We start from the raw sequence: 57498 nt of genomic DNA, 5'->3' as shown, positions 1-57498 counted from the left end.
AAGTCCTGCAAGCCGGCGTCGACCGCCTCGATGCCGCCGACGTCGTGACGATCAAGGGAGACTTGGTCGTGCGGAAGGTCGCAGCATGAGTTGGGTAAGTCTCGATCACTTCGTGACGGTGAAGGCAGCGCTGGGGGCACAGGCTGCCGCGACCCGATTCCTGAACATCGGCGGTAAGGCCTCGACCGCAGATGCCGAGGACAGCGTCGAGATGGCGGGCGCCGCCGATATGGCGGAGACGGTGCCGATCGTCTTCCATCTTGTCTACGAAGACGTAGCGGGGAACGTGTCTCAGCGGATCGTCACGGTCCGCAAGATCGAGACAGGGCGCTCGGGTCCGCTGTTGCTGTGCTTCTGTCACCTCCGGCAGCGTGCGCGACGCTTCTCTCTGGACAGGGTACTTGAGGTCTTCGATGTCTCGACCGGTGAGGTGCATGGCGATCCTCGCGCGTTCTTCCTTGGCCACCCGCTCCTGACCGTTGCCGAGAGCCACGAGGACCGTGCGTTCCGCTTGTGCTCGGACGATCTGACGATCCTCACCGTTGTTGGGGCGTCGGATGGGCGGTTCGATCCCGACGAACAAGACCAGCTTCTGGTTCACGTCTTCGACCGCTACGAGGACGGCGCTCTCGACGAGGGCCTGTTGCGGGGACGCCTCTCCCTTCTGACGCCCGATCACGCCAGCTTCTTCCGCTCACTGTCACGCGTCAGACCGGAAGACGGTCGGCTCCTCCGGCGGTCTGTTCGACGGATCGTGGATGCAGACGGCGTGATCGACCCGGCCGAACTTGCGTTCGTTGAGACAATAGAAGCGCGTCTGACCGGAAGCTATTAGTGCGACCCGTCGACCAATGTCGACTTTCCGACTGCGGTTGAGTGTCCGCTTATGGCGCTCTCCCGACATTTGGCAGGTCGTCAGGTTTACCGACAGTCGCGTCGTCGCCGAGCCTTCATCGCCACCTGACGGTGGATCATCCTAGTTGGAAGCCAGAATATTCAGAAGCTGGATGGCATCTGGCCCGGACCATCTCCAGGCGGTGACTACGGATAGGAACGGCGAGGACCGATCCGGCATAGTCGCGTCCTGGCGATGTGCGAGCATCTGCGGCTGCCACGCTCACCCCACCCTGTTCTTCACCAGATCCTTGACCACACTTGGATCCGCCAGCGTCGACGTATCCCCCAGCGACCCCAGGTCGTTCTCCGCGATCTTGCGCAGGATCCGCCGCATGATCTTGCCGGAGCGGGTCTTGGGCAGGCCGGGGGCGAACTGGATGGCGTCGGGGGCGGCGATGGGGCCGATTTCGTGGCGGACCCGGGCGATGAGGGCCTTGCGCAGGTCGTCGGAGGGGACGACGCCGGCGTTCAGGGTGACGAAGGCGTAGATGCCCTGGCCCTTGATGCCGTGGGGGAAGCCGACCACGGCGGCCTCGGCGACGTCGTCGTGCAGGACAAGGGCGCTCTCCACCTCGGCGGTGCCCATCCGATGGCCCGAGACGTTGATGACGTCGTCGACCCGGCCGGTGATCCAGTAATAGCCGTCCTCATCCCGGCGGCAGCCGTCGCCGGTGAAATACTTGCCCGGATAGGCGCTGAAATAGGTGTCGAAGAAGCGCTGGTCGTCGCCCCAGACGCCGCGCATCTGGCCCGGCCAGCTGTCGGTGATGACGAGGTTGCCGCTGTTGGGGCCGTCCAGCACCACACCGTCCGCATCGACCAGTTCCAGCTCCACGCCCGGCAGGGGTTTGGTCGCCGAACCGGGCTTGAGGTCGGTGGCGCCGGGCAGGGGGGAGACGAGGATGCCGCCCGTCTCGGTCTGCCACCAGGTGTCGACGATCGGCAGCCGGCCCTCGCCGACGACCTCATGATACCAGCGCCAGGCCTCGGGATTGATCGGCTCGCCCACCGAACCCAGCAGGCGCAGGGACTTGCGGCTATAGCGCTTCACCGGCTCGTCGCCGTCGCGCATCAGGGCGCGCAGGGCGGTCGGCGCAGTGTAGAAGATCTCGACCTTGTGCTTGTCGACCACCGACCAGAAGCGGCCGTTGTCGGGATAGTTGGGCACCCCCTCGAACATCAGGGTCGTGGTGGCGTTGGCCAGCGCGCCATAGACGACGTAGCTGTGGCCCGTGACCCAGCCCACGTCGGCGGTGCACCAGAAGACCTCGCCGGGGCGATAATCGAAGACCAGTTCGTGGGTGTAGCTGGCCCAGAACAGATAGCCGCCGGTGGTGTGCATCACCCCCTTGGGCTTGCCGGTCGAGCCCGAGGTGTAGAGGATGAACAGCGGATCCTCGGCGGCCATCGGCTCGCAGGGACAGTCGTCGCTGACGGTCTTCACCGCCTCCTCGAACCGCACGTCGCGGCCCTCGACGATCGGCACGTCGGCGCCGGTGTGGGCGAAGACCAGCACCTTTTCGACCGACACCTTGGTCAGGGCCTCGTCGACATTGGCCTTGAGCGCGATCCGCTTGCCGGCGCGCAGGCCCTCGTCGGCGGTGATGACCACAGTCGAGCCGCAGTCCTCGATGCGGCCGGCGATGCTGTCGGGGCTGAAGCCGCCGAAGACGACGGAGTGGATGGCCCCGATGCGGGCGCAGGCCAGCATGGCCACGGCGGCGGCCGGGATCATCGGCAGATAGATGGTGACGCGGTCGCCCTTCTGGACACCGAGGTCCTTGAGCACATTGGCCATGCGGCAGACCTGACGGTGCAGCTCCGCATAGGTGATGGCGCCCGAGACCGACGGATCGTCGCCCTCGAAGAGAATCGCCGTCTGATCGGCGCGTTCGGCCAGGTGCCGGTCGACGCAGTTGTACGCCACGTTCAGCACGCCGTCGGCGAACCAGTGGATGTGGAAGTCGTCCTTCGCGAACGACACGTCCTTGATCTTCGTCGGCGCGGTGATCCAGTCCAGACGCTTCGCCGCCTCGGCCCAGAAGGCGTCGGGCGTGTCGCGCGCCGCGACCCGCGCCGCCTCATAGCCCGCCCGGTCCATATGCGCCTTCGCCGCCCAGTCGGCGGGGACGGGATAGAGTTCGGGTTCCGTGCTCATGTCCGCTGGATATCGCTTTTGACGATGGCGGCCTCATACGGCGTCGCTATAGGCGACAGAGGCATTTGCTAGTTCCGATACACAGTGGCCAATGCCACTCCTTTCATGCCGGGCCTTGATCGACAGCATAGATCAGGCCGGTGGCGGACGAACGTCTGTCGAAAGCCAAGGACAAGACTTGCTGGCGCCTTCGGGCGTCAAGCGGGCATCCACGCCACATGGGAGGCATCAAATGTTCACTCGCAAGAGCCGTTATTCGCAGTCTCGTTCAGAGTTCCTTTTGGGAGCGTCGCTCGGCGCTCTCCTGATGACGGCGGCTCCCGCCTTCGCCCAATCGACGGGTCCCGCAGACGCCGAGGCACAGGAGCCGCAGGCGACGACGTCACTGGATGAAGTCGTCGTCACGGCGCAGCGCCGTTCGGAGAGGGTCCAAGATATTCCCGCCGCCATCTCGGCCTTCGGGAGCGAGCAGCTGGAGAATGCTGGCGTGGTCAACACCCGAGACCTCGCCACGGTGACCCCCAGTCTTTCCTTCACCCTGAACAGCTACGCCCCGCAGGCGGCCATCCGCGGCATCGGCACGCGGGGCGTCAATCCGGGCGACGAGTCGGTGGTGCCGATCTACCTTGACGGCGTCTATCAACCCTTTGTCGTCGGCGCCCTGTTCGAGCTCAGCAACATCGAGCGCATCGAGGTTCTGCGGGGTCCGCAAGGCACTCTGCTGGGGCGCAACGCGACGGGCGGGGCCATCAACATCATCACGGAGTCGCCGCGTCCCGGGTTCAGGGGCAAGGCCTCAATCGGCTATGGAAGCTACAATGAGCGGTCGGCGAACCTTTACCTGAACGGTGGTTCAGACCTCGTGGCCGCCAGCTTCGGCGCGGACTACATCAAGGATGACGGCTATGTTTATGACGTCACCAATAGCCGTCATTTCGGGAGCATCGACAGCATCACCCTGCGCGGCAAGTTGCAGTTCACGCCCGACGATCTGACTACAATCACGCTCGCGGCGACCTACGCCGACCGCTACGACGACAGCTCGATCGCGAACTTTGCGCTGAATGGCAACACGATCGCGCGTCAGGCCAATCCGACCGTGCCGATCGAGACGTGCTGCTTGCGCAGTTCGCAGGATTTGGGCTTCGCACCCAGCCTGAGCACGACGCAGAAAGGTGCCAGCCTGACGATCGTGCGTCAGTTTGAGCCCTTCACCCTGACGGCGATCTCCGGGTACCAGGAGAACGAGCTGGCCTATTCGGCCGATATCGACATGACGCCCGTGAACGCGTTCCGGCTGGCTTCGAACCAGTATGACGAGAGCTTCAATCAGGAGCTCTTCGCAGCTTCGGCTGGCGACGGTCCGTTCAGTTGGGTTGTTGGCGCATTCTACTTCAAGAACAGCGCGGGCCAGAATCCGCGCAATCTCAACGGCGGCCTGATCTACACCGACACTCACGCCGAAGCCTGGGCGGTCTATGCTCAGGGCAGCTACGACATCACCGAAGCATTGAGCCTCACCGTCGGCGGTCGCTACAGCAACGATACCAAAAACGCCCAGGCGCGGAACGGCACCAATACCCAGGTCCTGCCGTTCACCGAGAAATCGTGGGACAGCTTCAACCCTTCGGCCTCGCTGGACTATGCGATCAGCGACAAGACCAAGGCCTATCTGCGCTACGCGACGGCCTTCAAGTCCGGGGTGTTCAACGCCACCGGCTTCGCGCCCGTCCCGGTCGATCCCGAGCAGGTCAAGAGCTGGGAAGTGGGGATCAAATCGGATCCCCTGCCGTGGCTGCGGACCAATGTTGCGGCGTTCACGACCGACTATCAGGACATCCAGATCTTCGCGCGGTCTCCCGATCCGAACAACGCCTCCGTGATCCTGCAGAACGCCGCGTCGGCGACCATCAACGGGATCGAGGGCGACGTCACCCTGAGACCGGCGCCCGCGTTCAACATCGTCGTCAGCGCGGCCTATCTCGACGCCAAATACGACAGCTTCCCGCTGGCACAATCCTTCGTGGCCAGACCCGGGGGCGGCAACACCGCAGTGATCATCGACGCGAGCGGGCACCGGATGACGCGGGTTCCCGAGGTTACCGCCAGCCTGAGCATGGACTACACCTTCCGGGCTTTCTCCGGCGATCTGAACATGTCCGGAAACATCTACTACAACGGCGGCTACAACTGGGGCGTCGACGACCGGATCAAGCAGGACGCCTATACGACCATCAACGGTCAGGTGTCGTGGACCACGGCGGACGGCCAGTACAAGATCGCCCTGTGGGGACAGAACCTGACCGATTCCGACCATCTGGCCACGGTGTCCTCCGCCGTTCTCGGTGATCAGGGCGCCTATTCCCGACCGCGCACCTTCGGCGTGCGGTTGACCTCCAACTTCTAGCGTTTCCTCCCCGACTGGCCGGCCGCCGTCAGGCGGTCGGCCACTCTTTTGCTTTTTTCGCCTTTCGAGTCCTCGCCTCCGTTCAGGTACAGTGATGAGCACCCCCCAAGCCGCAGACACTTCTTCAAGCCGCCGATATGACGTCATCGTGGTCGGGGCCGGCTTCGCGGGCCTTTACCTCCTGTACCGGCTCCGGAAGATGGGCCTGTCCGTCATCGCCTTGGAAGCCGGCGATGACGTCGGCGGTACCTGGTACTGGAACCGCTATCCGGGCGCGCGTTGCGATGTGCCGAGCCTGCAGTACTCCTTCTCCTTCTCGCCTGAGCTTCAGCAGGAGTGGACCTGGAGCGAGAAGTATGCCGCCCAGCCGGAAATCCTGTCCTATATTCAGCACGTCGCCGACCGGTTCGACCTGCGCGGCATGATCCGTTTCGAGACCCGGGTGGAAGCCGCTCATTACGACGAGGCCGGGAACCACTGGGCGGTTCGAACGGATCGTGGCGACACCTATGAGGGGCGCTACTGCATCATGGCGACCGGCAGTCTGTCGGCTTCGCGTTTGCCGGACATCGAGGGGATCGAAACCTTCGAAGGTCGGATGCTGCACACCGGCCGCTGGCCGCAGGAGGGCGTGGACTTCACCGGCCGTAAGGTCGGCGTCATCGGCACCGGTTCCTCCGCAGTCCAGGCCATCCCGCAGATCGCCGCCCAGGCCGAGAATCTGACGGTCTTCCAGCGTACGCCGAACTTCGCTGTTCCCGCCCGCAACCGCCTCCTGTCCGACGACGAGGTCGCTGACTGGAAGGAAAACTACGACGCCCACCGGGATAGGGCGCGTCAGACCCGATCAGCCATGCTCTACGAATATGGCGACAAGTCCGCGCTGGACGTGTCGGAGGAAGAGCGCAGAACGGAGCTGGAGCGGCGTTGGCGGAACGGTGGCTCCAACTTCCTCTACGCCTACAACGACATCTTGCGGAATGAGCAGTCCAACGCGCTCGTGGCCGATTTCATCCGCGAGAAGATCGCGGACATCGTCCAGGACCCCGACATCGTCCAGAAGCTGACTCCGCGAGACTATCCGGTCGGCTCCAAACGGATCTGCGTCGCGACCGACTATTATGAAACCTACAACCGGCCGAACGTCTATCTGGCGGACCTTCGGTCGGAGCCTATCGAGCGAGTTACGGCCCATAGCGTGGTGACGTCGGCGGGAGAGTACCCGATCGATGATCTCGTCATGGCGACGGGTTTCGACGCGATGACCGGCGCCCTTTCGGCCATCGACATCCGCGGCGCCGAGGGCGAGGTTCTGAAGGAAAAATGGGCTGCGGGACCGAGGACCTATCTGGGAATGATGACGGCCGGGTTCCCTAATCTGTTCATGGTCAACGGACCGGGGAGCCCGTCCGTCCTGAGCAATATGGTCATGTCCGTCGAGCAGAACGTGGACTGGATCATGGACTGTATCTCCGCGCTCGGCGCCGGGCCGGACGCCCTCATCGAGGCGGACCGGGCGGCCGAAGATGCATGGGTGGACCACGTCAACGAGGTTGCGGCGCCCACGCTCTACGGCAAGGCCGCGTCCTGGTATATGGGGGCGAACGTTCCCGGAAAGCCGCGCGTGTTCATGCCCTACGTCGGGGGCTGGTCGACCTATGCGGCCAAGACCCGCGATGTTGCCGAACGCGGCTACGAGGGGTTTCACATCGGCGGCAGGTCTGCGGCCCCGACGACCGCCAGCGCCTCCTGACCCCGAGGGGCGGTCAGACGGCGCGGAGGTTTGCGCGCCGTCGTCCTTGGGAATTCGGGAACAGCGAGGTCGGCATGCTGCGGATCACAGGGTTGGAGATCACGCGATCCTCCTTCTCCATGTCATCCGCCATCTTGCGCGTCAGGCGCTGGACGAGATCCCGAACCGCCAGCTGTGCGGGGCCCAGCGGGCGGCTGGCAAGACTGACCAGTGTCATCAGACCCCGCATGTCCGGGTTGACCACGCGTCGGGCCTGTAGGACGCCCGAGACGACGTCCTCATGAACACAGGCGCGGGGCAAAACGGCGAAACATTCGCCGGAGCGCGCAAGGGCTTTGAGAGCCTGCGCCGATTCCGTCTCGAAGCGCGGCGCGAGCTGCAGGCCACGGCGCGCGGCGGCGTCGTCGAGCGCCTTGCGCAAGGTCGTTGACGCGCTCGGCATCGCCAGAGGCAGGTCGAGGATGTCTTCAAAATCGATTTCGTCGGAGTGGGGCTCGCCATTGTTGCGGCCCACCAGGCAATAATCTTCCCAGTAGAGCGGCACGGATTCCAGCTCAGGCGTTTCCGGGAGATTAAAGCAGGTGATCAGATCGATGCGGCCTTCCTGAAGCCATTCGTAAAGGGCCGAGGTGCTGGCGTCGACGAGGTAGAGACTGACGTCGGGCATCTCCTCGCGCGCAGCGCGATAAAGGTCGGCGGCAAGAAGCGAAGGCATGGCGGATGTCAGGCCGATGGAGACGTAGCCGCTCGGCCGTGCGTTCCGGTCCTTCAACGCCGAGACCGAATCCTGGTGGTATTTCAGAAGCGTGACCGCGCGATCGTAGAGGAAGGCGCCGTCCGGCGTCAGCTCCACGCCCCGGTTGCTGCGTGTCACCAGGGTGGTGCCCAGCTCCGCCTCGAGGTTGGCGAGATGAACGCTGAGGGCCGGCTGGGCGACGTGAAGGCGCTCGCTGGCCTTCATCAAACTGCCGGTTTCCGCCATCGCTACGAAATAGCGAAGATGCCTGATTTCCATGGTCCGACCCTCCCTGGATCGATCGGATTCCGGCCTCGACCTCTCATTGAACGGAGGTGCGATGGACCGGATATCCAAAGAGAACGGAACCATGCTTCGCCGGGTGGCGCAAGCAATCCGGGCCTGTGAAGCGGATCGTGATCGGGCGGGAGGGCCTCAGACGGCGTGAAAGCCGCCGTCCACCAGATGGACGCTTCCCGTGACGAACGACGCCTGTTCGGACAGAAGAAAGACCGCGACGTCGGCGACTTCATCAGCCGTTCCCAGCCGACCGATCGGATGTTTGCCGACCAGGATCTGACGGGCTTCCTCGGTGATCGACGCCAGTAGCGGTGTCTCGATGTATCCCGGAGCGATGGCGTTGATGCGCACGCCCGCCGGCGCATATTCGATGGCCGCGGACTTGGTCATGCCGATGACCCCGTGCTTGGCGGCGCTGTAAGCCGAGCCGGTCGCGCGTCCATGCAAGCCCAGGATCGAGGCCGTGTTGACGATCGCACCGCGACCGGCTGCGACCATATGGGGGATCTGGGCCTTCATGCCGTAGAAGACGGCGTTGAGGTTGACCTCCATCAGGTTGCGCCAGAGGTCGAGATCATAATCGGCAAGCCGTTGGCGGCTGCCTTCGATACCGGCGTTGTTGACCGCGAAATCCAGCCCTCCAAAGCGGTCGACGGTCTGTTGGACCGCAGTGGAGACGGCGTCGGCGCTGCGCACGTCAAGCACGATCGCCTGGGCGATCAGGCCCTGGTCCCGCAAGGAGGCGGCCGCCTGTTCGACAGCTTCGGCGTCACGATCCGTGAGCATGACGTTGGCGCCGCCTTCAGCCAGTTTGCGCGCCGCGGACAGGCCGATCCCGGAGGCGGCGCCCGTCAGAAAGGCGGTCTTTCCCGCAAAGTCCATGATGTGATCTCCCATTGGCCATTCCGATCTCAGAGTCGGATCAGGCGCTTTCCGCTGTTCTCGCCACGATAGAGGCCGGCGAGGGCGTCGGGGCAGGCCTCGATGCCGTCGAGGATATCCTCGCGATACGCCAGCCGTCCTGCACGAACCCAGTCGGCGAGCCGGGCGATGGCGGGCTCGTATTCGGCGATGTGATCGAACACCACAAAGCCCTGCATCCTCACGCGCTGGCGCAGCAGGTGGCGCTCGACACGCGGCCCCGTCGGCCAGTCAGACCAGTCGGCGATCGAGGCGGTGCCGCAGACGACGATCCGGCCGTTCACCGCCATCTGGCGATAGACGGCGTCGCTGATCGGCCCGGCGACATTGTCGTAATAGACATCGACGCCGTCCGGGCAGGCGGCCTTCAACGCAACGTCGACCGGCCCCGCGCGATAGTCGATGGCGGCGTCATAGCCGAAGTCCTCCAGGCAGGCCCGGACCTTGTCCGGACCACCGGCGATCCCGACGGTGCGGCAGCCGAGGATCTTCGCGATCTGGCCTGCCGCCGATCCGACGGCGCCGGCGGCGGTGGAGACGACGACGGTCTCGCCCGGCTTCGGGTCGCCGATCTTCGTCAGGGCCAGCAGCGCCGTAATTCCGTTGATGCCCAGAACGCCGAGCGCGAGCGATGCGGGAAGGTCTGTCTCCTTAACCTTTCGGATGATGCCGGAGGCCGGAACCGTGGCGTATTGCTGCCAGCCGAACCAGCCTGTGACGACGTCGCCTACCGCATAGTCCGGATGGTAAGACGTCACGACCTCGCCCACGGCCAGCGACCGCATGACGGCCCCGATCTCCACCGGGGCGGAGTAGTTGCCTTGATCGGCGATCCAGCCACGCATGGCGGGCTCGACCGAAAGGAAGGTATTGCGCACCAGAACCTCGCCCTCGGCCGGGTCGGCGATCTCACCATCGACGATGGCGAAATGCTCGGCCTGGGCCACGCCGGTCGGCCGGGCGATCAGCCGGCACTGGCGATTGACCGACACCATCAGAACGCGACCTTGTCGCCGCCCTTGAGAGACAGGATTTCGCGCGCCTCGTCCGGGTTGGCGATCTCCAGACCCAGACCTTCGAGGATGCGCCGGACCATGGTCACCTGAGCGGCGTTGGACGGCGCCAGCTCGCCCTTGCCGATCCACAGATTGTCCTCCAGCCCGACCCGGACGTGACCGCCCATGGCCGCGGCCTGGGCCGCCACTTTCATCTGGGAAGCTCCGGCGCCGAGGACCGACCAGCGGTAGTTGTCGCCGAAGAGCCGGTCGGCGGTGCGCTTCATGTGCAGCACCTCTTCAGGGTGCGGACCGATGCCGCCCAGAAGGCCGAAACAGGTCTGGATGAACAGCGGGGCCTTCACCAGACCCTCGGTCCAGAAGTAGTGAAGATTGTGCAGGTGGCTGGTGTCGTAGCACTCGAATTCGTAGCGGGCGCCGGTCTCGTTCAGGGTCTCAAGCGCGAAGCGGATGTCCTTGAAGGAGTTGCGGAAGACCAGGTCGTGGGAGCCCTCCAGCATGGCCGGCTCCCACTCATGTTTGAAGTCCTTGTAGCGCTTCAGCATCGGGAACAGGCCGAAGTTCATCGAGCCCATGTTCAGGCTGGCGACTTCAGGTTTCCAGACCGCAGCGGGTCGCACCCGCTCCTCGACGGACATGTAGGGCGAGCCGCCCGTGGTCAGGTTGATGACCACGTCCGAGGCCTGTTTGATCGTCTTGAGGAAGGGCTCGAAGGCTTCCGGCGACTGATCCGGGCGACCGTCCACGGGATTGCGCGCATGCAGGTGGACGATTGCGGCCCCGGCCTCCGCGGCCCCGAGCGCGCTCTCGGCGATCTCTTCGGCCGTCACCGGCAGATGCGGCGACATCGACGGGGTGTGGATCGAGCCGGTGACGGCGCAAGAGATGATCACCTTGGACATGAGAGCCTCTCAGTTCGCGGGGGTGAGGCGGGCGATCGCCGCATCATCCAGGCCCAGACGCGTCTTCAGGATTCTCGCGTTGTCGGCGCCTAGGGCGTGGCTGGGCTCCATAGGGATCAGGGGCACGCCGTCAAAGCGGAAGGGGGTCTGCTGGATGACGATCCGGCCCAGCACCGGATGATCCTGCCACTGCAGGGCGCCCCGGGCATGCATGTTCGGGTCCGTCATCACCTCTTCCAGGGTGCGGACCGGCGCGCACGGCACCTTGGCGGCCATGAGGCGATTGAAGAGCGCTTCCTTGGAATGCTGACGCGTGAAGTCCGCCACTGTCGCATCGATCAGGTCCATATGGGCGACCCGGGCCTTCAGGCTGGAGAAGCGGGGATCTTCCGCGAGTTCAGGCTGTCCCATGACCCCGCACAGCGCCCGCCAGTGAACCTCGCCCACACAGATGATGGCGATATAGCCGTCGGTGGTCGGGTAGACATTGTAGGGCGACTCCGCGAGGCCGCCGTGACGATTTCCGGTGCGGGTCGGGCCTGCGCCCGATGTGGTCCAGTGCATGCCCAGGTTGGAGCTCAGCGACGCATAGATGGCGTCCTGCATCGATACCTCGACGCGGCGGGCGACACCCGTGCGTTGCCGGTCGAAGAGGGCGGTGGCGATCGCGCCGTAAAGGTGGATGCCGGCGAAGAAGTCGGCGATCGCGGGGCCGGCCTTGACCGGAGGGCGGTCCGAGAAGCCCGTGATGTCCATGACGGCGCCCATCGCCTGGATGGTCAAATCCATGGCCGGATAGGCGGCGTAGGGGCCATCGCGGCCGTACCCCGAGCTGGAGGCGTAGATCAGTTTCGGGTTTTCCGCAGCCAGGCTCTCATAGCTGAGGCCAAGCCGGTCCATGACCCCAGGGGCGAAGTTCTCGACGATCACATCCGCCTGGGCGGCGAGGGCGCGCAAGGCCGATTTGCCTTCCTCGGTCTTGAGATCGAGGACGAGGGACGACTTTCCGCCGTTCAGCATGGCGAAGGGCAGGGCGGCGCCGCCGACCTCACCGCGGCGTCGCAGCGACTCTCCGCCCGGCGGCTCCACCTTGATGACCGTGGCTCCTCCGAGGGCCATCAGATAGGTCGCGTACGGACCGTTGTAGATCTGGCTCAGGTCCAGAACGACGATGTCCTCCAGCGGATAGGTCATATTCGGGCGCCCGGCTCAGTAAGACTTGGGAAGATCGAAGACCTTCTCGGCGATGAAGGACAGGATCAGCTGCTCGGTGACGGGCGCGATGCGGGGCAGGATGGACTCCCGGAAAAGGCGCTCCACCTGATATTCCCGCGCATAGCCCATGCCGCCGTGCGTCAGGACCGCTCGCGTGGCGGCGTTGAACGCCGCCTGGCCGGAGAGGAATTTGGCGGCGTTGGCTTCCGCCCCGCACGGCTGGCCCGCATCGTAGGCGAAGGCGGCGCGCAGACACATCCAGTAGGCGGCTTCCAGATGGGTCCAGCACTCCGCGATCGGATGCTGGACGCCCTGGTTCTGGCCGATGGGCCGACCGAACACCTTTCGGTCCCGGGCGTAGTCCGCGGCGCGTCGCAACGCGTCGCGCCCCAGACCGACAGCTTCGATCCCGACCAGCACCCGTTCGGGGTTCAGGCTGTCGAGAAGATAGTAAAAGCCGCGGCCTTCCTGCCCGACCAGATCCTCGTCCGGGATGAAGTAGTCGTCGATGAAGACGGCGTTGGAATCAACGGCGTTGCGGCCCAGCTTGTGGATCCGGCGGACCTCGATCTTGGTCCTGTCGAGATCGGTATAGAACAGGGTCATGCCGTCGGTGGACTTGCGGCACTGCTCCTTGGGGGTGGTGCGGGTCAGAAGCAGGATTTTGTCCGCCACCTGACCGGTCGAGGTCCACATCTTTCGGCCCGACACCCGGTAGCCGCCCTCGACCTTCGTCGCAAAGGTCGAGATCGAGGTCGTGTCCAGGCCGGCGTCCGGCTCGGTCACCCCGAAGCAGACCTTTTGCGCTCCGGTGATCAGCGGCGTGAGCCAGCGCTGTTTCTGTTCCGGCGTGCCATGGACGACGACTGCGTGAGGGCCGAACAGATTGATGTGGATGGAGGAGGCGGCCGACTGGCCGCCGCCCGACGAGGCCACGGCGTGCATCATGATGGCGGCTTCGGTGACCCCCAGGCCCGCCCCGCCCAGCTCTTCAGGCATGGTGATGCCCAGCCAGCCGCCTTCCGCCATGGCGGCGTGGAATTCCTGGGGAAAGCGCGCCTCAGCCTCGCATTCGGTCCAATAGTCGTCGTCGAAACCCGCGCAAACCTGTCGGACGCCCTGGTCGATCGCGCGTTGTTGTTCAGTGAGATCGAAATTCATGAGCTCACGCTAGGCGATGCTCAGAGGCGCGGGCAGTCACCGATTTTTTATGGCCTTCATACGCAGACTGTATGAGCGCAGCGGCGGTTCCATACGAACGCCCTATGAGCCCTAGCGGCATTCGGTATTTCGAAATCGGCGACGCCAGCGCCAAATCTCCTGTAGGCGTTCATGTCTCCTGAATTTGCTGATTTCCGGTGCTCCTTTGCAAGGCTCTGACCCCGCTGTTGACGCCCTGGGTCGCGTCGACCCCGAACTGCGGCCGGCGCTGGCGGTTCTCCCCGACCTCGGCTCGCTTTCGGAAGACACCCTTCCGGCGCTGAGGGGCGCCATGGGGGGCGGGGACCTTGAACCCGCACCGCCCGGACTGGACATCTGCTGGGTCGAATGCCGATCGGCGGGAGACGGTCCACCCGCCAACGCGCTGCTCTATCGACCGCTCGCGCCCCGGGCGGACCGGCGGGGCGCGCTCCTGTATATTCACGGGGGCGGCTATGTTTCCGGAAGCGCGTTGCGGGACGATCCGGCGGTGCGCGCCCTGGCGCTGGCTCTCGACTGCGTCGTCCTGTCCGTCGAATACAGACTGGCGCCCGAAACGCCCTATCCCGGCGCGCTCGACGATGTGTATGCGGGCCTCGCTTGGCTGCATGAGCAGGCTCAAGCGCTGGATGTCGACCCGGCCCGGATCGCGGTGCGGGGAAACAGCGCCGGCGGCGGGCTCGCGGCCGCCCTGACGTTTCTGGCCCGGGATCGCGGAGTCTTTCGCATCGCCCTGCTGGTGCTGGTCTACCCCATGCTGGACGATCGCACCGAGGCGCATCCCGTCGCCGGCCGCCATGTCTGGACGCCGCACGCCAACCGCTTCGGGTGGTCGTCCTATCTAGCTGGATCACCAGACGCGGCGTCGGAACGTGGTTACGCCGTTCCCGCGAGGGGCGTGAATCTGGCGGGGTTGCCGCCGACCTGGATCGGCACGGGGGGGCTCGACCTGTTCGTCGAAGAAAATCTGGAGTTCGGGCGTCGCCTGCTGCGGGCCGGGATCCCGACCGAGTTGCACGTCTATCCCGCCGCCTACCACGGCTTCAACCTGATCGCGACGGCCGCCGTCGCCCAGCGTTTCGAGCGGGACCTGCGGGCCGCCCTCGTCCGTGTTTTTTCGACCTGAAAGGAAATCCCATGAAAGCCTGGGCCGTTGTCGCCGCCGGTGAGCCGCTCGAGAAGATGGAGTTCCCGACCCCCGAGCCCACCGGGGGCGAAGTGCTGGTCAAGGTCAGCCACTGCGGCCTGTGTCACTCCGACCTCCATTTCTGGAAGGGCGAATACAACATGGGCGGCGGCAAGGTGATGAAGCTGGCCGAGCGCGGCGTGAAGCTCCCGCGTGCGCCTGGCCATGAAATCCTCGGCACAGTCGTCGCGGTCGGCCCACTGGCTATGGGCGCCAAGGTCGGCGACGTACGGGCCGTCTATCCCTGGATCGGGTGCGGCCAATGCCCGGCATGCCTCGATGAGCAGGACAATCTCTGCACCGGCGGGGCCCAGAGCCTCGGCGTCATGCACAATGGTGGTTTCGGCGACCATGTGCTGGTTCGGGACGTCAGATATCTGGTCGATCCCGGCAAGGTCGATCTGGCGCTCGCGGCGACCTACGGATGCTCGGGCATTACCGCCTACGGCGCGGTCAAGAAAATCATGCCCCTGGCGCCTGACCAGCCGGTCGTTCTCTTCGGAGCGGGCGGACTCGGCCTGACCGCGATCGCCATGCTCAAGGCGTTCGGTCATCGCAACATCATTTCCGTCGACATGAGCCAGGAGAAACTCGACGCCGCGAAGGCCGAGGGCGCCAGCGCGATCGTCGTCGGCGGCGAGGGCGTCGTCGGGCGCATCACCGAAGCGGCCGGCGGCCCGGTCGCGGCGGTGATTGACTTCGTCAACATCTCCTCCACCGCCCAGAGCGCCATAGATGTGTTGATGAAGGGCGGCAAGCTGATCCTCGTCGGCGTGACCGGCGGAGAGTTGACCCTGTCTCTCGCGGGGATGGTGTTCCGGGCGATCACCGTACAGGGAACCCTGATGGGCTCGCCCCAGGACCTCCGTGACGTCTTTGCGATGGCCAATGACGGGCGGCTGGCCGCTACGCCCGTTTCCGAAGTGCCAAAGTCCGACGTCAACGACGCCATGCAGCACCTGCATCACGGCGACGTCACCGGCCGGCTGGTGCTGACCGGCGACGTCTGACGACCGGTCAGGGGGAGGGCGGTTCTGCGCCCTCCCAGTCCCGGGCCAGGCTCCGCGAGGCCATCCAGTAGAACAGGATCGCGAGCGGATAGAGCACAAGCGCGCAGGCCATGATGGCGTAGTGCAGGGCGCTGTCGCCGAAGCGTGTGGTGAAGGCGTCGGAGACCGCGCCGAAGCAGTAAGTCCCGACGCCCAGACCGATCAGGTTGGTGATAAAGAGATAGATGGACGAAGCCGTCGCGCGCATGGAGGCGGGGGCGAGTTGCTGAACCGCCGCAACGCTTGGCCCGGTCCAGACGACGCTCATGGCCTGCGGAACGAGCAGGACGAGGAAGACGACGGTCAGGTTCGCCAGGGAAACCCCGGCCAACAGGAACGGAAAGCCGATCAGAAAGGCCACCGCAGGGACCAGGGCATAGGCCGCACGGTTCCGGCTGCCGAGATGATCGCTGATCCAGCCCCCGCCGATGATGCCCGCCACGCCGCCGATAAGCGTGATGGCCGAGAGGTATTGGGACGTCGTGACCAGGCCCAGTCCGTGCGTGCGGTGAATGAAGGCCGGCAACCAGAAGGCCAAGCCATAGCTGAGCATCGAGGCCATGGCGCTGCCGATGGACAGCCACCAGAAGCTCGGCTTGCGACGAACGTGGGTGAGGACGTCGACGAACGACGGTCTGACCTTCGCTCCGACGAGGGGCGCCGGGTCGAGGCGTCCGCGCACAGGCTCTCGCACGATGAGCAGGAAGACAGGCGCGACGAGAATCCCGATGATCCCCATCGTCAGGAAGGCGGTGCGCCATCCGTAGCTAGCTGCGAGAAAGCCGCCGATGAACAGGCCGATGGCCGAGCCGATCGGCAAGGCCAGGGTGAGCACCGCCAGCGCCCGGGCTCTCTGCTTGGGAGGAAAGTAATCCGCGACAATGGAGAAGGACGGAGCGACGCCACCCGCCTCTCCGATGCCGACCCCCAATCGGGCAAGGAACAGACCCCAGAATCCGGTCGCAAGACCGCACACCGCCGTAAAGCCGCTCCACAGCGTCAGGGAGGCGGTGATGATCCAGGTGCGATTGAACCTGTCGGCCAGTCTGGCGATAGGGATCCCCGTCGCCGTGTAGAAGATGGCGAAAGCGAACCCCCCCATCAGTCCCAGCTGGCTGTCGCTGAGCGTCAGGTCGGTTTTGATCGGCAGGGCCAGGATGCCGATGATCTGGCGATCAACATAGCTCAGGCAATACACGACTAGCAGCATGAACAGGACGAGGAACCGGTAACGGCTGCGTTCGCGGCCGGGAATCTCGGGCGTGGCTGAAGTCATGAGGTCGCCTTGTGAAACAGGGGAAACGGCAAGATCAGGAACGGGCGCTCCAGGCGGCGATGAGGCCATCCTGAAACACCGGAGCAGCGACCCTGATGAGGGCGGCGGCGCGCTCGTTGACGTCCAGACCTCTCAGGTCGGCGACGCCATATTCGGTGACCACGGTCTGAACATCGGTCCGGGGCAGGGTGCAGACGGCGGGTGCGCCGAGTTTCGCCACGATCCGGGATCGGGCGCCGCTCGCCGCGGTTGCGGGCAGGGCGACAATGCTCCGCCCCCCAGGGGATTGGATCGCTGCCCGTGCGAAATCGGGTGCACCGCCGGCGCCGCTGATGGCCCGACCTGCCGCGTGTTCGAGCGCGCACTGGCCGAAAAGGTCCACCTCGACGGCGGAGTTCACGGCGAAGAAGGCGTCGAGGCCGGCCAGGATTGCGGCGCCGTGGGTGACCTCGCAGCCGGCGACCCGCAAGCAGGATTGCTCGGCCGCCCAGTCGTAAAGAGCCTGTGATCCGACGAACACACAGGCCCGGTGATCGAATCCGGGATCCAACGCGCCGTTTTGCGCCAGCGCCATCACGCCGTCGCCGAACATCCCGCTGTGCAGCCTCAACGCCCTGCGATCACAGATCGCGGCCATGAGGGCGGCCGGAGTTTTCCCAAGACCGACCTGAAGCGTGGCCCCGTCCGGGATCAGGCCGGCGATGTGTTGTGCGATCGCCGCCGAGGCCGCGTCGATCGTTCCGGTCTCATAGCGCGGCAGATGAGTGTCCACCGTCGCGGTCGCCGAGAACCCGGCCATCGCGAACGCCGGGGCCCCCGAAACGGACGGCGTTCTGGTGTTGACGAGCCCCACACGTCGCGACGCCTGCCGCGCCGCGAGCGCCAGGAACTCCACCGCCGGGCCCGTCGAACAGTCGCCGTTCGAGTCCGGGGGCGCGACCTGGGCCACGCAAACATCGAATGTCAGTTCGCCGTCGGCCAGCATGCGCGTGAAGCCGCCGTAACCGAGCGGAAGGTGACGATAGCGTCCGGACCGCGCCGCCTCCTCGAACGCCGGCTGCATGAACAGTCCTGTCACCCTGGCAGTGGGGTGGAGGCGGTTGAGATCAAGAGTGTTGATGCCCGGAACGAGGCTTGTGACGATATTCAGACCGCGCGTAAGGGCGGGATCTTCAGCCCAAGCCGCCAGCAGCGCCGTAGGTTCTCCGCTGGAGCCCGGAACGAACACCCGGTCGCCAGGTCGGATCGCCTCCAGGACGGTCTCGATCCCACGGCTCACGGGGTTTTCGCCGCCATCGCAGCCAGAACCTGCTTCGCCTGTTTCAGGTGCGGGATGTCCAGCATTTTCCCGTCCAGCCCAACCACGCCCACGTCGCCCGCCTCGGCGAAAGCGGCGACGACGCGGCGCGCATGGGCGATCTCGTCCTCGCCCGGAGTGAAGGCCTCATTGATGCCGGCGACCTGCGCCGGGTGGATCGCGATCCGGCCGGAGAAGCCCTCGGCCCGGGCGGCCTTGCTGGAAGCGATGAGCCCTTCGTCGTCGCGGAAGTCGACATAGAGGGTTTCGATCGCTGGAACGCCGGCGGCATGGGCGGCCAGCAGGGTGAGGGATCGCACCATCCGGAACGTCAGGGCCCACTGTCCGTCAAGGCCCAGATTGGTCGAGGCCGTCACGGCCGTCGCCAGATCCTCGGCCCCCCAGGTCAGGCCGGCCAGCCGGTCGAGGCCTGCGGCGGCGTAGTCCCCCAGCCGGAACGGCGCGATCGCGGTCTCCGTCGCGACAGGAAGGATGCGGATCGATCCGCGAACCACGTCGAACGCGGCTTCGAGCGCATCAAGATGATGGCTCAGGGTGCGCACGTCTTCCGGACCGCCGGCCTTGGGCAACATCAATCCGTCCGGCGCGCCGGCGATCACCGCAGCCAGATCATCCAAGGCCATCGGCGTGTCGAGAGGATTGATCCTTACCCAGAGCTGGACCGCGCGCGCCTCTCGCGGCCGGGCTTTCAGAAAGGCCGTGACCTTTTCGCGCGCCATCGCCTTGTTGGCCGGAGCAACCGCGTCCTCCAGATCCAGGATCACCGCATCGGCGCCGCAGCCGTCGACCTTCGCCAGCTTCTTGTCGCTGTCGCCGGGAATGAACAGGAAGGACCGCAACGTGCTCATGCCGCCGGCTTCTTGCGCTGCAGGCCCGAGCGACGGCAGTGGGCGACCAGATCGCCATGCTGATTGAAAGCGCGGTGCAGATAGGTGACGACACCCTGGTCCGGGCGGCTCCTGCTCTCGCGCAGTTCCAGCACCTCGGTCTCGACGTGGATGGTGTCGCCGTGAAACAGCGGCTTGGGAAAGCGCACCTCGTCCCAGCCGAGGTTGGCGACCGCCGTCCCCAAGGTCGTGTCCCCGACCGAAATCCCGACCATCAGTCCCAGAGTGAAGGCAGAATTGACGATCCTCTGACCGAACTCCGTCTCCGTCCGGCAATACTCCTCATCGAGATGGAGCAGCGCCGGATTGTGGGTCATGGCCGTGAACAGGACATTGTCCGTCTCGGTCAGGGTGCGCCGGATCGGATGCTGGAAGACATCCCCGACCGACAGCTCGTCAAACCATTTGCCCGCCATGCCGGCCGCCTCCTTCCATTATGGCCGCCGCCTGGAGCGCCGATCCGCGTTTCTTGAAGGCGATGTTAGGACGGCGCTTGAACGGGACCCCCATAGAAAGGTCTTATCCGCGCTAGACCGAATTCGTATTTGGTCGGGCGAAACCCGCCCCCCAAGCTGCAAATCCCCAGGACAGACGGCGGACCCAACATGCCGAGCGCAACTCAACACCCCTTTCTCGACGGCAAGGCCAAGAAGCTGCTGATCGGCGGCCAATGGGTCGACGCAGCGTCCGGCAAGACCTTCGATGTCTACAATCCCTCTACCGGTCAGGTGATCGCCCAGGTCGCACAGGGTGACGCGGAAGACATCGATCGCGCAGTTCGGGCCGCGCGGGCCGCCTTCGATGGGCCCTGGAGCACCTGGAAGCCGTTCGATCGGCAGACCCTCATGCTCCGGATCGCCGACGCCGTTGAACGGGAGTTCGACGGCCTGGGTTTGCTGGAAACGCTCGACATGGGTGCGCCGGTCGCGCGGACGTCGAACTTCAAGCGCTGGATGCTCCAGACGCTGCGCTACTATGCCGCCCAGGCGGTCAATATTCGCGGCGAGGTCCTGGAGAACTCGGTTCCCGGCGCCTTCATGAGCTACACCGTGAAAGACCCTGTCGGTGTCGTGGGCGGAATCATCCCGTGGAACGGCCCGCTGATCACCCAGCTCTGGAGCATCTGCCCGACGCTCGCGACCGGATGCGCCCTGGTGTTGAAGCCGGCCGAGGAAGCGCCGCTGTCAGCCCTGCGGCTGGCCGAGATCATGATGGAGGCCGGGCTGCCGGACGGGGTGATCAACATCGTTCCGGGGCCGGGGCAGACGGCGGGGGCGGCGCTCGCCGCCCATCCGGATGTCGACAAGATCGCCTTCACCGGGTCCACGGCCACGGGCCGCAAGATCATCGAGGCCTCGGCTTCGAACATGAAGACCGTCGCGGTCGAGCTCGGCGGCAAATCGCCCGACATCGTCTTCGACGACGCCGATCTCGATATCGCCGTGCCGGGCGCGGCCATGGCCTGCTTCAACAATACGGGCCAGGTCTGCTACGCGGGCACCCGGCTTTTCGTCCAGCGCGGGATCCATGACGCCTTCGTCGAAAGGCTCGGCGCCTTCTCCAGAACGCTGCGGATCGGCGACGCTTCCGATCCCCGGACCCAGCTTGGCCCCCTTGCGTCACGGGCCCAGCTCGATCGCGTCAACGGCTATCTGCGCATCGCGGAATCCGAAGGCGCGCGTATCGTCGCCGGTGGCGGCAGGCCCGCCGATGTGACTTCGGAAGGCTACTATGTGGAGCCCACGGTGGTCGCGGGTGTGACCAACGACATGCGGATCGCCCGCGAGGAAATCTTCGGGCCGGTGGTCTCCGTCATTCCCTTCGACACCGAGGCCGACGCCATCGCCCTGGCCAATGACACGGACTATGGCCTGGGCGGCGGGCTGTGGACCACCGACGTGGGCAGGGCACACCGGGTCGCGCGCGCCATCCGGACAGGAATGGTCTGGATCAACTGCTACGGGGTCACGGACCCCAGCATCCCCTACGGCAGCGCCAAGATGAGCGGATATGGGGTCAAGGGCGGCCCCGGCCATATCGAGGAGTATCTGTACAAGAAGACCGTCTGGCTGCGGACGGCCTGACATGGCCGGGTGTGCGGGGGGCGTACGGCCGTTCGTCGTGGACTTGCCGCCGGCCCGGATCGCCGATATTCGCGAGCGCCTTGAGCGCGCCCGCTGGACCTATTCGGCCGCGGGAGGCGAGGACTGGCGTTATGGAACCGATCTCGACTGGCTGGCTGGCTTCGTTCGCCACTGGGTGAACGACTACGACTGGTCTCAGGCGCAACGCACGCTGAACCGCTGGCCCCAGTTCAAGGCCGAAATCGATGGGCTGGATATCCACTTCTACCATGAGAAGGGGTCGAACGCCCGCGCTCGTCCCCTGATCCTGACCCACGGATGGCCGGGCTCGGTTCTGGAGTTCCACGGTGTGATCGATCGCCTGGCTCACCCGGAGCGGTTCGGCGGACGCGCTGAGGACGGGTTCGACGTGGTCGTGCCGTCCTTGCCGGGTTTCGCGTTTTCCGATCGCCCGGCGGCGCCCATCGGTCCAAGACGGATCGCCGATCTGTGGCGAACGCTCATGACCGAACGGCTCGGCTATGACAGCTTCGCGGCCCAGGGCGGCGACTGGGGATCAGCGGTCTCCAGCTGGCTGGGATGCGATCACGCCGATGTGGTGGCGGGCATCCATCTCAACATGGTCTCGAGCTGGGTCGGCGATGTCGGGGAGCCGGAGACTGCGGAGGAGGGCGACTATCGGGCGGCTCTGGCCCGCGCCCGGACGACCGGCTTCGGTTATCACACCATTCTGTCGACCAAGCCCCAGACAATCGGCGTCGCCCTGTCGGATTCCCCGCTCGGCTTCGCCGCCTGGGTGCTGGAGAAGTTCAGGGACTGGGGCGACACCGGCGGCGATATCGACGCCCGTTTCGACCGGGACGTCCTGATCACCAACCTCATGCTCTATCTCGTCAATGACGCGGTGACGTCCTCAGGATGGATCTACAGCGGTCGGGTTCAGGAGGCGGCGCGGGGCGGCTACGCCGGTTTGCGCGTCGAGGTTCCTACCGGGGTCGCCGTCTTCCCGGCGGAGTTCATTCCCTATCCGCCCCGCGCCGTCGCCGAACGCACCTATGCGATCCGCCGATGGACGACGATGGCGGCGGGGGGGCATTTCGCGGCTCTGGAAGAGCCCGTCGCCCTCTCCGACGACATCCGCGCCTTCTTCGAATTTCTGTGAGGATCTGACGATGAGCCACTCTGAAGGACCCTTGACCGGCTATCGGATCCTGGAGATGGGTGCCAATCTGACCGGGCCCTTTGCGACCATGCTGCTGGGCGATCAGGGCGCCGACGTCGTGAAGCTCGAGACGGCCACGGGTGACCAGATGCGCTACGCGGGCGACACCCGAAAGGGCGTGACGGGCATGGGCACGATGTTCCTGAGCCTGAACCGCAGCAAGCGCTCCATCGTGCTGGATCTGAAGACGCCTGAGGGTTTGGCCCAGGCCAGAAAGGTCGCCGCCAGCTGCGACGCCGTCGTCCAGAACTTTCGCCCCGGCGTCGTCGAGCGCCTTGGGCTGGGCTATGAAGATGTGCGCAGTCTGAAGGACGATATCGTCTATGTCTCGATCGACGGCGTGGGAGATATTGGTCCGGATCGGGACCGGCGGGTCTACGATATCGTCGTCCAGGGACTTTCCGGTTTTGCCGGCGTGCAGGCCGACCGGGAAACCGGTGAGCCGCGCACCGTCCAGAACGCCGTCGTGGACAAGACTACCGGACTGATGGTGGCCCAGGCGGTCACCGCCGCCCTTCTAGGCCGCGAACGCACCGGTCAGGGTCAGCACGTGCGGGTCAGCATGCTGAACGTCGCCCTGTCGTTTCTGTGGCCCGAGGCCATGGGAGCCAGCACCCTCATCGGGCAGGATATTCGCCCGGGCGGCTCGATGGCCGGCGTCCGCTACGTCTATCCGACCCTGGACGACCATATCCTTCTGGGCTTCGTGTCCAACGACGAGTTCGCCGCCGTCTGTCGGGCGATCGACCGCCCGGCGCTCCTGCAGGACGGCCGCTTCGAGGGCGTCGGCCAGCGTTTCGTGAATGCGCGCGACCTGAACCCGCTGATCGCCGAGAGACTGATACAGGAGAAGACGGCCTACTGGCTGGAGCGGCTTCGCGCCGAAGACGCCGTGTTCGCCCCCGTCAATCGACCCGACAGTGTCCATCTGGATCCCCAGATCGTCGCGATCGGGGCCTTGCAGGAACATGACCATCCGGTCGTGGGGCGATACCGGCAACCGGTTCACCCCGTTCGCTTCGGATCCGCGCCGCGGGTGCTGGAACGCCATGCGCCCACGCTCGGCCAACACACGGGCGAGGTCCTCGCCGAACTGGGGCTGGTCGAGGGAGGCGGGTCATGAAGGCCTGGGTCTGTCGGCAGTATGTCGATCCCTTCGAGATCGCCATCGAAGACATCTCGCGTCCTGAACCTGCGGCTGACGAAGTCCTCATCGAGGTCGCCGCCGCCGGTCTCACCTTCGGCGAGACCCTTGTGCTTCAGGGGCAGTACCAGCTGACCCCGCCCTTGCCCTATGTCCCCTGCAGCGAATTGTCCGGCGTGGTTCGAGCCTGCGGTTCGGCGGTCACGCGGTTCAAGCCCGGGGACGCCGTCCTCGCGTTTTCGTTCACCCTCAGCGGCGGGGCGGCGGCCGACTACGCGGTGATGCCTGAAAGCTTCGTCTTTCCGAAGCCTGAGCGCATCAGCTTCGTCCAGGCCGCCGCGTCACCCATCAACTTCTGGACAGCGTTCAACGCCCTGAAGCGCCGGGGGAGCCTCAGGGCCGGAGAGACCCTGGTGGTGCACGGCGCCACGGGCGGGGTCGGGCTGGCGGCGGTCCAGATTGGCAAGGCGATGGGGGCCACGGTCATCGCCACGGGTGGGGACGACGCGAAGCTGGCGATCGTCAAACAACTCGGCGCCGACCATGTTCTCAACCACCGCACCGAGGATCTCCGGCTGGGGATCAAGGCTCTGACCGGCGGTCGGGGCGCGGATGTCTTCTTCGATCCTGTGGGCGGCGATCTTTTCGAGGTGTCGATGCGCGCCATCGCGGCCGGCGGCCGGATCCTTGTCGTCGGTTTCACGTCGGGGGTTTGGGCGCAGGCCCGCACCAACGTGCTTCTGGTGAAGATGATTTCGGTGATCGGGGTCGAGGCGCGTCTGGCGATCGAGACGACGGACGGTGAGGGGATGCACGATTTTCACGAGATGCTGACCTGGCTCGACACCGGGCGGATCGTGCCGTTCGTCAGCGAGGTCTTCGCCTTCGAGGATGCGATCGCGGGCTTCAAGGCCATTCGCTCGCGTACACACGTCGGCAAATGCATCCTTCAGGTCAACTCTTTGGAGGGGCAGGTGCGATGATCCGTCTGGTCCTGATGATGCGTCGCAGGCCGGATCTCACCCTGGCTGACTTCCAGGCCTGGTGGCGCGAAGAGCATGGTCCGTTGGTGGCGTCGTTCCAGTCCCGTCTGGGAATCCTGCGATACACTCAGAGCCATCGGGACATCCTGCCGAATGGAGACGACGCCGGCGCTGCCATCCGTGCAGCCCGGGGCGGCATGCAGGATCCCTATGACGGCGTTTCAGAGATGTGGTTCGAATCCGAACAAGCCTTGCACGACGCCGTTTCGGGTCCTGCCGGCAGGGCGGCGCTCGATCGCCTGATCGAGGATGAGGCGGGATCTGTCGATCTGTCCGCGTCGCCCTTCTGGCTGGCACGCGAGCATCCCCAAGTATCGATCCAGCATGACTCTCCCGTCGCCCGGCCAAAGACGGGCGTCGTCAAGCTACACTTTCCGATCCGGCAACCGACCGGGCTCTCCATGATGGAAGCCCAGGCCTATTGGCTTTATCGGCATGGCACGCTGGTCCGTTCCCATGCCGTTGCGCGCGGAATGTTGCGCTATCAGCAGGTCCATCGCGTCGAAAGCCAAGCGCTGACGGCGCTGGCCGACCGCCGGAAGTCGGATATCGATCCCTATATCGGCCACGCCGAGGCCTGGTTCGATCGGTTGATCCCCCGGACCGGACCGGAAGCCGAGGACTCTTCACTCAAGGCACTGGAGGATGAGCGCAACTTCATTGACTGGCCGCGTTCGAGCGCCTGGCTGTCCAAAGAGCTGCTGTTCGTCGACCGGTCGTGGGTATGATCGCAAGGCCGATGTCGGAAGGACTGACCATCACGGAATTGGCCGAGGCGCTCGATACGACCGTCAGGGCCTTGAGGCACTATGAATCCCTGGGTCTTATCACTCCGCGTCGTAGCCGCCGAAACACGCGTCTTTACGGCGGCGAAACCCGTGAACGCGCCCGACTGATCGTCGCCTTGCGTCGAGCTGACGTTCCGCTCGAAACCATCGAAAAAATCCTCATCGAAAGGGACGGTGCGGGAGGTGATCTGCTTGTCCGCATTCTGGAGGCGCGTTACAGGGCGGCGCAAAGCCACGCTAGGGAGATTGGCGACCTGCGGGCCAAGGCGCGACAGTGGGGGCAGAGCCTGTCAGGACGCTCAACGATGGATGAAGCCAGGCTTGCGGTCATCTCTTCCGGCCTCTGAGGCGAGCAGACTGGAGGCGGATCCTTCGAGGGGCGAGTGGCCTGCCAGCGCGCGCTTTGGGGATATCAGCTTCACGCCATGAACCTCATCACCGGTGTGAGGTCCCGACCAAATCCTGCTCCCGCACCCAAACTTCAAAACGCCCGCCTGGTCTCCGACCCGGCGGGTTTTTGCTGTCCGGCGACCGACGTCTTGCGCAGGAAGCTGCACCGCTTCTGCATGGCTCCTCCTCTCGATCTCCCGGGCGTCGCCACCAACGCCTGAACGCTCGGGCGCACTGTGGACTCTCCAGCACGGAGATCCCTCATGACGTCCGAACGCCTTCCCCTTCGCTCCTCCGGAGGCGGCCGGTCATGGCGCGCCGGCCTCGCCGTGAAGACCGCGGTCGCGCTGGCGCTGATCGTTCTGGCGGACCGGTTCTTCTTTGCTCACAGGCCCGGAACGACGGTCGGGGCCTTTGCCCTGATCTGGCTGGCAGGGCTGGGGGTGGCGCGACCGGGGCTTTTCCGGGACGCGAGGGCGGTCGTGGCCATGGGCGCGGCGGCGGTGTTGGCGGTCGCCATGATCGATCGGCCGAGCCTGCTGCTCTGGGGGCTCCATGCCCTCGCGCTCGCCCGGCTGGACCTGGCGCGACGCCCGGCGCCTGGCGAGGGCGCAGTCGCTGGTCGGGATGGAGAAGCCGGATCTGGGGCCGTCGCCGCGCGCCTGCGACGGCTTGCCGGTGAAGCTGACGCCGCCGCCCATTACCGATACGCCGCCCTCGGCGGCCGATCAGGGACCGCCCGTCACCACTGCGACGCCCGCCCCGTTGACCTCGAACGCAGGACACTGAACATGGGGATCATGCAGCGTACCGTCCTGGTGGTCGATGACGACCCCCACATCCGCGACCTTCTGGTCTTCGCCCTGCAGAAGGCGGGTCTGGCCACGCGCCAGGCCGCCGACGGGGAGGCGGCCCTGGTCGATCTCCAGGCGCACCGGTCGGATCTGGTCATCCTGGACATCAACATGCCGCGCATGGACGGGATCGAGACCTGTCGGCGCATCCGGGCCGGGGGCGATCTGCCGGTGCTGTTCCTGTCCTCGCGGGATGAGGAGATCGACCGCATTCTGGGCATCGAACTGGGCGCCGACGACTATGTGACCAAGCCCTTCAGTCCGCGCGAGGTGGTGGCCCGGGTCGCGGCTATCCTGCGCCGGGTGTCGCGGACGCCGCCGCCGTTGCCGACCAACGCCGTGGCCCACGGGCGGCTGACGCTGGACGGCGAGGGCTGGCGTGCCGGGTGGAACGGCGCCGAGGTGCCGCTGACGGTGACCGAGTTCGCCATCCTCAGGGTGCTGGCCGAGGCGCCGCGCATGGTCTTCAGCCGCGACGCCATCATCGACCGGGTGCACGGGCCGGGCTTCGCCATGACCGACCGGACCATCGACAGCCATGTCCGCAACCTGCGCGCCAAGTTCGAGGCGGTGGGTGGCTCCGACGTGATCGAGACGCGGGCCGGCATCGGTTATCAGATCGGGCCGTGTACGGGCGGGGCGGCGTGATCCATCGCCTGCTTCAGTGGCTGCGCGCGCACTGGCCGGCGCTGAGGTTGCGCACCATCCTGCTGTCGGTGCTGATGTTCGCGGCCATCCTGCCGGGGCTCGTGGGCGTCTTCCTGCGGGTCTACGAGAACACCCTGGTGCGCCAGACGGAGTCGGAGCTGATCGCCCAGACGGCGGCGCTTTCGGCGACGGCGGAGGCCCTGTGGCCCGGGGCGATTCCGCGCGTGACGACGCCGGAGGAGAGGCGACAGCCCGGCTGGTACCAGCCCGAGGGGGCGACCATCGACCTGGGCTCGACCCCCGTTCTCCCCGCCCGTCCGGAGGCGCGGCCGGCGCCGCCGCCGGATCCTGAGGCGGTCGAACTGAACCTCCGGCTCAGGCCCATCGCCGAGGAGACGGCGCGGACGACCCTGGCCTCGATCATCCTGCTGGACGGACGGGGCGTGGTCGTCGACGGCTATGCGAGGGGCGGAAGCTGGGCCGATCTGCCGGAGGTGCGGTCCGCCCTGGCGGGGCGGCCGTACACGGTGCTGCGCCGGAACGCCGACTATCATCCGCGCTATTCGATGGAGTGGCTCAGCCGGGCCTCGGGACTGAGAATCCACCACGCCCGGCCCATCGTGGTGGACGGGAAGGTGAGGGGCGTGATCCTGACCTCGCGCTCGCCGCGTGCCCTGTTCAAGGGCGTCTATCAGGACCGGATCAAGATCGCCCTGGGCATCCTCGGCACCCTCAGCGTCATCGCGGTGCTGGCGGTGCTGGTCGCGCGCGGCATTGCCCGGCCGATCGAGAAGCTCAGCGAGGCGGCGCGGGAGGTCACGACGGGCGGCGGAACCCTGCCGCCCGCGCCCGCGACCTCGGCGGTCGAGATCCGCACCCTGTACGAGGACTTCAGCCTGATGGCCGAGGCGGTGGACCGGCGCTCCCGCTATCTGAGGGACTTCGCCGCCGCCGTCAGTCACGAGTTCAAGACGCCGCTGGCGGGGATACAGGGGGCGGTCGAGCTGTTGCAGGACCATGGGGAGACCATGGAAAAGGGGCAGCGCAAACGCTTCCTCGACAATATCGCCGCCGATGCGCGTCGGCTGGCGGGGCTGGTGACGCGGCTGCTGGATCTGGCCCGGGCCGACATGGCGCGGCCGGACGCCAATCTGGCGGTCGATGTGGTCCCGGCGGTGTCCAAGGCCGTCGACGCGCGGGCCGGGGAGCTGGAGATCGCCGTCAATCTGAACGATCCGCCGCCGGTCGCCGTGCCGCCGGCGACGCTGGAGATGGTGGTCTCGACCCTGCTGGAAAACAGCCGTCAGGCGGGGGCGACGCGGGTCGCCATCATGGCTCGCAGCGAGGATCGCAACCTGATCCTGACGGTCGCCGACGACGGGCCGGGCGTGCCGCCGGGCGACGCCGACCGGGTCTTCGAGCCCTTCTTCACCTCCAAGCGCAGCGAGGGCGGGGCGGGGCTGGGCCTGTCCATCGCCGTCTCCCTGCTGGCCGCCAGCCGGGCCTCGATCCGGCTGAAACCGAACGGCCCCGGGGCGACCTTTGAGGTCACCCTGCCGATCGCTGGCCGCTAGGCGGCAGGCTTGCCCTCATTGTTCGACCGGTCGCGGTCGGGCAGGCGGTGATCGGGATCGACCGTCGCCGAGGTCACCTCAGCCGTGCCGTCGAAGTGGAAGATGTGCGAGCCACGCTGCATCCAGGTCTCGACCGGCACGCGCAGATCGGCGTGGGTCCCGTCGGCCCAGGCCACGCGCAGGGTCGCCGGCAGGACCAGCTGGTCGCGGTTCTCGAGGGTGACGTCGACGCCCTTGGCCTTGTCGCCGCCGGCATAGGCCACCGAGGTCACGGCCAGGTCGTTGCGCCAGTTGTTCAGGTACCAGCCGTTCCAGAACCACGACAGATCCTCGCCGCCCGCGCTCTCCATGGCGCGGAAGAAGTCGCTTGGTTGCGGGTGCTTGTAGGCCCAGTCGGCGATGAATTTGCGGAAGGCCGGGTCGAACCGGTCCGGGCCCAGGATATCCTCGCGCAGCAGGGTCAGGCCGAACGCCGATTTGAAGTAGGTGATCGGGTGGCGATACTTTTCCTGAATGGCGTCGGCGCGGGTCATGATCGCGGGCGCGGCCTGATCGTCCATGATAACGGCCATCTGGTCGGCGGGCGTCCCGTCCCTGGGCGCATATTCGCCATCGCGCTTGGGCCCGTAGACGCCGTTCTGGAAGGCGTCGGATTCATAGACGTCGATGAAGGTGTTGAAGCCCTCGTCCATCCAGGCGTGGCGGCGCTCGTCGAAGCCGACGATCATCGGGAACCAGCTGTGTCCGATCTCGTGCGCGGTGATCCAGAACAGGGTCTTTCCGGCGTCGTCGATGCCGTCGAAGACGATGCCCGGATATTCCATGCCCGAGGCCGGACCGGCGACGTTGATCGCATTGGGCCAGGGGTAGGGATACCAGCCGGAGAAGGTCTCCACCGCGTGCTTCAGGTATTCGGTCGAGCGGCTCCACTTGTCCTGACCGACGCTCTCGACCGGATAGACGGACTGGGCCAGCGCGGTCTTGCCGCCGGGCAGGTCGATGCGAGCGGCGTCCCAGACGAAGGCGCGCGAGGCCGAGAAGGCCACGTCTCGCGTGTGATCCATGTGGAAGCGCCAGGTCTTGTCGCCCGTCGGCGCAGTCGCGGTGGCGACCTCTTCCGGGGTGCGGATGACGACGGTCGTGGGGCTGGATTGCGCCTGGGCCAGACGGGCGCGCTGGTCGGCGGTCAGGACTTCGGCCGGGTTGGTCAGGGCGCCCGAGCCCGCGACGATCATGTCGTCCGGGACGGTGATCGCGTAGTCGAAGGCACCGTATTCCAGATAGAACTCATTGGCCAGGTACGGCAGCGTGTCCCAGCCGCGCAGGTCGTCATAGACCTGAAGCCGCGGATACCACTGGGCGATGCTGAAGATGTCGCCGTTCGGCGTTGTCAGCCAGCCGGTGCGGCCGCCGAAGTCGTCGGACGGGACGGTGTAGTGGTAGCGCACCCGCACCTCGACCTTGCCGCCGGACGGGGCCAGAGGGGCGGGCAGGGTGACCCGCATCCGGGTATCGTCGATCAGGTGCGGAACCGCGACCCAGTTGCGGCCCGACTTCACCTCGACCGCCTCGACGACATAGCCGTCGGTCGATCCGGCGCGGCGGCGAGCGGAGAAGCCGCTGGCGCGGCTGTCGGTGCGGTAGAGGTTCTGGTCCATCTGGAACCAGAGGATGTCGAGCGCATCCGGGCTGTTGTTCGTATAGGTCACGACTTCCTGGCCGCCGAGCGTCTTCGCCGTCGGATCCAGCCGGGCCTCGATCGAATAGTCGACGCGGTTCTGCCAGAAGGCCGGGCCGGGCGTGCCGGCGCCGGTGCGGATCGTTCCGGCCGGATCAGGCAGGGTCAGGGGCGCGAAGGTCTTCAGCGGGTCGTAGGGGTTCGATGAGGCGGCGGGCGTCTGGGCTGCGGCGGAGCCCGCGATGAGCGCTCCGGACAGCAGGGGGAGCAGGGCGCGCATCGGACGAACGGTCATCGGGAATCTCTACGGGGGAACAGAGTCGCTGCGATGTTTTGGCACAGGCGGCGGGTGCGGACTATAAGCCCGCGATGCGTTCCGAACCCGCCCCCTTTCAGGTCGCCGCCCTCTACCGTTTCGCCCGGATCGCGGACCGCGAGGCCGTGCGCGATCGGCTGGAGGCGGTTTGTGCGGCCAACGGCGTGCGCGGCACCCTGCTGGTGGCGCATGAGGGGCTGAACGGGACCATCGCGGGCTCCGAGGCGGGCGTCGCCGGGGTCATCGCCGCCATCCATGCCCTGCCGGGCTTCGACCGGCTGGAGCTCAAGTATTCGACCGCGACCGGGGCGCCCTTCCATCGACTGAAGGTGCGGATCAAGGCCGAGATCGTGACCATGGGCGAGCCGGACATCGATCCCGTGAGCGACGCCGGGACCTATGTGTCGGCGCAGGACTGGAACGCCCTGATCGCTGATCCGGCGACGATCGTGATCGACACCCGCAACGACTATGAGGTCGCGGTCGGCGCCTTCGAGGGGGCGATCCAGCCCAACACCCGCAGCTTCCGCGACTTCCCCGACTGGGTCCGGGGCGAGGGCAGGGCGCTGTTCGACGGTCCGACTCCGCCCAAGGTCGCCATGTACTGCACCGGCGGCATCCGCTGCGAGAAGGCGACGGCCTTCCTCAAGGCCGAGGGCATCGAGGACGTCCACCATCTGGAGGGCGGCATCCTGCGCTATCTGGAGGACATCCCCGAGGCCGAGAGCCTGTGGCGCGGCGAATGCTTCGTCTTCGACGAGCGGGTCGCGGTCGGTCACGGGCTGGAACAGGGGACCCACAGCCTTTGCCGGGGCTGCCGGATGCCGGTCAGCCCCGAGGGTCGGCTTTCGCCCCTCTATGTCGAGGGCGTGTCCTGCGAGGCCTGTCATCAGGATCGGACCGAGGACCAGCGTCGCGCCTATGCCGAACGGCACCGGCAGGTGGAGATCGCCGCCGGCCAGGGCGTGGCCCATATCGGCGCCGATGCTGCCCAGTCTCGTGGCGTCAATAAGCGGAGCCTTTGAGGGAGAACGACGTTAACCTCGCCGAACCGAGGACCGTCATGACCCAACGCGCCGCCAAGACCGCCACTGCTCTCGTCGCCGTCGCCGCCCTGATGGCGGGTTGCTCCCGCGAGGCCGCGGCGCCTCCGGCCCAGCCGCAGGCTCCGGCGCCGACGCCGGTCCAGACGCCGCCCGCCCCGCCGATCGGATACGCCTGCGAGAGCGGCAAGACGGTGGTGGTCCAGTACCCGGACACCTCGACGGCCCAGATCGGCTACAACGGCCAGACCTACACCCTGCGCACCGTCCAGGCGGCCAGCGGCGCCCGCTATGCCGGCTCCGGCGTCGAGTGGTGGACGGCGACCCGCGACGGTCAGGAGACCGCGACCCTCAGCCGCCTCGGCCCCAATCAGGACGTCGGCGTCGCCATTCTGGAGCGGTGCAGCCGCCCCGCCTCGGGCGTCGACACCCCGGTCGGCCCGACGCCGCTGCCGACCCCGGCGCCCGGCGGCGTCCTGCCCGCGGCCCTGCCGTGCAAGTCGAACCAGCTGAAGCTGTCGGCCGACGGCGGCGACGCCGGGATGGGCCACCGTCTGGCGACGCTGGGCGTTCAGAACATCGGGACCCAGGCCTGCAGCCTGACCGGCTATCCGACCGTGACCCTGCTGGACGGGCGCGGCCGCAGTCTGACGGCGATCAAGGTCGATCAGCATCCGGGCAGCTATCTGAGCGGCGGCATGGCCCCGCGCCCGGTCAATCTGGCGCCCCAGGCCAAGGGCTATTTCGATATCGCCTGGACGGTGGTGCCCAATGAGGGCGCGGGCGAGAGGGTCTGCCCCAGTGCCGCCACCGTGCGCTTCGTGGCGCCGGGCGACAGCAACTTCATCACCTTCGCCCAGGCCTTCACCCCCTGCGGCGGTCGCATCGACGTCAGCCCCATCCGGCCGACGCTGGAGGATGTGGCGCCGGCTGCGGCGACGACCTGATCGGCGCGCGGCTGGTCATGGCGAGGAATTCGGCGTAACCGGCGGGCCTCTTCCCAGCCGTACTCCGGGGACCCATGACCGCTGACTTCCACGCCCGTATCGCCGCCGAACTGGCCGACATCGACGCCCAGGGGCTGACCAAGCCCGAGCGGATCATCGCCTCCCGACAGGGGCCGGTCATCGAGGTCGGCGGGCGTCAGGTGCTGAATTTCTGCGCCAACAACTACCTGGGCCTCGCCGGCGACCAGCGTATCGTTGACGCGGCCAAGGCGGCCGCCGACAGACGCGGCGCGGGAACCGCCTCGGTGCGCTTCATCTGCGGCACCCAGGACATCCATAAAGAGCTGGAGGCGGCCATCGCCGGCTACCTCGGCTTCGAGGACGCCATCCTGTTCGCCGCCGCCTTCGACGCCAACGGCGGCCTGTTCGAGCCCCTGTTCGGCGAGGAGGACGCCATCGTCTCCGACAGCCTGAACCACGCCTCGATCATCGACGGCGTGCGGCTGTGCAAGGCCAAACGCTACCGCTTCGCCAACTCCGACATGGACGAGTTGGAGAGCCGGCTGAAGGAAGCCCGCGAGGCCGGCGCCCGCAACATCGTGATCGCCACCGACGGCGCCTTCTCGATGGACGGCTATATCGCCAAGCTCGATGAGATCCGCGTTCTTGCCGACAAGTACGACGCCCTGATCATGGTCGACGACTGTCACGCCACGGGCTTCCTCGGTCCGCAGGGGCGCGGCTCCTTCGCCCACCACGGGGTCAAGATCGACTTCCTGTCCGGCACCTTCGGCAAGGCCCTGGGCGGCGCCATGGGCGGCTTCATCTGCGCCAGCGCCCCGGTGGTCCAGCTGCTCAAGCAGCGCGCCCGGCCCTATCTCTTCTCCAACGCCCTGGCCCCGGCGGTGTGCGGCGCCTCGATGGAGGCGATCCGCATCGCCCAAGGCAGCGAGGGCGACGCCCTGCGCACCCGCCTCAGCGCCAATGCCCACCGCTACCGCATGGCCATGACCGACGCCGGTTTCGACCTGCTGCCCGGTGAGCACCCGATCATCCCGGTCATGCTGGGCGACGCCAAGCTGGCCCAGACCCTGGCCGCGCGGATGCTGGAGCTGGGCGTCTATGTCATCGGCTTCTCGTTCCCCGTGGTGCCGCGCGGCGCGGCCCGCATCCGGACCCAGATGTCGGCGGCGCATACGTTCGAACACATCGACCGGACGGTCGAGGCCTTCAAACAGGCCGGTAAAGAGTTGGGAGTGATCTGATGACCGATACGATGAAGGCCCTGGCCAAGATGAAGCCGGAGATCGGCCTGGAGTTGATCGACGCCCCCGTTCCGGTCGCGGGCCCCGAGGACGTGCTGATCCGGGTGCACCGCACCGCCGTCTGCGGCACGGACATCCACATCTGGAACTGGGACGAGTGGTCCCAGAAGAACGTTCCGACCCCGATGATCACGGGCCACGAATTCTCCGGCGAGATCGTCGCCATCGGCAAGGATGTGAACCGTCCGCTGAAGATCGGCCAGCGCGTCTCGGCCGAGGGCCATGTCATCGACCTGAACTCCGAAGCGGCCCGCGCCGGCCACTTCCACCTCGACCCCCACACCCGCGGCATCGGCGTGAACCGTCAGGGCGCCTTCGCCGAATTCGTGGTGGCCCCGGCCTTCAACGTCATCGAACTGCCCGACGACGTGTCCGATGAGATCGCTTCGATGCTCGATCCGTTCGGCAACGCCGTGCACACCGCGCAGCAGTTCGACCTGTTGGGCGAGGACGTCCTGGTCACCGGAGCGGGTCCGATCGGCATCATGGCCGCCGCCGTCGCGCGCCATGCCGGCGCCCGCACCGTGGTCCTGACCGACATCAACGACTACCGCCTCGACCTCGGCAACAAGGTGGCTCCGGGCGTGCGCACCGTGAACACCTCGCGCGAGGACCTGCGCGACGTCATGAAGGAGCTGGGCCTCAAGGTCGGCTTCGACGTGGCGCTGGAAATGTCCGGCTCGCCCATCGCCTTCAAGCAATGCGTCGACACCCTGATCATGGGCGGCGGCATGGCCATGCTGGGCATTCCGTCCAAGCCGATGGAAACCGATTGGGGCACGATCATCCTGAAGGCCCTGACCATCAAGGGCGTCTACGGCCGCGAGATGTTCACGACCTGGCGCAAGATGCTGGGCCTGCTCAAGGCGGGTCTGGATCTGGAGCCCCTGATCACCCACCGCATGGGCTATTCGCACTACCGCGACGGCTTCGAGGCGATGAAGTCGGGTCAGTCGGGCAAGGTCGTATTGAACTGGCAGGACGCGGCGTGATCGCAGGACGGCGCAATGCTGTCTGACACGGCCCGCTATGCGATGCGGGCGATGATGACGCTCGCCGAACGCCATCCGACGCCCGCGGCCATCGGGGAGGTCGCCGAGGCCATCTCCGCTCCCCGGAAGTATCTGGAAGCCGTGATGCTGCGGCTCAAACGCGAGGGGCTGCTGGTCAGCTCGCGCGGTCGGCTGGGCGGCTATGCCCTGGCGCGGCCGGCGGCGGAGATTTCGGTCGCCGACATCATCCGCGTCATGGACGGGCCGCTGGCCCTGACGCCCTGCGCCTCGCGCACCCGGTTCGAGGCCTGCGAGAACTGCGTGGACGTCGAGGCCTGCGGCATCCGTTTCGTCCTGCTGGAAGGCCGCGACGCCCTGGCCGAGGTCCTGGAACGGCGTACGCTCGCGGACCTCGCCCAAACGTCTGGGCCAGACACGCCTGACCTCAGTATTTCGCCCGCAGCGTAAGGCCGAAGGTCCGGGGATCGCCGGGCGTGCCCAGCACCAGACCCGAGTTGCCGGCCTGGACCGTCAGTAGCTGCAGATAGTCCTCGTCGAGCGCGTTCCGGACCCAGACGAAGGCCTCCCAGCCGTTGTCCGCGCGGAAGCCGGCGCGCAGGTTGAGCACCGTATAGCCGTCGATCTCCGTGTACTGCGAAACCGAGGCGTCAGCGTTGTAGGTCGAGCGATAGTTGGCGTCGGCCCCGAAATAGGCCTCGCCGGAATAGCCCAGACCGTTGACGTCACGGTGCAGTTCGCCGCCGACCGAGGCCGCCCAGGGCGAGACGCCCGGCAGGTCCTTGCCCGACAGGTCGCAGGCCACGGTGGTCGATCCGATCCGCTCCAGCGGGCAGGGGCCGTTGGTGAAGTCGGCGTATTTCGCATCGGTCCAGGCCAGGTTGGCATAGGCGTCCAGCCAGGGCGTCGGCCGGGCGAAGGCGTCCAGCTCGATCCCCTGGATCTCGACCTTCTTCGCATTGGCCAGATAGCCGCGCAGGGCGCCCGGGCCGGTGTCGACGACATTGGCCTGATAGTCCTCGACGTCCGTGCGATAGGCCGCGAGGTTGGCGGTCAGCCGCTTGTCGAACAGCTGGGTCTTGAGGCCCAGCTCATACGTCGTGACGACCTCGGGCTTCACCGTCGCATTGGTCAGGGACGGGGCGCCCGACGGCAGGTTCGGGATGCCCGCCATATTGATCCCGCCCGACTTGTAGCCCCGCGCCCAGGAGCCGTAGGCGAGGATGTTGTCGCTGAAGTCGTAGGACAGGGCCACCTGGCCCGACAGGTCGCCGTCCGAGATGCTGGCTGAATAGGCCTGGGGCCGCGCCACGCCGAGGCGGCGGTTCAGCAGCGCCGTATTGGTCGTCGCCAGCCCGCCGGTGGTGGTCGAGACATAGGCCCCGTCCTTCTCCTCATGGGTGTAGCGCAGGCCCGGCGTCAGATGCAGGCGGTCGGTGATGTTCCAGGTCAGCTGGGCGAAGGCGGCGAGGGAGTCCGTCTCGATCCGGCTGTCGTTGAAGACGGTATAGCCCGCCAGCAGGGAGTCGAGGGCATGCGGGTCCGTCGCCGTCGCCGCCAGATAGGCGGCGTCATGGGCGGTCAGCCAGTAGGTGGCGTCGCTGCCGTATTCGGTGATCCCGTGGGTCTCGACCGCCTGGTGGAAGGCATAGAGGCCGGCGGTCCAGTCGATGCGGTTCTTGCCGTTGGAGGACAGGCGCAGTTCCTGGCTCCCCTGGTCCTGATCCGACGGATTGGCCGACTGGCGGGTGATGTCGAGCGCGGTGTAGTCGCGGTCGTTGGCCGGACGCCAGTCCCAGGCTCTCCAGGCCGAGACCGAGGTCAGGGTGGCCCAGCCGAAGTCGTAGTCGACAATGGCCGAGAAGCCGCGCTGGATCTGGTCGGCCTGGATCTTCCCATCGACGTCGGCGGTGCGGTCGTAGGGGTTGGTGCTGGCGGGGGCATAGCCCCGACCGGCGGCCAGCGCCGCGAACTGGACATCGGCGGCCTTCAGCGTCTGGCCGACGCGGACATAGAGCTGGGTGCAGCAATCTGGCGTCTGGTCGGAATAGTCGCCGTACAGGCGGACCTGCAGCTTCTCGGTCGGCTGGTACAGCAGGGCGCCGTGCAGGCTGATCGATTTCTGGGCGTTCTGGGCATGGCCGACGGTGGCGTTGTCGAGCGTGCCGTCACGCTGGGTCGAGACGAAGGACAGACGGCCCGCCAGGGTGTCGGCGATCAGCGGCCCGGAGACCGTCGCCTTGGCCTGAACGAAGTTGTAGTCGCCGATCGACAGCTCCCCTTGCGCCTCGGGCGTGAAGCTGGGGGCGCGGGTGGTGATATTCAGGGCCCCGGCGGTGGTGTTCTTGCCGAACAGGGTGCCCTGTGGCCCGCGCAGGATCTCGATCCGGTCGATGTCGACGAAGTCGAGCGTCGCCGTCGCCGGGCGGCTGTAATAGACCTGATCGATATAGATGCCGACGCCCTGTTCGAGGCCGTCGTTGGCCAGACCATAGCTGGCGCCCAGACCCCGGATGGTGATGGCCGTGTTGCGGGCGTTGGGGCTAAGCAGCTGGACGCTGGGGGCCAGCTGGGTGACCTGGGCGACATTGTAGGCGCCGGTGCGGTTGAGCAGTTCTTCGTTGATCACCGTCAGGGCGATCGGCACGTCCTGGGCCCGTTCATCGCGGCGCCGGGCCGTAACGACGATGTCGCCGACCGTGGCGTAGGACGGGTCCACGACGGGGCGGGTCTGGCTCGCGGGCGCGGCGCCGCCCCCGGCCTCGTCGCCATCGGCGGTTTGGGCAAATGTGGGCCCGGCGACGCAGGTCGCCAGCGCCGCCAGGCAGATCAGGTCACGGTGTCGTCGACGGGAATGGCGGGGTGTGGTCACGGGCACGGGCAATCCTCCTTGCGGCGCCCGGGAACCGTGACCGTTAATCCCTATCTCGCAAAAGGGGATTTTCTAAAGCGAGTTGGGAGCATCTCTCCCAGCCGAACGCCGTCAGGCGACGGCGGTCTTGGGCGTGGCCGTGGCGCGGAAGACGATCACCGCGAACAGGACCATGCCGATCAGGGCCAGCGTCGGGCCGACGATCAGACCGATGTGAGCCAGGCCGATGGCGGGCTGGTACTGCAGCACCTCGATCAGCAGGGCCGGCATGAAGATCAGGAAGCCGAGCAGGGCGACCCAGAAATGGATCTTCGGCAGCCAGCCCTCGGCCGCCTGCGGATTGGTGCGATAGAACAGCCCGTACAGGAACATCGAAACCCAGCCCAGCAGGTTGATGTGGGCGTGCACGGGCGCGGCGGTGAAGTTCTGGGTCGAGCCCATATAGTAGCCGAGGCTGACCCCGATCACGATGAAGACGACGGCAAGACGCAGGAAGGCGTTGGACAGGCGCATGACGATTTCCCCCTTCGGAATGGTGGGTCGTCGTTATCTGCGTAACGCCGTGCGCTCAACTCAGCTTTTCGTCATGCTTGGGTCAAAACCTTGACCAAGGCCTTCTCAAAGCCGGCTGTGGCGGAGCCGGGCAGAACGCTGCGGAGCTCGCCGTCGGCGTAGCGCTCCAGCACCGCCGGGTGGACATATGAGGCGCGGCAGACAGTCGGTGTATTGCCCAGCAGCCCAGAGACCGCCTTCACACAGAGATTGATCCGGCGCTTCGCCTCGGTGGGGGAGGTGGGCGGATCCATGTCGCGCAGGGCCCGCGCGGCCGACACCGTGCCGGCCCAGGTGCGGAAATCCTTGGCCGAAAAGCCGTCCCCCATGGCCTCGCGGATATAGGCGTTCACGTCGTCGGAGGTGATCGGACACAGGTCGCCGTCGGCGCTTCGGTATTTGAACAGATGCTGGCCCGGCAGTTCGCGCAGGGACCGGACGACGGTGGAAAGGCGCCGGTCACGGACGCTGACCCTGTGATCCACCCCGCTCTTGCCCCGGAACTCGAAAGTCAGGGCGGCGCCGTCGACCTCCAGATGGCGCTTGTTCAAGGTGGTCAGGCCATAGGAGCGGTTCTGCCTGGCATACTGGGCGTTGCCGACGCGGATCAGGGTGATCTCCAGCAGGCGCACGGCGGTCGCCAGCACCTTGTCGCGAACCGGGCCGCGCCTGGCCAGATCGGCTTCGATCCGCCGGTGCAGCTTCGGCAGGGCGCGGGCGAAGGCGGGCAGGCGATCGAACTTGGTCTCGGACCGGGCCGTGCTCCAGTCGGGGTGATAGCGGTACTGCTTGCGCGCCCGGGCGTCACGGCCGGTCGCCTGGATATGGCCGGTAGCGCGCGGGCAGATCCAGACGTCGGTCCAGGCGGGCGGAATGGCCAGGTGTTTGATGCGGGCGATCACCGCCCGGTCGCGGATCAGGACGCCCTGCTCATCGTGATAGGAAAAGCCGGTCCCGCTGCGGCTACGGCTCAGGCCCGGATTCTCGTCGCTGCAGTAGGTAAGGCCCTTCGGAACCTCCTGCGGAAGTTCATGAGCGGCAATGAAGCGGGTTGATCCGTCGGGCATGGGCGGCGAACGTTTCACGCGGTTCGCCGGTTCCTGTGTCGGCGGGCGTGCGGTCCGGCTTGACCTGTGAGGGGCAAAGGGGGACGACCGGGCATGAATTATCGCCACAGCTTTCACGCCGGAAACTTCGCCGATCTGGTCAAGCACGCGCTTGTCCTCTGGCTGCTGAAGGCGCGGCAGGCCGGGCGGGACACGGTCACCGTCCTCGACACCCATTCGGGCGCCGGCCTCTATGATCTGTCCGGCGACGCGGTGCGGTCGCGCGAGGCCGAGGCGGGCGTTGCGCGGCTGATGCAGGCGAAAGGTCTGCCGCCCCTGATCGCGGCCCTGGCGGCGGAGGTCAGGGCGGTGAACCCGCAGGGCGGGGTGCGCTTCTATCCGGGCTCGCCCCTGCTGATCGCGCGCCATCTGAGGCCCGGCGACCGGTACGGCGGTTTCGATCTGAACGACGACGTGGCCGCCCTGCTGGTCGAGGCCCTGCGCGGCCATCCCAACGCCTCGGGCCGTTCCGGCGACGGCTATGAGGCGGTGCTGGCCGAGGCCAAGGCGGGCCCCGCCGACCTGATCCTGATCGACCCGCCGTTCGAACGGCCCGACGATTATCTGCGCGCCGCCGACACGACCCTGGCCCTGCTCAAGGCGCGGCGCGAGGCGACGGTCGCCATCTGGACCCCGCTCAAGGATCTGGAGACCTTCGACGGCTTCCTGCGCCGGCTGGGGAGCGCCCATCCGACGGTGGTCGCCGAAGTTCGGCTGCGGCCCCTGACCAATCCGATGAAGATGAACGGCTGCACGATGGTGGTGGTCAATCCGCCCGTGGGGACTGACGAGGCCGCCGCCGAAATCTGCGGCTGGGTGGCCGGGACCCTGGGTGAGTCGGGTCAGAAGTCCGAGGTCTGGCGACTTTGACGCCATAGGTTGTGCACGGTTTCGCATCTGCGAAAGAAAATTCACCGCTGACCTGTCTGATGGGCTTGCCAAAGCGGACATGAGTGTCCACTTAGCCGCTCATGGCCCGAGCCCCTCGAAAAGATGCGGTCGAAAGACGCGACGCCCTGCTGGCCGCCGCCGCCGAGGCCTTCGCCGATCAGGGCTATAACGTCCCGCTGGACGTCATCGCCGAGAAGGCCGGCGTCGGCCGGGCGACCCTCTATCGCAACTTCGCCGACCGCACGGCCCTGGCCCTCGCCGTCTTCGAGGACCAACTGGAGGATCTGGCCCGGCGTACCCGCGAACGCGGCGACGATCCCGAGGCCTTTTTCTGGTTCGTGGACCAGCTGGCCGAGGTGCTGGGCAAGAACGCCGGCCTCGACGCCGCCCTGCGTGAGGCCCAGTCCTCGGGCGCCCTCAAGCCAATCCGCACCAAGCTGGTAGAGGCCGGGGAGGGGGCGCTGGAACGGGCCAAGGCCGCCGGTCTGGTCCGCCCCGATCTGGGCCCCAGCGACATCCGCGCCATCGCCATGATCCTCGGCGCCGGCGCCAGCCGCCCGACGCCGGAAGAGCGTGATATGTTCGCCCGGCGCATTCGTGCGTTGCTGCTGGACGGACTTCGGATTCGGTCATGAGCACCCGCCCGCACGACCTGCCCTGGGAAGAGTACGAAAAGACTCTTCAACCGCACGAGAAGCCGACCCTGATCGGTTCTCCCGCGACGCCCGATCACCACTGGCGCCTGCGTCTGGCCTATGGCGCGGTGGGCTTGCTGGTGGCCATTACCGGCAACCTCGGCAACGCGGTGGTCACGGCCAATATCCAGAGCCTGGCGGGCCACCTCGGGGTGACGACGACCGAGGCGGCCTGGCTGCCCGTGGTCTTCATCATGACCAACGCCTGCATGAACCTGATCCTCGTCAAGTTCCGCCAGCAGTACGGGCTTCAGCCCTTCACCCGGATCATCCTTGGCATCTTCGTGCCCGTCTCCATCGCCAACGTCTTCGTCTCGAGTTTCGAGTCGGAGCTGGTCACACGGGCCGTCGCGGGCATCTGCGGCGCGGGCATGTCGACCTTGGGCTTCCTTTACATCATCCAGGCCTTCCCGGCGGCGCACCGGCTGAAGGGGCTGATCGTCGGCATCGGCCTGTCCAGCTTCGCCGTGCCCATCGCCCGGATCGTCTCGACCCATCTGCTCGACATCGGTGACTGGGAGGGGCTGAACATCTCCCAGCTGGGCTTGGCCCTGCTGTCGCTGGCCGGGGTCTTCGCCCTGCGCCTGCCGCCGTCGCAGCGCATCGACGCCTATCAGCCGCTCGACTTCCTGACCTTCGCCCTGTTCGCCCCGGGCATCGCCCTGCTGAGCGCGGTGCTGGGTCTGGGCCGCTATGTCTGGTGGACCGAGGCGAGCTGGATCGGCTGGGCCCTGATCGGCTCCATCCTGCTTCTGGCCACGGCCATGATCATCGAATTCTATCGCAAGCGGCCGCTGATCGATCTGCGCTTCCTCGGCGGGGCCGACCTGATCCGGCTGATCCTGGCCATCCTGCTGCTGCGCGTCGTCCTGTCGGAACAGACCTCGGGCTCGGTCGGCTTCCTGCAGCAGATGGGTCTGGGCATGGAGCAGATGAGGAGCCTGTTCTGGGTTGTCCTGATCGCCATGATCGCAGGCACCGCGACCAGCGCCCTGACCCTGAACATGGCCAAGCTCTACAAGCCCATCGCCATCGCGCTCGCCCTGATCGCGGCCGGCGCCTTCATCGACAGTCATGGGACCAGCCTGACCCGGCCTGTGAACCTCTATTTCAGTCAGGCGCTTTTGGCCTTCGCTTCGGCCCTGTTCATCGGCCCGGCCCTGATGATCGGCATCACCCAGGTGCTGACCAAGGCGCCGCAGAATCTGGTCAGCTTTATCGTGACCTTCTCGGTGATCCAGAACGTCGGCAGCCTTGCGGGCACGGCGTTGGTCGGCTCCATCGAGACGATCCGCGAGAAATTCCACTCCAGCCAGATCGCCGAGAGCGTCAACATGGGCGACCCGGCCACGGTGCTGCGCCTGCAGCAGCTCGGCGGGGCCTACGCCCGGGTCCAGAACGACCAGATCCTGCGCTCCGGCGACGGGGTCAGCCTGCTGACCCAGCAGATCACCACCCAGGCCCATGTGCTGGCCTACAACGACGTCTTCCTGCTGATCGCCATCGCGGCGGCCGCCGGCTGCCTGTGGACGACGTTTGTGCACTTCCGCCCGAAGATCAAGGCGCACCGCGCCGCCGCCCGCGAGGCCGCCGAAGCGGCCGCCTCCGCCCACTGAGATCGCCCCCGAGACCCGCCATGACCGATACGACCGCCCCTTCCGCTCCCCCCGCTCCGGCCCCCGCCGCGATCCCTGCAAAACGCGCCCTGTTCGGCGTGATCCTCGGTCTGGTCGCCATCGTCGGGATCAGTCTGGTGCTCTACGCCTGGAAGCTGCCGCCCTTCTCGGGCGCCATCCAGCACACCGACAACGCCTTCGTGCGGGGGCAGGTGACGATCATCAGCCCGCAGGTGTCCGGCTATGTCACCTCGGTCCATGTCCAGGACTATCAGGTGGTCAAACAGGGCGAACTGCTGGCTACGGTCGACGACCGCATCTATCGCCAGCAGCTGGATCAGGCGACCGCCAACCTGCACGCCGCCGAGGCCGCGCTGGCCAACTCGTCCAACACCCAGGCCTCCGCCCAAGGGACGGTGGCCCAGCGGAACGCGTCGATCGCTTCGGCCCAGGCGGCGCTGGTTCAGGCCCAGGCCAATGCGACCCGGGCCCGCAAGCTGTTCGAGGGCGGCTGGGTCGCCCAGGCGCAGATCGACACCACCCAGGCCTCGCTGCGCGCCGCCCAGGCCGCCGTCGCCGAGGCCAATGCCCTGCAGGGCGTGGCCCAGACGGGCGTTTCCTCGGCGGTGGTCTCCAGAGGCTCGCTGGAAGCGGCGGTCGAGGCCGCGCGCGCCCAGGTGCGTCTGGCCCAGATCAACCTCGACAACACCCGCATCGTCGCCCCGGCCGAGGGCCGTCTGGGCGAGGTCTCGGTCCGGCTCGGTCAGTCGGTGGTCGCTGGCAGCACCCAGCTGACCTCGCTGGTGCCCAACCTCATCTGGGTCAATGCGAACATGAAGGAGACCCAGCTCAAGAACATCCGCATCGGCCAGCCGGTCGAGATGACGGTCGACTCTCTGGGCGGCGCCAAGCTGCGCGGCCATGTGGAGCGCATCTCCCCGGCGACCGGTTCGGAGTTCAGCGTGATCAAGCCCGACAACGCTACCGGCAACTACACCAAGGTGGCACAGCGGGTGCCGGTGCGGATCGCCATCGATCCGAACCAGGAGATCGCGACGCGCCTGGCCCCCGGCATGTCGGTGGTGGCGCGGATCGATACCTCGGGGACCTAACGGGCGCGGGTCGGGTCCGACGTCCCGTCCAGATCGGGATCTGACAGACGCTCCCTGTCGGTGTCTGTGTCGGTAGGATCGGTCTCGGGGCTGAGCAGCTCTTCCGCGGCGTCGTTCGGGGCCTGGGCTTTCGGGCGGGCCGGCGGCTCGGTCGGCTGCGCAGCGGCAGCGGTTTTGCTGCCGCTCGTGCGTTTCGGTTCGGCCTTGGTCCAGCCCAGCGCTTCTCTTGCCTCGTCTCCCTCCTTTTCGAACACGCTGCGAAGGCGGATGTCGGTCTGGGGCACGGGGATCTTGATGCCGGCGGCGTCGAGGGCGTCGGCGATGAGCCAGGTGTAGGCGGCTTGCATCCCGGCCGGGCGCTTGACCGCCGACTGGGTCGGCCAGACCAGAAGCTCGAATTGCAGACCGTCCATGCCGAAGCCGGTCAGCCAGACCTGGCTCTTGCGGCTCTCGGTCTCGGGCAGGGTGAAGGGGCTGGCGCGGGCGGCCTCCAGCACCGCCTCGCGGACCAGGCCGCGATCGGTGCCGCTGGCGACGCTGAACGGGATGTGGATGCGGCGGGTGTCGCCCTTCAGCGTCCAGTTGGTGACCCGGTCCTGGATCAGGCTGGAGTTGGGGACGATGATGTTGACGTTGTCATTGGTGCGGATGCGGGTCGCGCGTGGCCCGATCTCGGTGATCGCGCCCCGCACCCCGCCGTCCAGCTCGACATAGTCGCCGACCGAGACCATCCGGTCGAAGATCAGGAACAGGCCCGAGACGAACTCCTTGACCACCCCCTGAAGGCCCAGGCCCACGCCGATGCCGATGGCTCCGGCGAAGACCGCGAGCGACGACAGATTGATCCCCGCCGCCGTCAGGCCCGTGACCACGCCGATGAAGATCAGGCCGTAGCTGGATAGCTTCTCCAGCAGATACAGGGCGCCGGTCGACTTCTGCGGCGACCGCTCGCGCAGATGGCGCAGGCTCCGTCCTATGATCCGCGACAGGAGGACAGAGACCACGATGATGACCACCCCGGCGGTCACCCCGCCCAGGGTCAGGCTGGATCCGCTGAAGTTGACCAGTTCGGTGTCGTTCAGCTTGGCGATGTCTTTCAGGGCCATGGGCGATCAGCGTCCGGTGAGCGTGGCGGTTCCAGTCGCAGACTCAACGAGGCCGGTCGGAACTCAATGGGTCAAAACCCCGGGACGGCGCTTCGTCAGGCCCGATACGGAACACCCAAGCTTCCCACGGGTTGAGGGCCTGAGACTTCGAGGATTGAGACCGCGTGACACTTCAACAGGGGCTGGCGTTCGGACTGATCGCCCTGACCATCGGGGCCTTCGTCTGGGGGCGGTTCCGTTATGATCTGGTGGCGGTGGTCGCCCTGGTCGCGGGGCTGGCGGTCGGGATCATCCCGGCGGACGCGGCCTTCGACGGGTTCAAGAACGACGTCACCGTCATCATCGCCTGCGCCCTGATCGTCTCGGCGGCCTTCGCCCGGTCAGGGATCATCGAACTGGCCATGCGGCGTGTCCTGCCGCATCTGAAGACCGAGCGCAGTCAGGTTCCGGTCCTGACGGGCGCGGTGACCCTGCTGTCCATGGCGACCAAGAATGTCGGCGCCCTCGCCATCATGATGCCGGTCGCGTTGCAGGTGGCGAGGAAAACCGGATCGGCCCCGTCGCGGCTGCTGATGCCCATGGCCTTCGGCGCCATGGCGGGCGGGATGGTGACCCTGGTGGGCACGGCGCCCAACATCATCGTCGCCGAGGTGCGTCACGAAATCCTGGGCCGCCCCTTCGCCATGTTCGACTATGCCCCGGTCGGTCTGGGGCTGACGGCCATCGCCCTGGTCTTCCTCGCCTTTGGCTACCGGTTGCTGCCGAAGAACCGGCAGGGGGCCGCGACGCTGAACGCGGCGCTGGCCGCCAACGCCTACGCCACCGAGGTGCGCGCGCCCGAGGACTGGGCGCCGGGGTCGATGTCGATCAAGGCCTTGGGCGACTGCGGGGAGGGGGATGTGCGGATCATGGCCCTGATCCGCGACGGCAAGCGCCGGCCCCGCCCGCGCGGCAACACCGTCATCCGCCCCGGCGACGTCCTTCTGGTCGAAGGCGAGCAGCAGGCGCTGGAGGAATTCCTCGGCCGGTCGAAGTTGAGGCTGGTGCGCGAGAACCATCCCATCGTCATGGAGAAGGCCAGTGAGGAGATCGCCGTGGTCGAGGCGGTGGTCGGCCGCAACTCCCTGCTGCAGGGCCAGTCGGTGCGCCAGTCGGACCTCTACGGCCAGCACGGCATCAACCTGCTGGGCGTGTCGCGCAGCGGCTATGAACTGACCCAGCATTTGCGGACGGCCAAGTTGCAGCCCGGCGACATCGTCCTGCTGCAGGGCGCCGAACAGAGCTTGCCGACGGCCCTGAAGGCGCTGGACCTGCTGCCCCTGGCCGAGCGCGAGGTGCGGCTGGGCAGCGTGCGCAAACGCTTCCTGCCGGCGGTGGTTCTGGCCATCGCCATGACCCTGGTCGGCTTCGGCGTCGTGCCGGTGGCCATCGCCTTCTTCGGGGCGGCGGTGGTGATCGTGGCCCTGGGCGGTCTCAAGATGCGCGAGGCCTATGCGGCGCTGGATGGGCCGCTGCTGGTCCTGATCGCCGCCCTGATCCCGGTCTCGGACGCCATCCAGAACACCGGCGGCTCGGACCTGATCGCGGGGCTTCTGCGTGATGTCTTCGGCGGCATGCCGGGTGTGATCGCGGTCGGAGGGGTGATGCTGGCCTCGATGGCCGTAACGCCTTTCCTGAACAACGCGGCCACCGTGCTGATCGTGGCCCCCATCGGCGCGACCCTGGCCAAGCAGCTGGGCTTCAATCCCGATCCCTTCCTGATGGCGGTGGCGGTCGGGGCGGCGTGCGACTTCCTGACCCCCATCGGGCACCAGTGCAACACCCTGGTCATGGGGCCGGGGGGCTACAAATTCTCCGACTATCCGAGGCTGGGCGCGCCGCTGAGCCTGCTGGTCCTGCTGGCCGGACCGCCACTGATCCTGCTGTTCTGGCCGCTGTAGTCGTCAGATGAAGGAGGCGGTGACGATGTAGTCGAAGGTGTAGGACCCGCTGGTCAGGCCGCCCGAGATCCAGACGTCCATGCCCAGGGTGAAGGTGCCTGTGCCGAGCAGGCCAAGCGGCTTCAGGTCGAAGGTCATGCTGGGCCCCGACGACGGCGCCGTCCCGGCCCAGAGCAGGTTGCCGGCCAGACTGCCGATGTAGAAGTGGGTGATCTGGGCATTGCTGTTCGACACCGCCTGGACCGTCACACGCACCTGACGCAGGGCGCAGAAGTTGTCGAGATTCAGGAAGCCGCAGGAGATGGTGATCGTCGGTGGCGTCACCGAGGCGCTGGACAGGCGGATGGCCGAGCCCGAGGTGCGGGTGACCGTCCCGCTGGTGCTGATGGTGAAGGTCGAGGCGCCGCTGTCCCGCACGATCCGGCCCAGCGCCGGGGAGCCCGCCGGGCTGTAGCTGACCGCGATCTGGGCATGCGCCGGCGTCGCGAGGGCGGTCAGGGCCCAGAGCACTGCGGCGATGACGAGGAGACGGACGGTCATGAATCCAGAGCGGGTGCTGACGTCGGAGTGATCCGGACATCAGTGACACGCCATGGTTTCAGAAGTCTTCCCTGCAACCTCTGACTTTGGTCTGATCGGCTCGATCAGGCCGCGACGATCTCCGGCGCGGCGCCGGAGGCCCAGTCGGGGACCGGCAGACCCTTGCCGCGCAGGAAGTCGGCGTTGAACAGCTTGGACGCATAGCGCGAGCCTGGGTCGCACAGGCAGGTGACGATGGTCTTGCCGGGGCCGAGGTCTTTCGCCAGACGCACGGCGCCGGCGAGGTTCACGCCTGCGGATCCGCCCAGCGACAGGCCTTCGTCCTTCACCAGATCGAACAGGATCGGCAGGAATTCGGCGTCCTCGATCCGGTAGGCGTGGTCGGGCGTGAAGCCTTCCAGGTTTCCGGTGATCCGCGCCACCCCGATGCCCTCCGTGATGGAGGAGCCTTCGGAGGTCATCTCGTTCTTGGTGAACCAGTTGAACAGGGCCGCGCCCGCCGGGTCGGCCAGGCCGATGCGGATGTCGGGGTTCTGTTCGCGCAGATACTGGGACACGCCGACCAGGGTGCCGCCCGAGCCGACGGCGCTGACGAAGGCGTCGACCTTGCCATCGGTCTGGGCCCAGATTTCCGGGCCGGTGGTCGTATAGTGGGCCTCGCGGTTGGCCAGGTTGTCGAACTGGTTCGACCAGATGGCGCCGTTGGGCTCGCGTTCGTTCAGCTCGGTGGCGAGGCGGCCGGAGTAGTGGACGAAGTGGTTGGGGCTGGCGAACGGGGCGGCGTCGACCTCGACCAGACGGGCGCCCAGCGAACGGATGGCCTGCTTCTTCTCCTCGGACTGGGTCCGGGGGATGACGATGACGACGGGATGGCCCAGCGCCGCGCCAACCAGGGCCAGGCCGATGCCGGTATTGCCCGCCGTCCCCTCGACGATAGTCCCACCGGGTTTGAGCGCGCCCGAAGCCCGGGCCGACTGGACGATCGACAGGGCGGCGCGGTCCTTGATCGAGCCGCCCGGGTTCATGAACTCGGCCTTGCCCAGAATCTCGCAGCCGGTCGCGTCCGACAGGCGGTTCAGCCGGATCAGCGGGGTATTGCCGATCAGGTCGGTGACGGAACGGGTGACGGCGGCAGTGGACACGTTGGTTGGTCTTTCAGAGAACGGGGCAGGGGTGCGGAGGGGATGGATGGGCCGATCCTCCGTCAGATCGCGTGGACGCGGATTTCAGACATTGATCCAGTCCAGGGTCGTCAGCGTTCGAGGGCGATAGAGGTCATCCGGCGACTCTCCGAGTGCGGCCAGGGCGTCCAGGCAGGAGTCGATGTCGCGATAGTCGAGCCCCTTCAGCTTCTGGGGATGAACGTCCCACCAATGCGACGCCAGGAGGGCCTCGGTGAGTTTGTCCGGGAAGCGGAACCGCACGACCTTCGCCGGACTGCCCACGACGACGGCGTAGGGGGGAACGTCCCGGGTCACGGTCGAGTTGGCTCCAATGATGGCTCCATGCCCGATATTGACCCCCATCATCACCATGGCGCCGCTGCCGATCCAGACGTCGTTCCCGATGGAGCCGGGCGCGCCGGCATCGAACGGGACCGGGTGATCCTGATAGAAGTCCTTAACCAGAGGATGGGCGCTCCACATCGACCGGCGATAGAAGAAGGTGGAGGTCGAAAGCCAGTCAGCCGGGTGCGGCCCGGCGCCCACAATGACCCCCTGACCAATCGAGCAGTACCGGCCGATCCGGTCCGTGTTGACCACCCAGCTGCCGGCGCCGAGGTAGGAAAACGAGCCCATGTGTCGCACGACGAGGAGGTTGTCGGCGAAGCGGACGCATTCCTCCAGGGTGGTCCCGGGGGCGATACGGGTGGCGCCGGGAACCTCGGATTCGATGGCGTAGTCGGCGGCCAGGCCGTCAATGGTCGTCGAATCGACGGCGATCGCCAGGTCGTCCATCTTGCGTCTTCCAATACTCAGGGTTCAGGATTCGCAGCCCTTGAAGGCCGATCCTGCGGGCGCGGCGCCCGGGCGAGGGTGAGATTTGGGAGGGGAAAAAGCAACCTGATCTCGCCCGGATGCGGTCCGGGCCGGGTCAGGCCGCGATGGGCTCCCGCCGTCCCAGATGGATGCCGCACTCGGTCTTGTCCATCCCCGACCAGCGGCCGGCGCGCGCATCCTCGCCCTCCTGCACCGGCCGGGTGCAGGTGTGGCAGCCGATGGAGAGGTAGCCCTGCTCGACCAGCGGATGACGCGGCAGGGCGTGGGCGGTCAGATGGGCCTCGATATCCTCGGCGGCCCAGTCGGCCAGCGGATTGACCCGCAACACCCCGTCCAGCACCTCGAAGGGCTTGAGCGCGGAGCGGGTCGCGTTCTGATGCCGTTTGCGACCGGTGATCAGGGCGGTGAAGCCGACGGTGGCGCGGGCCAGGGGCCGGGTCTTCCGGAGGTCGCAGCAGGCGTCGGCGTCGGTCTTCCAGAGGTCGTCACGGGCGTCCAGATCGGCCTTCTCCGCCGCGTCGGGCGTGACCAGGCGGACATCGGAAAGGCGAAGGCTTTCCGACAGCTGCTTGCGGTACTGCAGGGTCTGGAAGAAGTGTTGGCCGGTCTCGAGGAAGACCACGGGCAGGGCCGCGTCCTCTTTCGCGATCAGATGCAGCAGGGCGGCGCTCTCGGCCCCGAAGGAGGAGATGGCGGCGGTCTTCAGGCCCAGGCTCGGGTCCAGCGCGGCCTTCAGGATGGTCGCGGCGTCGGCGCCTTCGAGTTCGGAGTTCAGCCGGTCGGCGAGGGCATCGAGTTCAGTCCCGGTCGGGGCGGCCGGCGTCGCGGCCCGGGCGGCGGCGCGGCGTTCCCAGACGGTCGGGGCCGGATCGATCGCGTCCTGATAGGCGGCGCTGAAGGCCTGATCCATCCGCCTCCAGGTCGCCTGATCGGCGCCGGGGTTCAGCTCGACCGCGTCGAAGCCGGTGCGGCGCAGGTGGCGAGCCTGATCGGGCAGGACCTTGCCGGCGGCGATCAGCCGGCCCGTATAACCGCGCTCGCGCAGCACCGAGGCCAGTGAGAAACCGCGCCCGTCGCGGAAGGCGTCGAACTCCAGCACCAGGACGTCGGTCGCCGCGGCCGCGGCCTCGACCTCTTCGAGCGGGGTCGTGACGCTGAGGCGCGGGCCGTTCTGGATGGAGTCGAGAAGCTGCAGATCAGGCATCGGCGAACTCGTATGCATAGATGGCGTCGCGGAAGGGATCGGCGCCGAGGCGGCGGACGGTGTCGATGAAGCGTTCGCCCTCGGTGCGGACCTCAAGATAGCGGTCCAGCGCGCGCTGGATGGCGGGAGCCACTTCGTCGGCGGGCAGGGAGCGGCCGACGATCTCACCCAGAGCCGCCTGTTCGTCGGGCGAGCCGCCGACGGTGATCTGGTAGTATTCCTCACCCTTCCGATCGACGCCCAGCACGCCGATATGGCCGACGTGGTGATGGCCGCAGGCGTTGATGCAGCCGCTCATATTGATGCGGACCTGACCGACCTTTTCCTGCCAGTCGAGGTCGGCGAGGCGCTTGGACAGGGCCTGTGCGACCGGGATCGAGCGGGCGTTGGCCAGGGAGCAATAGTCGAGGCCCGGGCAGGCTATGATGTCGGTGACCAGATCGGCGTTGGGCGTGCCCAGACCGGCCGCCAGCAGCTCGCGCCACAGGGCCGGGGTGTCGTCCAGCCGGACGTGGGGCAGGACCAGGTTCTGCTCATAGGCCGCGCGGACCTCGTCGAACGAGTAGCGCTCGGCCAGGTCGGCGACGACCTCCATCTGGGCGTCGGTGATGTCGCCGGGCACGCCGTCGACGGGTTTCAGCGAGACGACGACCGAGGCGTAGCCCGCCTGTTTGTGGCGACGGACATTGTTGCGGCTGAAACGGGCGAAGTCGGGATCGGCCAGGACCGCGCGATCGAAGGCCGCCGACCGGCGCGGCAGATCGGCGAACTCCGGCGGGGCGAAATAGGTCTGGATGCGTGCCAGCTCCTCGGCCGGGACCTGAAGGGCTTCCTGACGCAGGGTGGCGAAGTGGCGGTCCACCTCTTCACGGAAGGCGTCGATTCCCAGCGAGGCGACGAGGATCTTGATCCGCGCCTTGTGGATGTTGTCGCGGCGGCCGAGCAGGTTCCAGGCCCGGATGATGGCGGTCAGATAGGCCAGCAGCTCATGGCCAGGAACGGCCGGGGCGATCTCCTGACCGATATGGGGCAGGCGGCCCTGACCCCCGCCGACGAAGACGCGGAAGGCGGTCCCGCCGTCCTCACCGCGAACGATCTGCAGCCCGACGTCGTGGGTGCGGATCGCGGCGCGGTCCTTCTTCGACGCCACCACGGCGATCTTGAACTTGCGCGGCAGGAAGGAGAATTCGGGGTGGATGGTCGACCACTGGCGGATGACCTCGCACCAGGGACGCGGATCCTCGACCTCGTCATCGGCGGCGCCGGCGAAGACGTCGGTGGTGGTGTTGCGGATGCAGTTCCCGGAGGTCTGGATGGCGTGCATCTCGACCTCGGCCAGATCCTCGAGGATCGCCGGCAGGTCGGTCAGGGTCGGCCAGTTGAACTGGATGTTCGTCCGGGTGGTGAAGTGGCCATAGCCCTTGTCATAGGTGCGGGCGATGTGGGCCAGCTTGCGCATCTGGGCGCCGTTCATGGTCCCATAGGGCACGGCCACGCGCAGCATATAGGCGTGGAGCTGGAGGTAGACGCCGTTCATCAGCCGCAGCGGCTTGAACTCGTCCTCGGTCAGGGCGCCGGAGGCCCGGCGCTCGACCTGGTCGCGGAATTCCTCAACCCGTTCCCGGACCAGGGCGGCGTCGAACTCGTCATAGCGGTACATCAGGCGGTCTCGTGGTGCTTCAGGCTGTTGCCGACCGTGGGACCCGCCGAACGGATGGTCTCCTTCAGCCGGTCGCGACCTGAGGGGGTGTGGCCGGTCACCTCGACCAGATAGGGGTTCACGAAGGTGCCGGGCCGGCTGGCGGCGGCGATCAGGGCCGCGTCGGCGGCGTCTTCATCGAAGAGGGCGGCCGAGGCGATGTCCTCGACCACGCTGGCGTCCTCGCCGACATAGATGACGCGGCCGTCGGACAGGCGGTTGGCGGTGATCAGCTTCATGCGACCAGCTCCGCGCGTACATCCAGTTCCGCCGCCGAGAAGGCCGCGCATTCGCCGACGAACAGCAGGGCGGGGCCGGTCAGGCTGGACCGGGCGACGAGGCCGCCGAGATCGCCGAGCACGCCATTGATGACCCGCTCGTCCGGGCGGCTGCCGTTCTCGACGATCGCCACCGGGGTCTCGGGCGAACGGCCCGCCGCGATCAGGTTGGCCGCCGTCTGCTCGGCGCGGTCGGCGCCCATATAGATGGCCAGGGTGTGGTTCGGCGCGGCCAGACGGTTCCAGTCGGGGGCGATGCCGCCGGGCTTCTCCTGGGCTGTGACGAAGGTCACCGCCTGGGCGTGGTCGCGGTGGGTCAGGGGGATGCCGGCCGAGGCCGCGCAGCCTATGGCGGCCGTGATGCCGGGCACGACGAAGACGGCGACGCCCGCGCGGCGCATGGCCTCCAGCTCCTCGCCGCCGCGACCGAAGACGAAGGGATCGCCGCCCTTCAGCCGGACGACGCGGTGACCGGCGCGCGCTTCCTCGACCATCAGGGCCTCGATCTGGTCCTGCGGCACGGAGTGTTCGGCGCGGGCCTTGCCGACATAGAGGCGGCGGGCGTCGCGACGGGCGCGTTCGAGAATGGCCTCGGGGACCAGACGATCGTGGATGATGACGTCGGCGTCCTGAAGCACGCGCAGGGCCTTCAGCGTCAGCAGTTCCGGATCGCCGGGACCGGCTCCGACGATGTGGACGACGCCCTGTTCAGGGGCCGCGACGTTCAGCAGGCGCAGCATCTCGCGGCGGGCCTCGGCGGTCTGGCCGGCGGCGGCGAGATCGGCGGCGGGGCCCCGGAAGGCCTTCTCCCAGAACCGGCGGCGGGCCATGAAGTCGGGCACGCTGGCGATGACGGTGTCGCGCAGGTCCCGGGCCAGCTTCGCCACGTTCGTGAGGCCGGCGGGCAGGACGGCCTCGATGCGGCTGCGCACGTCGCGGGCCAGGATCGGGGCCGAGCCGCCGGTGGCCACGCCGATCACGACCTCGTCGCGGTCGATCAGGGCCGGGGTGTGGAAGTCGCTCAGCGTCGGGCGGTCGACGACATTGACCTGGGCGCCCGCCGCACGGCCCAGCGCCGCCAGGTCGCGGGCGACAGCCTCGTCCTCGTCGGCGATGAAGACCAGACGGGCGCCAGCCAGATCAGCGGCCTCGGGCAGGCGTTCGACGGGAACGGGACCGCCCTGCAGGGCGCCGGGGCCGGTCGGGGCGCCACTCGGTGCGAACCAGACGACCTCAGCCGGGGTCTGGCCGAAAAGGCGCAGCTTGGCCAGGGCGGCGTCGCCGTTGCCGACGATGATGATGCGGGCGCCGTCCATCGGAATGGACGCCAGAAAAACTCTCATGTCAGGCTCCACCGGCCTCGATCGGTAGGGGTAAGCCTGTCCGTGGGTCGTGATCTGACCCTCTGCCTGTGGGGGGCGATGCACAAACCAGATTGTCTTTGGCGCGGTGATAGGATTTCTAACGCCATGGCCAGACCGTTGCTCCCCCTCAATGCCCTGCGCGCCTTCGAAAGCGCCGCGCGGAACCTCAACTTCTCACGCGCCGCCGATGAGCTGGCGGTGACCCCGGGCGCGGTCAGCCAGCAGATCCGCTTGCTGGAGGACATCGTCGGCGGGCCGCTGTTCAAGCGCGAGGCCAAGGGACTGCAACTGACCGATCTGGGCCGGGGCGCCGTGCCCCTGCTGCGCGAGGGCTTCGAACGGCTGATGGACGCCTCGTCCCTGTTGCGCGAGCCGCCGCGTCGCAAGCAGGTGTCGATCAGCGTCGCGCCGTCCTTCGCGTCGAAATGGCTGATGCCACGCATGGACGATTTCCACGCCGCCCATCCCGAGATCGAGGTCTGGATCTCGGCCGATATGGAGCCGGCGACCCTGGGGGAGGGCGGGGCCGATCTGGCCGTGCGCTACGGCCCGGGCGACTATCCGGGTCATATCGTCGAGCGGCTGATGGCCGAGACGGTGCTGCCGGTCGCAGCGCCCTCGCTGATGGACGGCAAGCATCCGATCCGGACCCCGGCGGACCTCGCCCACCACACCTTGCTGCACGACATGTCCGAGGACGGCGATCCCGGGCGGCCCGACTGGGCCATGTGGCTGAAGGCGCGGCGGGTGAAGCATTCCGACCCGCGTCGCGGCCCCCGCTTCAACCAGGCCAGTATGGTCATCGAGGCGGCGCTGGCGGGGCGCGGCGTGGCTCTGGCCAAGCGGACCCTGGCCCAGGACGACCTGAACTCCGGCCGTCTGGTCGCCCCCTTCGCCGACGGCAGCCAGGCGGTGGGCTTCGCCTATCATGTGGTTCTGCCGAGGGACCGCCCGGCCTCGCCCAGCGCCACGGCCTTCGTCGACTGGCTGAAGCAGCAGGCCGTGCACCACGACAACTCGATGGGGCAGCTCTAGGGTTCAGCCCGAACCCGGAAACAAAAAAGGCCGCGCACGATGCCCGTGCGCGGCCTTTTCTTTTGGCTTGGTGTCTCGCTTAAGCGTTCGACAGGGCGCGCAGGGCGGCGACGCGGGATTCTTCGCGCAGCGGGCTGGGGCGCATCGGGCCGTGCAGGACCGAGGGCGTGGCGCTCTGCTCGTCGCCGGCCGGGGTGACCAGATAGCCCTTGGCCGCCAGGGCCTCGCCGGTGGCGCGGCGCGAGGTCCAGACCGAGATCGGGGCGGCAAGCAGCAGCGGGCCGACGATCGGGATGAAGAAGGTGGCCAGGTCCGGACGGAAGGCGAGGGCGACGCAGAAGCCGAGGCCCACGCCCATCTGCCAACGCATAGACCGGAAGGCGTCGGCCCAGGTGATGCCGTCGGCGTCGCGCTGCTGGGCGTGCCAGCCGGCGTCCTGACCGCACAGGATCTTGAGCACGGCCTTGGTGTTGGCGACCATCAGGATGGGGGCCAGCAGGGCCGACAGGAAGATCTCGGCGCACATGCCCTTGATGATCTGCACGCCGCCGCCGAAGGCGCGACGCTCGCGCGGACGCGACAGGACCAGGACCGCGCCCATGATCTTGGGACCGATCAGGAGCACGCCCGCCAGCAGCGACGCCAGCATGAAGGGCGAGAACTCGGGGTGCAGGAAGTAGAAGAACGAGGCCCAGTCGATCGGATAGTAGAGCTGGATCACCAGACCGGTGACGAGCGAGGCGAACCACAGGGGCGAGGCGACATAGGCCAGGACGCCCATGAACAGCTGCATCTTCGAGGCGCCGTTCAGGCCTCGCGAACCCAGCAGGGCGATGTGCTGCAGGTTGCCCTGGCACCAGCGGTGCTCACGACGGATGAAGTCGGTGATGGTCGGCGGGGTTTCTTCGCACGAACCGTCGAGGGCGGCGGTGACGTGAACGGCCCAGCCGGCGCGGCGCAGCAGGGCCGCCTCGACCACGTCATGGCTCATGATGTGGCCGCCGAAGGGCTTCTTGCCCGGCAGGACCGGGAGGCCGGCGGCCTCGGCGAAGGCACGGGTGCGCAGGATGGCGTTGTGGCCCCAGTAGGAGCCTTCCGAACCGGTCCACCAGGCCAGGCCGGCGGCGGCGACGCGGCCGTACAGCTTGACGCTGAACTGCGAGACGCGGGCGAACAGGGTGCTCGCCTTGACGATGGTCGGGGCGGTCTGGATCAGGCCGATGCCCGGGTTGCGCTCCATGGCGTCGACCAGACGCAGGACGGTCTCGCCGGCCATGGTCGAGTCGGCGTCCAGCACGATCATGAAATCGTAGGCGGCGCCCCAGCGGCGGGTCCAGTCGGTGATATTGCCCGACTTGGCTTCGGTGTTCTTCTCGCGGTGACGATAGAAGGCCTGCGAGTGGGCGCGGATGCGGAAGCCGGCGAACGCCGCCTGTTCCAGCATCAGGGCTTCTTCCTTGTTCGTGTCGGACAGGACGAACAGATCGAAGGCGTCGGTCACGCCGAGACGGGCCAGGCCGGCGTCGATCTGGGCCAGACGGCCCAGGGCGGTGTGGGCGTCCTCGTTGTACAGCGGCATCAGCAGGGCGGTGCGCGTCTTCGGCGCGGCCGGGTGCGGACGGAAGTCGAGGTCGTCCTGCTCGCGGTCCGTCATCAGGACCCACAGGCCGATGGCCGAGTTCGAGAACCAGCAGGCGATCGAGGCGATCAGAATCAGGAACAGGCCGAAAGCCAGCATCTCCAGCCCGTCGAAGCCGTGGCGGGCGTAGAGGATGAAGGGGGCGACGGCGGCCAGGGCGGTGACCAGAACGGTCGCGGCCAGCAGGACCAGGCGGCGGGCCTTCACCTTGGCGGGAGTGGTCGGCAGGGCTGCGGAAACCGTCGCGGTTTCAACGTCGAAGGCCTGACGCGGCATGTCGAGCGGCGCTTCGTCGGGGAGCCATCCATCGGCGCCGTATTCCACGGCTCCGGTCAGGAAGTCTTCGCTACGCAGGGCCAGGCTGTTCATGACGGCTTTGATTTCCCCGAAAGACCGCGCGGAAGGCGGAGGAGGCGCGGACTACTGCATTGCAGCATGAACGCATTTTCGTGAAAATCAATCACAGAGTTGTGATGGTCCCGTGTTTTTTCGCGACCAGCCCGGATTCACTGGCTCTCGGCGTGATGCCTCAACCGACGGCCCAGGGCCCAGGCCGCGATCC

50 protein-coding genes (2 of these 50 cut by a window edge) are annotated in these 57498 nt (G+C 67.0%); 25 read left to right on the top strand and 25 right to left on the bottom strand.

Going from position 1 to position 57498, the window contains the following annotated elements; translation table 11 throughout:
• Positions 1-89: the 3' end of a DUF3320 domain-containing protein gene (locus ACW172_RS01420; RefSeq protein ID WP_492033422.1), read on the top strand. 4669 nt of this gene lie to the left of the window's left edge; only the last 89 of its 4758 coding nucleotides appear in the window; the start codon falls outside the window, past its left edge; its stop codon occupies positions 87-89.
• A complete protein-coding gene (locus ACW172_RS01415) occupies positions 86-835 on the top strand; it encodes a tellurite resistance TerB family protein (protein ID WP_492033421.1) in 750 nt (249 codons plus the stop codon). The genes ACW172_RS01420 and ACW172_RS01415 overlap by 4 nt, the downstream gene beginning before the upstream one ends.
• A 282-nt stretch (positions 836-1117) precedes the next feature.
• Here the strand turns inward: ACW172_RS01415 and acs are convergent, their stop codons facing one another.
• Positions 1118-3055, bottom strand: a complete 1938-nt coding sequence (gene acs, locus ACW172_RS01410) for an acetate--CoA ligase (RefSeq protein WP_492033420.1) — start codon at positions 3053-3055, stop codon at positions 1118-1120.
• A 178-nt stretch (positions 3056-3233) separates the two neighbouring features.
• Here acs and ACW172_RS01405 point away from each other — a divergent pair, with 178 nt between their 5' ends.
• Complete coding sequence (locus ACW172_RS01405; RefSeq protein ID WP_492033419.1) at positions 3234-5462, top strand: TonB-dependent receptor; 2229 nt, start codon at positions 3234-3236, stop codon at positions 5460-5462.
• Between the two features lie 94 nt (positions 5463-5556).
• Positions 5557-7215, top strand: a complete 1659-nt coding sequence (locus ACW172_RS01400; RefSeq protein WP_492033418.1) for a flavin-containing monooxygenase — start codon at positions 5557-5559, stop codon at positions 7213-7215.
• A gap of 13 nt (positions 7216-7228) precedes the next feature.
• Here ACW172_RS01400 and ACW172_RS01395 read toward each other — a convergent pair whose 3' ends face one another.
• The 6 genes from ACW172_RS01395 to ACW172_RS01370 form a co-directional block, all read right to left on the bottom strand.
• Complete coding sequence (locus ACW172_RS01395) at positions 7229-8230, bottom strand: LysR family transcriptional regulator (protein WP_492033417.1); 1002 nt, start codon at positions 8228-8230, stop codon at positions 7229-7231.
• Between the two features lie 156 nt (positions 8231-8386).
• Positions 8387-9133, bottom strand: a complete 747-nt coding sequence (locus ACW172_RS01390) for an SDR family NAD(P)-dependent oxidoreductase (RefSeq protein ID WP_492033416.1) — start codon at positions 9131-9133, stop codon at positions 8387-8389.
• A 29-nt stretch (positions 9134-9162) separates the two neighbouring features.
• Complete coding sequence (locus tag ACW172_RS01385; RefSeq protein WP_492033415.1) at positions 9163-10167, bottom strand: NADP-dependent oxidoreductase; 1005 nt, start codon at positions 10165-10167, stop codon at positions 9163-9165.
• The gene (gene kce, locus ACW172_RS01380) at positions 10167-11090 is read right to left on the bottom strand and encodes a 3,5-dioxohexanoate:acetyl-CoA acetone transferase (protein ID WP_492033414.1); all 924 of its coding nucleotides are present in this window, start codon (positions 11088-11090) and stop codon (positions 10167-10169) included. The genes ACW172_RS01385 and kce overlap by 1 nt, the downstream gene beginning before the upstream one ends.
• A gap of 9 nt (positions 11091-11099) precedes the next feature.
• On the bottom strand, positions 11100-12284 hold the full coding sequence (locus ACW172_RS01375) for a CaiB/BaiF CoA transferase family protein (protein ID WP_492033413.1): 1185 nt from the start codon (positions 12282-12284) through the stop codon (positions 11100-11102).
• Positions 12285-12299: 15 nt separating this feature from the next.
• Complete coding sequence (locus ACW172_RS01370) at positions 12300-13466, bottom strand: acyl-CoA dehydrogenase family protein (RefSeq protein ID WP_492033412.1); 1167 nt, start codon at positions 13464-13466, stop codon at positions 12300-12302.
• Between the two features lie 184 nt (positions 13467-13650).
• On the opposite strand from ACW172_RS01370, the gene ACW172_RS01365 reads away from it, so the two are divergent.
• Positions 13651-14631: an alpha/beta hydrolase gene (locus tag ACW172_RS01365; RefSeq protein WP_492033411.1), complete on the top strand. Its 981-nt coding sequence runs from the start codon at positions 13651-13653 to the stop codon at positions 14629-14631.
• Positions 14632-14642: 11 nt separating this feature from the next.
• On the top strand, positions 14643-15701 hold the full coding sequence (locus ACW172_RS01360) for an alcohol dehydrogenase (protein WP_492033410.1): 1059 nt from the start codon (positions 14643-14645) through the stop codon (positions 15699-15701).
• Between the two features lie 7 nt (positions 15702-15708).
• Here the strand turns inward: ACW172_RS01360 and ACW172_RS01355 are convergent, their stop codons facing one another.
• The 4 genes from ACW172_RS01355 to ACW172_RS01340 are packed head-to-tail and all read right to left on the bottom strand — an operon-like array spanning position 15709 to position 19637.
• Positions 15709-17085, bottom strand: coding sequence for a spinster family MFS transporter (locus tag ACW172_RS01355; protein ID WP_492033409.1), 1377 nt, complete (start codon positions 17083-17085; stop codon positions 15709-15711).
• Positions 17051-18295 (bottom strand): acetyl-CoA hydrolase/transferase family protein, encoded by a 1245-nt coding sequence (locus tag ACW172_RS01350; protein ID WP_492033408.1) that lies wholly within the window; start codon positions 18293-18295, stop codon positions 17051-17053. The genes ACW172_RS01355 and ACW172_RS01350 overlap by 35 nt, the downstream gene beginning before the upstream one ends.
• A complete protein-coding gene (locus ACW172_RS01345; protein WP_492033407.1) occupies positions 18292-19182 on the bottom strand; it encodes an HpcH/HpaI aldolase/citrate lyase family protein in 891 nt (296 codons plus the stop codon). Before ACW172_RS01345 ends, ACW172_RS01350 begins: the two co-directional genes overlap by 4 nt.
• Positions 19179-19637 (bottom strand): MaoC family dehydratase, encoded by a 459-nt coding sequence (locus tag ACW172_RS01340; RefSeq protein ID WP_492033406.1) that lies wholly within the window; start codon positions 19635-19637, stop codon positions 19179-19181. Before ACW172_RS01340 ends, ACW172_RS01345 begins: the two co-directional genes overlap by 4 nt.
• 189 nt (positions 19638-19826) lie before the next feature.
• Between ACW172_RS01340 and ACW172_RS01335 the strand changes: the two genes are divergently transcribed.
• The 8 genes from ACW172_RS01335 to ACW172_RS01300 all read left to right on the top strand — a co-directional run bounded on the left by ACW172_RS01335 (position 19827) and on the right by ACW172_RS01300 (position 28968).
• Positions 19827-21305 carry an aldehyde dehydrogenase family protein gene (locus ACW172_RS01335; protein ID WP_492033405.1) on the top strand — a complete coding sequence of 493 codons (1479 nt, stop codon included), beginning with the start codon at positions 19827-19829 and terminating at the stop codon, positions 21303-21305.
• A 37-nt stretch (positions 21306-21342) separates the two neighbouring features.
• A complete protein-coding gene (locus ACW172_RS01330) occupies positions 21343-22467 on the top strand; it encodes an epoxide hydrolase family protein (protein WP_492033404.1) in 1125 nt (374 codons plus the stop codon).
• 10 nt (positions 22468-22477) lie between these two features.
• The gene (locus ACW172_RS01325) at positions 22478-23650 is read left to right on the top strand and encodes a CaiB/BaiF CoA transferase family protein (RefSeq protein WP_492033403.1); all 1173 of its coding nucleotides are present in this window, start codon (positions 22478-22480) and stop codon (positions 23648-23650) included.
• Positions 23647-24654: an NADPH:quinone oxidoreductase family protein gene (locus ACW172_RS01320; protein WP_492033402.1), complete on the top strand. Its 1008-nt coding sequence runs from the start codon at positions 23647-23649 to the stop codon at positions 24652-24654. The genes ACW172_RS01325 and ACW172_RS01320 overlap by 4 nt, the downstream gene beginning before the upstream one ends.
• Positions 24651-25442, top strand: coding sequence for an EthD domain-containing protein (locus ACW172_RS01315; RefSeq protein ID WP_492033401.1), 792 nt, complete (start codon positions 24651-24653; stop codon positions 25440-25442). Before ACW172_RS01320 ends, ACW172_RS01315 begins: the two co-directional genes overlap by 4 nt.
• 11 nt (positions 25443-25453) lie before the next feature.
• Positions 25454-25849, top strand: a complete 396-nt coding sequence (locus ACW172_RS01310) for a MerR family transcriptional regulator (RefSeq protein WP_492033400.1) — start codon at positions 25454-25456, stop codon at positions 25847-25849.
• Between the two features lie 306 nt (positions 25850-26155).
• A complete protein-coding gene (locus ACW172_RS01305; protein ID WP_492033399.1) occupies positions 26156-27394 on the top strand; it encodes a response regulator in 1239 nt (412 codons plus the stop codon).
• Positions 27391-28968, top strand: coding sequence for a sensor histidine kinase (locus ACW172_RS01300; RefSeq protein WP_492033398.1), 1578 nt, complete (start codon positions 27391-27393; stop codon positions 28966-28968). The genes ACW172_RS01305 and ACW172_RS01300 overlap by 4 nt, the downstream gene beginning before the upstream one ends.
• On the opposite strand, the gene ACW172_RS01295 is transcribed toward ACW172_RS01300, so the two are convergent.
• Entirely contained in the window at positions 28965-30941 is a 1977-nt protein-coding gene (locus ACW172_RS01295) for a M1 family metallopeptidase (RefSeq protein ID WP_492033397.1), read from the bottom strand. The two genes, ACW172_RS01300 and ACW172_RS01295, sit on opposite strands and share 4 nt — an antisense overlap.
• 74 nt (positions 30942-31015) lie before the next feature.
• On the opposite strand from ACW172_RS01295, the gene trhO reads away from it, so the two are divergent.
• The 5 genes from trhO to ACW172_RS01270 all read left to right on the top strand — a co-directional run bounded on the left by trhO (position 31016) and on the right by ACW172_RS01270 (position 35737).
• On the top strand, positions 31016-31987 hold the full coding sequence (gene trhO / locus ACW172_RS01290; protein WP_492033396.1) for an oxygen-dependent tRNA uridine(34) hydroxylase TrhO: 972 nt from the start codon (positions 31016-31018) through the stop codon (positions 31985-31987).
• Positions 31988-32025: 38 nt separating this feature from the next.
• The gene (locus tag ACW172_RS01285; protein WP_492033395.1) at positions 32026-32952 is read left to right on the top strand and encodes a DUF4232 domain-containing protein; all 927 of its coding nucleotides are present in this window, start codon (positions 32026-32028) and stop codon (positions 32950-32952) included.
• A 74-nt stretch (positions 32953-33026) separates the two neighbouring features.
• Positions 33027-34217: a glycine C-acetyltransferase gene (locus tag ACW172_RS01280; RefSeq protein ID WP_492033394.1), complete on the top strand. Its 1191-nt coding sequence runs from the start codon at positions 33027-33029 to the stop codon at positions 34215-34217.
• Positions 34217-35269, top strand: a complete 1053-nt coding sequence (gene tdh, locus ACW172_RS01275; protein ID WP_492033393.1) for an L-threonine 3-dehydrogenase — start codon at positions 34217-34219, stop codon at positions 35267-35269. The genes ACW172_RS01280 and tdh overlap by 1 nt, the downstream gene beginning before the upstream one ends.
• 15 nt (positions 35270-35284) lie before the next feature.
• Positions 35285-35737 (top strand): RrF2 family transcriptional regulator, encoded by a 453-nt coding sequence (locus ACW172_RS01270; RefSeq protein WP_492033392.1) that lies wholly within the window; start codon positions 35285-35287, stop codon positions 35735-35737.
• On the opposite strand, the gene ACW172_RS01265 is transcribed toward ACW172_RS01270, so the two are convergent.
• From ACW172_RS01265 to ACW172_RS01255, 3 genes are all read right to left on the bottom strand, one after another.
• Entirely contained in the window at positions 35715-38165 is a 2451-nt protein-coding gene (locus ACW172_RS01265; RefSeq protein ID WP_492033391.1) for a TonB-dependent receptor, read from the bottom strand. The genes ACW172_RS01270 and ACW172_RS01265 overlap by 23 nt on opposite strands.
• A gap of 105 nt (positions 38166-38270) precedes the next feature.
• Positions 38271-38672, bottom strand: coding sequence for a hypothetical protein (locus tag ACW172_RS01260; RefSeq protein ID WP_492033390.1), 402 nt, complete (start codon positions 38670-38672; stop codon positions 38271-38273).
• 71 nt (positions 38673-38743) lie between these two features.
• Entirely contained in the window at positions 38744-39778 is a 1035-nt protein-coding gene (locus ACW172_RS01255; protein ID WP_492033389.1) for a DNA topoisomerase IB, read from the bottom strand.
• Between the two features lie 93 nt (positions 39779-39871).
• On the opposite strand from ACW172_RS01255, the gene rlmJ reads away from it, so the two are divergent.
• From rlmJ to ACW172_RS01235, 4 genes are all read left to right on the top strand, one after another.
• Entirely contained in the window at positions 39872-40687 is an 816-nt protein-coding gene (gene rlmJ / locus ACW172_RS01250; RefSeq protein ID WP_492033388.1) for a 23S rRNA (adenine(2030)-N(6))-methyltransferase RlmJ, read from the top strand.
• 101 nt (positions 40688-40788) lie between these two features.
• A complete protein-coding gene (locus ACW172_RS01245; RefSeq protein ID WP_492033387.1) occupies positions 40789-41343 on the top strand; it encodes a TetR/AcrR family transcriptional regulator in 555 nt (184 codons plus the stop codon).
• Positions 41340-43019 carry an MFS transporter gene (locus tag ACW172_RS01240; protein WP_492033386.1) on the top strand — a complete coding sequence of 560 codons (1680 nt, stop codon included), beginning with the start codon at positions 41340-41342 and terminating at the stop codon, positions 43017-43019. The genes ACW172_RS01245 and ACW172_RS01240 overlap by 4 nt, the downstream gene beginning before the upstream one ends.
• A 20-nt stretch (positions 43020-43039) precedes the next feature.
• Positions 43040-44131: an HlyD family secretion protein gene (locus tag ACW172_RS01235; protein WP_492033385.1), complete on the top strand. Its 1092-nt coding sequence runs from the start codon at positions 43040-43042 to the stop codon at positions 44129-44131.
• Here the strand turns inward: ACW172_RS01235 and ACW172_RS01230 are convergent.
• Entirely contained in the window at positions 44128-45237 is a 1110-nt protein-coding gene (locus ACW172_RS01230; protein WP_492033384.1) for a mechanosensitive ion channel family protein, read from the bottom strand. The genes ACW172_RS01235 and ACW172_RS01230 overlap by 4 nt on opposite strands.
• Positions 45238-45401: 164 nt before the next feature.
• On the opposite strand from ACW172_RS01230, the gene ACW172_RS01225 reads away from it, so the two are divergent.
• Complete coding sequence (locus ACW172_RS01225) at positions 45402-47177, top strand: SLC13 family permease (protein WP_492033383.1); 1776 nt, start codon at positions 45402-45404, stop codon at positions 47175-47177.
• A 3-nt stretch (positions 47178-47180) separates the two neighbouring features.
• Here the strand turns inward: ACW172_RS01225 and ACW172_RS01220 are convergent, their stop codons facing one another.
• From ACW172_RS01220 to cysG, 7 genes are all read right to left on the bottom strand, one after another.
• A complete protein-coding gene (locus tag ACW172_RS01220; RefSeq protein ID WP_492033382.1) occupies positions 47181-47717 on the bottom strand; it encodes a hypothetical protein in 537 nt (178 codons plus the stop codon).
• A gap of 104 nt (positions 47718-47821) precedes the next feature.
• Entirely contained in the window at positions 47822-48859 is a 1038-nt protein-coding gene (locus ACW172_RS01215) for a cysteine synthase A (RefSeq protein ID WP_492033381.1), read from the bottom strand.
• Between the two features lie 84 nt (positions 48860-48943).
• Positions 48944-49675 carry a CatB-related O-acetyltransferase gene (locus ACW172_RS01210; RefSeq protein WP_492033380.1) on the bottom strand — a complete coding sequence of 244 codons (732 nt, stop codon included), beginning with the start codon at positions 49673-49675 and terminating at the stop codon, positions 48944-48946.
• Positions 49676-49811: 136 nt separating this feature from the next.
• The gene (locus ACW172_RS01205) at positions 49812-50921 is read right to left on the bottom strand and encodes a phosphoadenylyl-sulfate reductase (protein WP_492033379.1); all 1110 of its coding nucleotides are present in this window, start codon (positions 50919-50921) and stop codon (positions 49812-49814) included.
• The gene (locus tag ACW172_RS01200; protein WP_492033378.1) at positions 50914-52581 is read right to left on the bottom strand and encodes a nitrite/sulfite reductase; all 1668 of its coding nucleotides are present in this window, start codon (positions 52579-52581) and stop codon (positions 50914-50916) included. The genes ACW172_RS01205 and ACW172_RS01200 overlap by 8 nt, the downstream gene beginning before the upstream one ends.
• A complete protein-coding gene (locus ACW172_RS01195; RefSeq protein ID WP_492033377.1) occupies positions 52581-52859 on the bottom strand; it encodes a DUF2849 domain-containing protein in 279 nt (92 codons plus the stop codon). The genes ACW172_RS01200 and ACW172_RS01195 overlap by 1 nt, the downstream gene beginning before the upstream one ends.
• Positions 52856-54241, bottom strand: coding sequence for a siroheme synthase CysG (gene cysG, locus ACW172_RS01190; RefSeq protein WP_492033376.1), 1386 nt, complete (start codon positions 54239-54241; stop codon positions 52856-52858). Before cysG ends, ACW172_RS01195 begins: the two co-directional genes overlap by 4 nt.
• A 126-nt stretch (positions 54242-54367) precedes the next feature.
• On the opposite strand from cysG, the gene gcvA reads away from it, so the two are divergent.
• Positions 54368-55297 (top strand): transcriptional regulator GcvA, encoded by a 930-nt coding sequence (gcvA, locus tag ACW172_RS01185; protein WP_492033375.1) that lies wholly within the window; start codon positions 54368-54370, stop codon positions 55295-55297.
• A gap of 79 nt (positions 55298-55376) precedes the next feature.
• On the opposite strand, the gene mdoH is transcribed toward gcvA, so the two are convergent.
• A complete protein-coding gene (gene mdoH / locus ACW172_RS01180) occupies positions 55377-57305 on the bottom strand; it encodes a glucans biosynthesis glucosyltransferase MdoH (protein WP_492033374.1) in 1929 nt (642 codons plus the stop codon).
• A 137-nt stretch (positions 57306-57442) separates the two neighbouring features.
• Positions 57443-57498, bottom strand: the 3' portion of a protein-coding gene (locus ACW172_RS01175) for an acyltransferase family protein (protein ID WP_492033373.1). 1759 nt of this gene lie beyond the right edge of the window; only the last 56 of its 1815 coding nucleotides appear in the window; the start codon falls outside the window, past its right edge — the gene reads right to left on this strand; the stop codon is at positions 57443-57445.

This window comes from Brevundimonas sp. ALps5, assembly GCF_058681645.1.
This window is presented reverse-complemented; position numbering and strand designations above follow the sequence as displayed.

Bases quoted from the DNA above. Each gene is read 5' to 3' on its own strand.
- ACW172_RS01280 (WP_492033394.1), top strand. From the start codon at position 33,027: ATGACCGCTGACTTCCACGCCCGTATCGCCGCCGAACTGGCCGACATC.
- ACW172_RS01255 (WP_492033389.1), bottom strand. From the start codon at position 39,778: ATGCCCGACGGATCAACCCGCTTCATTGCCGCTCATGAACTTCCGCAG.
- rlmJ (WP_492033388.1), top strand. From the start codon at position 39,872: ATGAATTATCGCCACAGCTTTCACGCCGGAAACTTCGCCGATCTGGTC.
- ACW172_RS01200 (WP_492033378.1), bottom strand. From the start codon at position 52,581: ATGTACCGCTATGACGAGTTCGACGCCGCCCTGGTCCGGGAACGGGTT.
- gcvA (WP_492033375.1), top strand. From the start codon at position 54,368: ATGGCCAGACCGTTGCTCCCCCTCAATGCCCTGCGCGCCTTCGAAAGC.
- kce (WP_492033414.1), bottom strand. From the start codon at position 11,090: ATGTCCAAGGTGATCATCTCTTGCGCCGTCACCGGCTCGATCCACACC.
- ACW172_RS01325 (WP_492033403.1), top strand. From the start codon at position 22,478: ATGAGCCACTCTGAAGGACCCTTGACCGGCTATCGGATCCTGGAGATG.
- ACW172_RS01340 (WP_492033406.1), bottom strand. From the start codon at position 19,637: ATGGCGGGCAAATGGTTTGACGAGCTGTCGGTCGGGGATGTCTTCCAG.
- trhO (WP_492033396.1), top strand. From the start codon at position 31,016: ATGCGTTCCGAACCCGCCCCCTTTCAGGTCGCCGCCCTCTACCGTTTC.
- ACW172_RS01390 (WP_492033416.1), bottom strand. From the start codon at position 9,133: ATGGACTTTGCGGGAAAGACCGCCTTTCTGACGGGCGCCGCCTCCGGG.
- ACW172_RS01385 (WP_492033415.1), bottom strand. From the start codon at position 10,167: ATGGTGTCGGTCAATCGCCAGTGCCGGCTGATCGCCCGGCCGACCGGC.
- ACW172_RS01245 (WP_492033387.1), top strand. From the start codon at position 40,789: ATGGCCCGAGCCCCTCGAAAAGATGCGGTCGAAAGACGCGACGCCCTG.
- ACW172_RS01360 (WP_492033410.1), top strand. From the start codon at position 14,643: ATGAAAGCCTGGGCCGTTGTCGCCGCCGGTGAGCCGCTCGAGAAGATG.
- ACW172_RS01370 (WP_492033412.1), bottom strand. From the start codon at position 13,466: ATGAATTTCGATCTCACTGAACAACAACGCGCGATCGACCAGGGCGTC.
- ACW172_RS01315 (WP_492033401.1), top strand. From the start codon at position 24,651: ATGATCCGTCTGGTCCTGATGATGCGTCGCAGGCCGGATCTCACCCTG.
- ACW172_RS01355 (WP_492033409.1), bottom strand. From the start codon at position 17,085: ATGGCCTCATCGCCGCCTGGAGCGCCCGTTCCTGATCTTGCCGTTTCC.
- ACW172_RS01220 (WP_492033382.1), bottom strand. From the start codon at position 47,717: ATGACCGTCCGTCTCCTCGTCATCGCCGCAGTGCTCTGGGCCCTGACC.
- ACW172_RS01270 (WP_492033392.1), top strand. From the start codon at position 35,285: ATGCTGTCTGACACGGCCCGCTATGCGATGCGGGCGATGATGACGCTC.
- cysG (WP_492033376.1), bottom strand. From the start codon at position 54,241: ATGAGAGTTTTTCTGGCGTCCATTCCGATGGACGGCGCCCGCATCATC.
- ACW172_RS01195 (WP_492033377.1), bottom strand. From the start codon at position 52,859: ATGAAGCTGATCACCGCCAACCGCCTGTCCGACGGCCGCGTCATCTAT.
- ACW172_RS01310 (WP_492033400.1), top strand. From the start codon at position 25,454: ATGTCGGAAGGACTGACCATCACGGAATTGGCCGAGGCGCTCGATACG.
- ACW172_RS01395 (WP_492033417.1), bottom strand. From the start codon at position 8,230: ATGGAAATCAGGCATCTTCGCTATTTCGTAGCGATGGCGGAAACCGGC.
- ACW172_RS01285 (WP_492033395.1), top strand. From the start codon at position 32,026: ATGACCCAACGCGCCGCCAAGACCGCCACTGCTCTCGTCGCCGTCGCC.
- ACW172_RS01415 (WP_492033421.1), top strand. From the start codon at position 86: ATGAGTTGGGTAAGTCTCGATCACTTCGTGACGGTGAAGGCAGCGCTG.
- acs (WP_492033420.1), bottom strand. From the start codon at position 3,055: ATGAGCACGGAACCCGAACTCTATCCCGTCCCCGCCGACTGGGCGGCG.
- mdoH (WP_492033374.1), bottom strand. From the start codon at position 57,305: ATGAACAGCCTGGCCCTGCGTAGCGAAGACTTCCTGACCGGAGCCGTG.
- ACW172_RS01400 (WP_492033418.1), top strand. From the start codon at position 5,557: ATGAGCACCCCCCAAGCCGCAGACACTTCTTCAAGCCGCCGATATGAC.
- ACW172_RS01335 (WP_492033405.1), top strand. From the start codon at position 19,827: ATGCCGAGCGCAACTCAACACCCCTTTCTCGACGGCAAGGCCAAGAAG.
- ACW172_RS01305 (WP_492033399.1), top strand. From the start codon at position 26,156: ATGACGTCCGAACGCCTTCCCCTTCGCTCCTCCGGAGGCGGCCGGTCA.
- ACW172_RS01210 (WP_492033380.1), bottom strand. From the start codon at position 49,675: ATGGACGACCTGGCGATCGCCGTCGATTCGACGACCATTGACGGCCTG.
- ACW172_RS01240 (WP_492033386.1), top strand. From the start codon at position 41,340: ATGAGCACCCGCCCGCACGACCTGCCCTGGGAAGAGTACGAAAAGACT.
- ACW172_RS01320 (WP_492033402.1), top strand. From the start codon at position 23,647: ATGAAGGCCTGGGTCTGTCGGCAGTATGTCGATCCCTTCGAGATCGCC.
- ACW172_RS01345 (WP_492033407.1), bottom strand. From the start codon at position 19,182: ATGAGCACGTTGCGGTCCTTCCTGTTCATTCCCGGCGACAGCGACAAG.
- ACW172_RS01235 (WP_492033385.1), top strand. From the start codon at position 43,040: ATGACCGATACGACCGCCCCTTCCGCTCCCCCCGCTCCGGCCCCCGCC.
- ACW172_RS01230 (WP_492033384.1), bottom strand. From the start codon at position 45,237: ATGGCCCTGAAAGACATCGCCAAGCTGAACGACACCGAACTGGTCAAC.
- ACW172_RS01375 (WP_492033413.1), bottom strand. From the start codon at position 12,284: ATGACCTATCCGCTGGAGGACATCGTCGTTCTGGACCTGAGCCAGATC.
- tdh (WP_492033393.1), top strand. From the start codon at position 34,217: ATGACCGATACGATGAAGGCCCTGGCCAAGATGAAGCCGGAGATCGGC.
- ACW172_RS01260 (WP_492033390.1), bottom strand. From the start codon at position 38,672: ATGCGCCTGTCCAACGCCTTCCTGCGTCTTGCCGTCGTCTTCATCGTG.
- ACW172_RS01205 (WP_492033379.1), bottom strand. From the start codon at position 50,921: ATGCCTGATCTGCAGCTTCTCGACTCCATCCAGAACGGCCCGCGCCTC.
- ACW172_RS01295 (WP_492033397.1), bottom strand. From the start codon at position 30,941: ATGACCGTTCGTCCGATGCGCGCCCTGCTCCCCCTGCTGTCCGGAGCG.